Source organism: Chryseobacterium sp. GVT01B (assembly GCF_019970045.1).
In the GTDB taxonomy this organism is placed as follows: Bacteria; Bacteroidota; Bacteroidia; order Flavobacteriales; family Weeksellaceae; genus Chryseobacterium.
Window position 1 is genome coordinate 57672 of sequence record NZ_JAHXYI010000012.1, and the last position, 57671, is coordinate 115342.

54 protein-coding genes (2 of these 54 cut by a window edge) are annotated in these 57671 nt (G+C 36.0%); 28 read left to right on the plus strand and 26 right to left on the minus strand.

What is annotated here, in order from left to right; all coding sequences use genetic code 11:
* The 7 genes from paaC to LC457_RS22555 all read right to left on the minus strand — a co-directional run.
* Positions 1-36 carry the 5' portion of a 1,2-phenylacetyl-CoA epoxidase subunit PaaC gene (paaC, locus tag LC457_RS22525; RefSeq protein ID WP_223601835.1) on the minus strand. 714 nt of this gene lie to the left of the window's left edge, so 36 of the gene's 750 nt are visible here — the first part of the coding sequence; it begins with the start codon at positions 34-36; its stop codon lies off the left edge, out of view.
* Positions 37-137: 101 nt separating this feature from the next.
* Positions 138-419: a 1,2-phenylacetyl-CoA epoxidase subunit PaaB gene (paaB, locus tag LC457_RS22530; RefSeq protein WP_034703047.1), complete on the minus strand. Its 282-nt coding sequence runs from the start codon at positions 417-419 to the stop codon at positions 138-140.
* A gap of 12 nt (positions 420-431) precedes the next feature.
* Positions 432-1034, minus strand: coding sequence for a hypothetical protein (locus LC457_RS22535; protein ID WP_223601836.1), 603 nt, complete (start codon positions 1032-1034; stop codon positions 432-434).
* Between the two features lie 7 nt (positions 1035-1041).
* A complete protein-coding gene (gene paaA / locus LC457_RS22540) occupies positions 1042-1980 on the minus strand; it encodes a 1,2-phenylacetyl-CoA epoxidase subunit PaaA (RefSeq protein ID WP_223601837.1) in 939 nt (312 codons plus the stop codon).
* A gap of 84 nt (positions 1981-2064) precedes the next feature.
* Positions 2065-3150 carry a 2Fe-2S iron-sulfur cluster-binding protein gene (locus LC457_RS22545; protein WP_047373945.1) on the minus strand — a complete coding sequence of 362 codons (1086 nt, stop codon included), beginning with the start codon at positions 3148-3150 and terminating at the stop codon, positions 2065-2067.
* On the minus strand, positions 3150-4466 hold the full coding sequence (locus tag LC457_RS22550; RefSeq protein WP_223601838.1) for a phenylacetate--CoA ligase family protein: 1317 nt from the start codon (positions 4464-4466) through the stop codon (positions 3150-3152). The genes LC457_RS22545 and LC457_RS22550 overlap by 1 nt, the downstream gene beginning before the upstream one ends.
* Before the next feature lie 174 nt (positions 4467-4640).
* On the minus strand, positions 4641-5216 hold the full coding sequence (locus tag LC457_RS22555) for a TetR/AcrR family transcriptional regulator (RefSeq protein ID WP_223601839.1): 576 nt from the start codon (positions 5214-5216) through the stop codon (positions 4641-4643).
* 367 nt (positions 5217-5583) lie between these two features.
* Here LC457_RS22555 and clpB point away from each other — a divergent pair, with 367 nt between their 5' ends.
* From clpB to LC457_RS22600, 9 genes are all read left to right on the plus strand, one after another.
* A complete protein-coding gene (clpB, locus tag LC457_RS22560; RefSeq protein WP_223601840.1) occupies positions 5584-8178 on the plus strand; it encodes an ATP-dependent chaperone ClpB in 2595 nt (864 codons plus the stop codon).
* A 316-nt stretch (positions 8179-8494) separates the two neighbouring features.
* Positions 8495-9499, plus strand: coding sequence for a zinc metalloprotease (locus LC457_RS22565; RefSeq protein ID WP_223601841.1), 1005 nt, complete (start codon positions 8495-8497; stop codon positions 9497-9499).
* 242 nt (positions 9500-9741) lie between these two features.
* Positions 9742-10272, plus strand: coding sequence for a hypothetical protein (locus LC457_RS22570; RefSeq protein WP_223601842.1), 531 nt, complete (start codon positions 9742-9744; stop codon positions 10270-10272).
* A 646-nt stretch (positions 10273-10918) separates the two neighbouring features.
* Positions 10919-11704: a sensor histidine kinase gene (locus LC457_RS22575; RefSeq protein ID WP_223601843.1), complete on the plus strand. Its 786-nt coding sequence runs from the start codon at positions 10919-10921 to the stop codon at positions 11702-11704.
* Positions 11701-12342 (plus strand): response regulator transcription factor, encoded by a 642-nt coding sequence (locus LC457_RS22580; protein ID WP_223601844.1) that lies wholly within the window; start codon positions 11701-11703, stop codon positions 12340-12342. The genes LC457_RS22575 and LC457_RS22580 overlap by 4 nt, the downstream gene beginning before the upstream one ends.
* A 248-nt stretch (positions 12343-12590) precedes the next feature.
* Entirely contained in the window at positions 12591-13595 is a 1005-nt protein-coding gene (locus LC457_RS22585; RefSeq protein WP_223601845.1) for a zinc metalloprotease, read from the plus strand.
* Between the two features lie 391 nt (positions 13596-13986).
* Positions 13987-14991: a zinc metalloprotease gene (locus LC457_RS22590; RefSeq protein WP_223601846.1), complete on the plus strand. Its 1005-nt coding sequence runs from the start codon at positions 13987-13989 to the stop codon at positions 14989-14991.
* A gap of 498 nt (positions 14992-15489) precedes the next feature.
* The gene (locus LC457_RS22595) at positions 15490-16503 is read left to right on the plus strand and encodes a zinc metalloprotease (RefSeq protein ID WP_223601847.1); all 1014 of its coding nucleotides are present in this window, start codon (positions 15490-15492) and stop codon (positions 16501-16503) included.
* Positions 16504-16609: 106 nt separating this feature from the next.
* Positions 16610-18022 (plus strand): phosphatase PAP2 family protein, encoded by a 1413-nt coding sequence (locus LC457_RS22600; protein WP_223601848.1) that lies wholly within the window; start codon positions 16610-16612, stop codon positions 18020-18022.
* 35 nt (positions 18023-18057) lie between these two features.
* Here the strand turns inward: LC457_RS22600 and LC457_RS22605 are convergent, their stop codons facing one another.
* The 3 genes from LC457_RS22605 to LC457_RS22615 form a co-directional block, all read right to left on the minus strand.
* Entirely contained in the window at positions 18058-19923 is a 1866-nt protein-coding gene (locus LC457_RS22605) for a M1 family metallopeptidase (RefSeq protein WP_223601849.1), read from the minus strand.
* 106 nt (positions 19924-20029) lie between these two features.
* The gene (locus LC457_RS22610; protein ID WP_223601850.1) at positions 20030-22399 is read right to left on the minus strand and encodes an outer membrane beta-barrel family protein; all 2370 of its coding nucleotides are present in this window, start codon (positions 22397-22399) and stop codon (positions 20030-20032) included.
* Between the two features lie 161 nt (positions 22400-22560).
* Positions 22561-23394: a GLPGLI family protein gene (locus LC457_RS22615; protein WP_223601851.1), complete on the minus strand. Its 834-nt coding sequence runs from the start codon at positions 23392-23394 to the stop codon at positions 22561-22563.
* 114 nt (positions 23395-23508) lie between these two features.
* Here LC457_RS22615 and LC457_RS22620 point away from each other — a divergent pair, with 114 nt between their 5' ends.
* Both LC457_RS22620 and LC457_RS22625 read left to right on the plus strand, forming a co-directional pair.
* Positions 23509-24831, plus strand: coding sequence for a sensor histidine kinase KdpD (locus LC457_RS22620; protein ID WP_223601852.1), 1323 nt, complete (start codon positions 23509-23511; stop codon positions 24829-24831).
* Positions 24821-25507 (plus strand): response regulator transcription factor, encoded by a 687-nt coding sequence (locus tag LC457_RS22625; RefSeq protein ID WP_223601853.1) that lies wholly within the window; start codon positions 24821-24823, stop codon positions 25505-25507. The genes LC457_RS22620 and LC457_RS22625 overlap by 11 nt, the downstream gene beginning before the upstream one ends.
* A gap of 3 nt (positions 25508-25510) precedes the next feature.
* Here the strand turns inward: LC457_RS22625 and LC457_RS22630 are convergent, their stop codons facing one another.
* The 9 genes from LC457_RS22630 to LC457_RS22670 form a co-directional block, all read right to left on the minus strand.
* Positions 25511-26338 carry an endonuclease/exonuclease/phosphatase family protein gene (locus LC457_RS22630; protein WP_223601854.1) on the minus strand — a complete coding sequence of 276 codons (828 nt, stop codon included), beginning with the start codon at positions 26336-26338 and terminating at the stop codon, positions 25511-25513.
* Positions 26339-26404: 66 nt separating this feature from the next.
* The gene (locus tag LC457_RS22635; RefSeq protein WP_223601855.1) at positions 26405-26608 is read right to left on the minus strand and encodes a hypothetical protein; all 204 of its coding nucleotides are present in this window, start codon (positions 26606-26608) and stop codon (positions 26405-26407) included.
* The gene (locus tag LC457_RS22640; protein WP_223601856.1) at positions 26605-27867 is read right to left on the minus strand and encodes a S8 family serine peptidase; all 1263 of its coding nucleotides are present in this window, start codon (positions 27865-27867) and stop codon (positions 26605-26607) included. The genes LC457_RS22635 and LC457_RS22640 overlap by 4 nt, the downstream gene beginning before the upstream one ends.
* 11 nt (positions 27868-27878) lie before the next feature.
* A complete protein-coding gene (locus LC457_RS22645; protein ID WP_223601857.1) occupies positions 27879-28457 on the minus strand; it encodes a hypothetical protein in 579 nt (192 codons plus the stop codon).
* Positions 28457-29155 (minus strand): hypothetical protein, encoded by a 699-nt coding sequence (locus LC457_RS22650; protein ID WP_223601858.1) that lies wholly within the window; start codon positions 29153-29155, stop codon positions 28457-28459. Before LC457_RS22650 ends, LC457_RS22645 begins: the two co-directional genes overlap by 1 nt.
* Positions 29156-29170: 15 nt before the next feature.
* Entirely contained in the window at positions 29171-30058 is an 888-nt protein-coding gene (locus LC457_RS22655) for a DUF2589 domain-containing protein (protein WP_223601859.1), read from the minus strand.
* A 178-nt stretch (positions 30059-30236) separates the two neighbouring features.
* A complete protein-coding gene (locus LC457_RS22660; RefSeq protein ID WP_223601860.1) occupies positions 30237-32177 on the minus strand; it encodes a M1 family metallopeptidase in 1941 nt (646 codons plus the stop codon).
* An 82-nt stretch (positions 32178-32259) separates the two neighbouring features.
* Positions 32260-33141 (minus strand): SDR family oxidoreductase, encoded by an 882-nt coding sequence (locus LC457_RS22665; protein WP_223601861.1) that lies wholly within the window; start codon positions 33139-33141, stop codon positions 32260-32262.
* A gap of 174 nt (positions 33142-33315) precedes the next feature.
* Entirely contained in the window at positions 33316-33726 is a 411-nt protein-coding gene (locus tag LC457_RS22670) for a DUF1573 domain-containing protein (protein WP_034695742.1), read from the minus strand.
* Between the two features lie 160 nt (positions 33727-33886).
* On the opposite strand from LC457_RS22670, the gene LC457_RS22675 reads away from it, so the two are divergent.
* The 3 genes from LC457_RS22675 (at position 33887) to LC457_RS22685 (ending at position 38210) form a co-directional block, all read left to right on the plus strand.
* Complete coding sequence (locus LC457_RS22675; protein WP_223601862.1) at positions 33887-35149, plus strand: sensor histidine kinase KdpD; 1263 nt, start codon at positions 33887-33889, stop codon at positions 35147-35149.
* A gap of 2 nt (positions 35150-35151) precedes the next feature.
* Positions 35152-35835 carry a response regulator transcription factor gene (locus LC457_RS22680; RefSeq protein WP_223601863.1) on the plus strand — a complete coding sequence of 228 codons (684 nt, stop codon included), beginning with the start codon at positions 35152-35154 and terminating at the stop codon, positions 35833-35835.
* Between the two features lie 77 nt (positions 35836-35912).
* On the plus strand, positions 35913-38210 hold the full coding sequence (locus LC457_RS22685; RefSeq protein WP_223601864.1) for a GH92 family glycosyl hydrolase: 2298 nt from the start codon (positions 35913-35915) through the stop codon (positions 38208-38210).
* An 87-nt stretch (positions 38211-38297) separates the two neighbouring features.
* Here the strand turns inward: LC457_RS22685 and LC457_RS22690 are convergent, their stop codons facing one another.
* Both LC457_RS22690 and LC457_RS22695 read right to left on the minus strand, forming a co-directional pair.
* Positions 38298-39356: a lipopolysaccharide assembly protein LapB gene (locus LC457_RS22690; protein WP_223601865.1), complete on the minus strand. Its 1059-nt coding sequence runs from the start codon at positions 39354-39356 to the stop codon at positions 38298-38300.
* A gap of 240 nt (positions 39357-39596) precedes the next feature.
* On the minus strand, positions 39597-40934 hold the full coding sequence (locus LC457_RS22695; protein ID WP_223601866.1) for a dihydroorotase: 1338 nt from the start codon (positions 40932-40934) through the stop codon (positions 39597-39599).
* 100 nt (positions 40935-41034) lie between these two features.
* Here LC457_RS22695 and LC457_RS22700 point away from each other — a divergent pair, with 100 nt between their 5' ends.
* The 8 genes from LC457_RS22700 to ribA all read left to right on the plus strand — a co-directional run bounded on the left by LC457_RS22700 (position 41035) and on the right by ribA (position 48095).
* A complete protein-coding gene (locus LC457_RS22700) occupies positions 41035-42462 on the plus strand; it encodes an oligosaccharide flippase family protein (protein ID WP_223601867.1) in 1428 nt (475 codons plus the stop codon).
* A gap of 153 nt (positions 42463-42615) precedes the next feature.
* Positions 42616-43632, plus strand: a complete 1017-nt coding sequence (locus LC457_RS22705; RefSeq protein ID WP_223601868.1) for a sugar phosphate nucleotidyltransferase — start codon at positions 42616-42618, stop codon at positions 43630-43632.
* Positions 43633-43740: 108 nt separating this feature from the next.
* A complete protein-coding gene (locus LC457_RS22710; RefSeq protein WP_223601869.1) occupies positions 43741-44592 on the plus strand; it encodes a DUF4292 domain-containing protein in 852 nt (283 codons plus the stop codon).
* Complete coding sequence (locus LC457_RS22715; RefSeq protein ID WP_223601870.1) at positions 44589-46151, plus strand: M23 family metallopeptidase; 1563 nt, start codon at positions 44589-44591, stop codon at positions 46149-46151. The genes LC457_RS22710 and LC457_RS22715 overlap by 4 nt, the downstream gene beginning before the upstream one ends.
* Before the next feature lie 31 nt (positions 46152-46182).
* Positions 46183-46395, plus strand: coding sequence for a twin-arginine translocase TatA/TatE family subunit (locus tag LC457_RS22720; protein ID WP_047373994.1), 213 nt, complete (start codon positions 46183-46185; stop codon positions 46393-46395).
* Between the two features lie 15 nt (positions 46396-46410).
* Positions 46411-47025 (plus strand): DUF4254 domain-containing protein, encoded by a 615-nt coding sequence (locus LC457_RS22725; RefSeq protein ID WP_223601871.1) that lies wholly within the window; start codon positions 46411-46413, stop codon positions 47023-47025.
* Entirely contained in the window at positions 47022-47480 is a 459-nt protein-coding gene (locus LC457_RS22730) for a hypothetical protein (protein WP_223601872.1), read from the plus strand. The genes LC457_RS22725 and LC457_RS22730 overlap by 4 nt, the downstream gene beginning before the upstream one ends.
* A gap of 18 nt (positions 47481-47498) precedes the next feature.
* Complete coding sequence (ribA, locus tag LC457_RS22735) at positions 47499-48095, plus strand: GTP cyclohydrolase II (RefSeq protein ID WP_223601873.1); 597 nt, start codon at positions 47499-47501, stop codon at positions 48093-48095.
* 243 nt (positions 48096-48338) lie between these two features.
* On the opposite strand, the gene LC457_RS22740 is transcribed toward ribA, so the two are convergent.
* Positions 48339-48887: a hypothetical protein gene (locus tag LC457_RS22740; protein WP_223601874.1), complete on the minus strand. Its 549-nt coding sequence runs from the start codon at positions 48885-48887 to the stop codon at positions 48339-48341.
* A 116-nt stretch (positions 48888-49003) separates the two neighbouring features.
* On the opposite strand from LC457_RS22740, the gene LC457_RS22745 reads away from it, so the two are divergent.
* From LC457_RS22745 to LC457_RS22765, 5 genes are all read left to right on the plus strand, one after another.
* A complete protein-coding gene (locus LC457_RS22745) occupies positions 49004-50707 on the plus strand; it encodes a glycoside hydrolase family 3 protein (RefSeq protein ID WP_223601875.1) in 1704 nt (567 codons plus the stop codon).
* Positions 50708-50732: 25 nt separating this feature from the next.
* Complete coding sequence (gene bshA, locus LC457_RS22750; RefSeq protein WP_047420302.1) at positions 50733-51881, plus strand: N-acetyl-alpha-D-glucosaminyl L-malate synthase BshA; 1149 nt, start codon at positions 50733-50735, stop codon at positions 51879-51881.
* A gap of 28 nt (positions 51882-51909) precedes the next feature.
* A complete protein-coding gene (locus tag LC457_RS22755) occupies positions 51910-53166 on the plus strand; it encodes a DUF2851 family protein (protein ID WP_223601876.1) in 1257 nt (418 codons plus the stop codon).
* 90 nt (positions 53167-53256) lie between these two features.
* The gene (locus LC457_RS22760; protein WP_034695702.1) at positions 53257-53478 is read left to right on the plus strand and encodes a PspC family transcriptional regulator; all 222 of its coding nucleotides are present in this window, start codon (positions 53257-53259) and stop codon (positions 53476-53478) included.
* Positions 53479-53481: 3 nt separating this feature from the next.
* On the plus strand, positions 53482-53994 hold the full coding sequence (locus LC457_RS22765; protein ID WP_223601877.1) for a GNAT family N-acetyltransferase: 513 nt from the start codon (positions 53482-53484) through the stop codon (positions 53992-53994).
* A 133-nt stretch (positions 53995-54127) separates the two neighbouring features.
* Here the strand turns inward: LC457_RS22765 and LC457_RS22770 are convergent, their stop codons facing one another.
* The 4 genes from LC457_RS22770 to LC457_RS22785 form a co-directional block, all read right to left on the minus strand.
* On the minus strand, positions 54128-54862 hold the full coding sequence (locus LC457_RS22770; RefSeq protein ID WP_223601878.1) for an SIMPL domain-containing protein: 735 nt from the start codon (positions 54860-54862) through the stop codon (positions 54128-54130).
* Between the two features lie 81 nt (positions 54863-54943).
* A complete protein-coding gene (locus LC457_RS22775; RefSeq protein ID WP_223601879.1) occupies positions 54944-55747 on the minus strand; it encodes a carboxypeptidase regulatory-like domain-containing protein in 804 nt (267 codons plus the stop codon).
* Positions 55748-55762: 15 nt separating this feature from the next.
* Positions 55763-56569, minus strand: a complete 807-nt coding sequence (locus LC457_RS22780; RefSeq protein WP_223601880.1) for a hypothetical protein — start codon at positions 56567-56569, stop codon at positions 55763-55765.
* Positions 56570-57316: a hypothetical protein gene (locus LC457_RS22785; RefSeq protein WP_223601881.1), complete on the minus strand. Its 747-nt coding sequence runs from the start codon at positions 57314-57316 to the stop codon at positions 56570-56572.
* 182 nt (positions 57317-57498) lie between these two features.
* Between LC457_RS22785 and LC457_RS22790 the strand changes: the two genes are divergently transcribed.
* Positions 57499-57671, plus strand: partial view of an exodeoxyribonuclease V subunit beta gene (locus tag LC457_RS22790; RefSeq protein WP_223601882.1) — the 5' portion only. It continues 2968 nt past the right edge of the window; 173 of the gene's 3141 nt are visible here — the first part of the coding sequence; its start codon is at positions 57499-57501; its stop codon lies off the right edge, out of view.

The following is a 57671-nucleotide window of genomic DNA, read 5'->3' on the forward strand; positions in this document are numbered from 1 at the left end:
TGCGAGTTTTAATAAATAATTATATAATGGGTTCATTGTTTTATCAATTTGAAGACAGATAGATGATAGATGGATAGAAAATAGACAAGTAAACCTTAAGGTCTTTTATCTAGCCGTCTATTATCTCAAAAGTCTTATTACATATTTTTTACATCGTTTGGAATGTCGTAGAAAGTTGGATGACGATACAGTTTGTCATCAGCTGGATCGAAGAATGCTTCTTTGTCAATTCCTTCCGAAGTCACAATATATTTACTTGGAACTACCCAAACAGAAGTTCCTTCTTTTCTTCTTGTATAAACGTCTCTTGCGTTCTGCAAAGCCATTTCTGCTGTTGGTGCCTGTACAATTCCAACGTGTTTGTGAGATAATCCCGGTTTAGTTTGAATAAACACTTCCCACATATCTAATTGACTCATTATTTTAATTTTTTAATCTAACTTAATATTGAAATTTACTTCAATGTATTTTAAAATTGTCATGAAACTCTCATATTCATCAATTCCCGGAATATTTTCTAAATAACTTTCAGGATTAGAATAATGAAATTCATTCTCTTTATTATTTGACTTGTATTTTACTAAAAAATCAACACCGTCCGTAATACTGTGTTCCCTGGTAAACAATACATACCCTTTTTCATCATTATCATATACTGCTTTCGATTGAGACATTTTATATCTGAAAAGGTCTTCTTTAGGAAGATAACCGATATTCATGGCTTCTAAGGTGACAAAAGCTTTCTCAAGTACATCTTTAGATTTTAGTTGAGTAACTTTACCTGGTATCGTTTTAGATTCACCTTTGTTTATATAGTAAGGTAAAAACCACTGTATCAATTCAGCTTTCCAATCCTCATCTTTTCCCTGATAAATTCTGAAAATTTTTCCTCCGATTGCAGTTCCGGGGCCTTGATAAATTCTTATTTCCTTCTTATTTTCTATTGTAAAAGGGATATTTGCAAGTCTGTCTATATCCTGTCCTTTCAAAACTGAAATAATAAAGAAAAATAATACCTGAAATAAGATTTTCATTAATTTTTTAGTTTACCTTTTCATTTTGTTTTTCCGCAAAAGCTACCGCTGCCTCTTTCACCCAGGAATTTTCTCTTTGAGCTTTTCTTTTGGTTTCAATACGCTTTTTATTGCAAGGTCCGTTTCCTTTTAAGATTTCCATAAACTCATCCCATGGAAGTTCTCCGAAATCATAATGTTGTCTTTCCTCATTCCATTTCAGGTCTTTATCAGGAACAGTTAATCCTAAGAATTCTGCCTGAGAAACAGTAACGTCGATAAATCTCTGACGAAGGCTGTCATTACTTTCTCTTTTTACTCTGTAATTCATAGAGATCTTCGAGTTTGGAGAGCTGTCGTCATTCGGTCCGAACATCATTAAAGCTGGCCACCAGAAACGGTTCAATGAAGCCTGAGCCATTTCTTTCTGTTGTTTGGTACCACGGCAAAGCGCCATTAAAATCTCATATCCTTGTCTTTGGTGGAAAGATTCTTCTTTACAGATTTTCACCATTGCTCTGGAATAAGGACCGTAAGAATTCCCCATCAACATTACCTGGTTCATGATAGCTGCACCATCTACCAGCCAACCGATTGCTCCGATATCTGCCCAACTTAAGGTAGGATAGTTGAAAATACTTGAATATTTCGCTTTTCCTTCCAACATATCATCATAAGTTGCATCTCTGTCTGCTCTGATGCTTCCGTCTCCTAAAGTTTCTGTTGCAGAATAAAGATATAATCCATGGCCTGCTTCATCCTGAACCTTAGCTAAAAGAGCCATTTTTCTTCTCAATGAAGGTGCTCTTGAAATCCAGTTCGCTTCCGGCAGCATTCCTACAATTTCAGAATGGGCATGCTGTGAAATCTGACGAACCAATAGTTTTCTGTAATCATCTGGCATTACATCTTTTGGTTCTACTTTATTTTCGTCATGTACGTATTGTACAAATTTTTCTAAGTCCATTTTTTTGTTTTTTTGTAAAATGTAAAAAGTATTAATGTATTAATACATTAATGAATACAATTTACATTCAATCGTTAATACAATTTAAACATCATAATTAAGCATCACCACATTGGTTGTCGGGTGACATTGACAGGTAAGAACGAAGCCTCTGGCTACTTCTTCTTCGGTAAGTGCGTAGTTTTTCTCCATGAAAACTTCTCCTTCCAAAACTTCCGCTTTACACGTACAGCACACTCCTCCTTTACATGCAAAAGGCACAGGAAGATTGTCTTTCAATGCTTTATCTAAGATACTCTCTTTTTTAGAATTAAGATGGAACGAATATTCATCATCATCGATAATTACCGTTACCATACTTTCAATATTGGCTATTGCCTTGAATTCATCACTCATTTCCTCCGTATTTTCTTCATCCGGAGCGGTAAAATATTCAAATAAAACCTGAATAGCAGGTACTTTTTTATCTTTCTTCAGGTAGTCTGCAATTCCTTTAATCATTTCTGCAGGTCCGCAAATGAAATAAGTAGCTTCTCTTACATCAATATCTGTGTATCTTTCAAATAGTTGCTCTAGTTTTTCAGAAGAAATTCTTCCTTCAAAAACAGGATCTTCATGTTTTTCACGGCTTACCAGATAAATCACCTTCAGTCTGCCATTGAAATGTTCTACCAACCTATCAATTTCAGCTTTTCTTAAAATATGATTCATGCTTCTGTTACTATAGAACAGGTAAGCATTACTGTTAGGTTCCTGATAAAGGCTTTCTTTAATATTGGATAAAACAGGGGTAATTCCGCTTCCTGCAGCCAAGCCAACGTAAGTTTTTACGTTTGTAGGATGATAAGACGTATTAAAACCACCCATTGGAGGCATTACTTCCAGAATTTCATCCATGTGAAGATGCTCATTGAAATAGCCTGATACTTTTCCACCCTCAAGCAATTTCACCAATACTTCCAGTGTATTGCTTTTTTCACTCGGAGCATTACAGATAGAGTAAGAACGTCTTTCCTCATTTCCGTTGATCATCATTCGGAAATTCAGATACTGCCCTTGTTTGAACCTGAACTTATCTTTCAGTTCTTCAGGGATTTCCACTGCCACACTAACGGCCTCGGAAGTATCTTTCTGAACTTTAACTGTTTTAAGTTTATAAAATGAATTCATTATTTTTTAAGTATTCTATTAATTTTTCCACCTTCGCACTTCGGCAGGCTGTCTTGGGCATGAACTTTCACTTTCGTAGTGATTCCTACCCGTTTTTTTATTTCGTTTTCTATGTTTTTTCCAAAGTTTCCGACAAAATTAAAATAATCATCGGTATTTGCTTCTATTTTCTGTGTCTTTACCAGCTCATCATCAATTTCAACATCAATATCCAAAGCGACACACATATGTTCTTTTTCAATAGGCGTCAAATAGTAGTTAGGCACGACACCTTCCACATAGGAAAAAGCATCTTCAATCTGGCTTGGATAGACATTTACTCCTCTTACGATCAGCATATCATCTGCTCTCCCGACAATAGGTTTCATTTTCACCATTGTTCTTTTGGCATTTTCATCATAGTAAAGGCTTGTAATATCATTGGTCCAGTAACGAAGAAGCGGCATTGCTTTTTTCGTTAATGTTGTAATCACCAATACCCCTTCTTCACCGAAAGGAACCGGCTGTTTGGTAACCGGATCTAAAATTTCGGGGTAAAAATGATCTTCCCAGATATAAGAACCTCCTTTTTCTTCGAAATCTTCCATTGAAACTCCCGGACCGATAATTTCGCTCAACCCATAGATATTAGTTGCATGAACACCTAATTTTTCTTCAATATGACCTCTGATAATTTCTGTCCATGGCTCTGAGCCTAACACAGCATATTTAAGACTGATTTCATCTGCGGAAATTCCTCTTTTGGCAAATTCATCCGCAATAGTCAAAGCATAGGATGGAGAGCAGCAAATCACTTCCGGCTTAAAGTCTACAATCAGATCTACCTGTCTTGCCGTCATGCCTCCCGAAATAGGAAGAACACTCATCCCCAGTTTTTCTGCTCCGTAATGAAGACCTAATCCTCCTGTGAAAATTCCATAACCATACGCATTGTGCAGCTGCATTCCCGGTTTAGCTCCTGCAGCATGTAAAGATCTTGCCACTACTTCGCTGAAAAGGTCCACATCTTCTTTGGTATATCCTACCACTGTTGGTTTTCCCGTTGTCCCGCTGGAACAGTGAATGCGCTGAAGCTCATTCTTAGGAACGGTAAATAAACCAAATGGATAGTTATCTCTTAAATCCTGTTTGTAAGTAATAGGAAGTTTCCTGATATCTTCAATCGACCTTATATCCTGTGGAGATATTTGTAATTCATCAAATTTCTTTTTATAAAATTCCGATTTTTCTCCCAAATAGCTGATCAAACTGATCAACCGGTCGGATTGAAGCTGTCTCAACTGACCCAGCTCCAGATATTCAACTGCAAAATCCATAAAACTAACTAACATTTGTTAGGTGTAAATTTAAAAAGATTTTATAAGCTGGCAAAATTTTTATGACTTTTGTCATATTTTGAATGATTCTAAATAACAAGATAAAAGCTTAATGCTTTCTTTTGTAAAATGTATAATGTAAAATGTATTAATGATTTTCCTTGCTAGGGCCTATCAATGTTGGTTTCCCAGCAGACCATATAGGATTTTCTCTCTAATTTCATCGGTAATTTCATCAGTAGAATCGCTGCTTCTTTTGAACCAGAAATAAGAATTGTTTAAAGTATGTAGAATAAATCTTGTGGTAAACGATGGTGATTTCAGTTCCCAGTTTTCTGCAATGTAGATTTCGGAAATCAGTTTTTCAACTTCCTGTTGATAATTTTTTCTTAACTCTACAAATTCGGGAAGCTTTTCTTCCAGATGTCTCCATTCATTAGAATAAATATGAGTAACATCACGGTTTTTAAGGACAACGGATAAATGTTTATCCAGTAACAGATTCAGTTTTTCCCTTGGAGCAATATCCGTATTTTTCACTTCCTGAAGTTCATCGAAAAACTCCTGCGCAATGCCGAAACAAATCCATTCCAGAATTTCTTCCTTTGAACGGATGTGTGCATACAGCGATGCTGCCTTGATATTGAGTTTCGTAGCCAGGTCTCTTACTGAACTCCCCATATACCCTTTCTCTTTGAAAAGCTCTACTGCTACGTCTAATATTTTTCTCTGTTTTTCTTTTAGTTCCATCTGGTAAAATGCAAAAGTAATTATTCTAAAATAAAAAGCTGAATTTTAACACTTACATCAAATAAATTCTCCCATTTTCATATCTGCCCGTTAGAAGTTCCTTCTCACAGTATGACTATTTGGTCATGGATTTCAAAGAAATAATTACGAAATCGGAAATTTTGTCAAGTTAATTTTCCGTTAAAAATACAATATCCGGAAAATTTGTCCTATTTTTTTGTAAATTTAATAATTGAACACTTTTTGCGATATAGTCATCGAATAAATGATTAAATAATTGATGGCATTAAGAGACTGAGCCTCAAAATTTGGTTTCTTGATGTTTTTTAAACTAAACTTTGAACACAATACCAAAAATATATAAAATATGAACTTAAACCAATATACAGTAAAATCACAGGAAGCCATCCAGGCAGCACAACAGCTTGCTATGGAATTGGGCAACCAAAGTATTGAACCTCAACATCTCCTTGAAGGAATCTTTCAGGTGGATGAAAATATATCGCCTTTTTTACTTAAAAAATCTGAAGCAGACGCTAATTTAGTAAGAGAGCGCAACCGTGAAAATTTAGAAAAACTTCCAAAAGTACAGGGAGGAAACATTTACCTTTCACAATCTGCCAACAAAGTATTATTGGACGCACCCAACATTGCCAAAAAAATGGGCGATGAATATGTAACGATTGAGCATTTATGGCTATCACTTCTTGAAACCAGCTCAGAAGTTTCCAAAATGCTGAAAGATATGGGCGTAACCAAAAATCTGCTGGAAGGCGCTATAAAAGAATTAAGAAAAGGAAGTAAAGCAACTTCTGCAAGTTCAGAAGAAACCTACCAATCCTTAAATAAATATGCTAAAAACTTCAATGAATTAGCAGCAGAAGGAAAACTGGATCCTGTAATCGGGCGTGATGAGGAAATCAGAAGGGTTTTACAGATTCTTTCAAGAAGAACAAAAAACAACCCAATCCTTATCGGTGAACCGGGTGTAGGTAAAACAGCCATTGCTGAAGGAATTGCCCACAGAATTATCAACGGTGACGTTCCTGAAAACCTGATGGATAAAACTTTATTCTCATTGGACATGGGAGCTTTGATCGCCGGAGCCAAATACAAGGGTGAGTTTGAAGAGCGTCTGAAATCCGTTGTGAATGAGGTTACCAAATCTGACGGGCAGATTATTCTTTTCATTGACGAAATCCACACTTTGGTAGGTGCCGGTGGTGGTGAAGGCGCTATGGATGCTGCCAACATCTTAAAACCTGCTTTGGCAAGAGGTGAACTGAGAGCGATTGGAGCAACCACTTTGAACGAATATCAAAAGTATTTCGAAAAAGATAAAGCGTTGGAAAGACGTTTCCAGAAAGTAATGGTGGAAGAACCAGATACTGAATCTGCAATTTCGATCCTTCGTGGTATTAAAGATAAATATGAAGCTCACCACAAGGTAAGAATCAAAGATGAGGCAATTATTGCAGCTGTAGAAATGTCGCAAAGATATATTTCAGACCGTTTCTTACCGGATAAAGCAATCGACCTTATTGATGAAGCTTCTGCCAAGCTGAGAATGGAAATCAATTCCAAACCAGAAGAACTGGATGTTCTGGACAGAAGGCTGATGCAGCTGGAAATTGAACTGGCAGCCATTTCAAGAGAAGGCAACCAAACCAAAATTGATCATCTGAAAGAAGATATTGCTAAAATTTCAGAACAGAGAAATGAGATCAATGCTAAATGGCTGAAAGAAAAGCAGAAAAGTGAAGATCTTACCCAGATCAAAAAAGATATTGAATCTCTGAAACATGAAGCAGAAAGAGCTTCCAGAGCCGGAGATTATGCAAAAGTAGCGGAGATACAATATGGAAAACTTCGTGAAAAAGAAGAAGAGCTCAATAAAGTTGAGCTGGAAATGCAGAACCACCAAAACGAACTGATCAAAGAAGAAGTTACTGCAGAAAACATCTCTGAAGTAATTGGTAAATGGACAGGTATTCCTGTAACCAAATTATTACAATCAGAAAGGGATAAATTATTAAATCTGGAATCTGAACTGCACCACAGAGTCGTAGGACAGGATGAAGCTATCCAGGCGGTTGCTGATGCGATCAGAAGAAACAGAGCCGGTCTTAGTGATGATAAAAAACCTATCGGATCTTTCTTATTCCTGGGAACAACCGGAGTGGGTAAAACCGAGCTGGCAAAAGCATTGGCAGAATTCTTATTTGATGATGAAAACAATATGACCAGAATTGATATGAGTGAATATCAGGAACGTCACAGTGTTTCAAGATTGGTAGGAGCTCCTCCAGGATATGTAGGATATGATGAAGGCGGGCAATTGACTGAAGCGGTAAGAAGAAGACCTTATTCCGTGGTGCTTTTGGACGAGATTGAAAAAGCACATCCGGACGTTTTCAACACTTTACTACAGGTTTTGGATGATGGACGTCTGACTGATAATAAAGGCCGTGTGGTTAATTTTAAGAATTCAATTATCATTATGACCTCGAATTTAGGCTCCCACCTTATTCAGGAGAATTTTGAGAATCTTACTGAGGAAAACCAGGATGAAATTGTGGATAAAACAAAAGTAGAAGTTTTTGATCTGCTGAAACAGACACTACGTCCGGAATTCCTGAACAGAATTGATGAAATTGTATTATTCCAGCCTTTAAGAAAAAAAGAAATCGGAAAAATCGTTCAGTATCAGTTGAGAGGGTTCAATGAAATGTTATCTAAACGAAACATTATTATGACTTTCACTCAGGATGCGGTAGATTATCTGATGGAAAAAGGTTACGATCCTGCTTTCGGAGCAAGGCCATTGAAAAGAGTAATCCAGCAGGAAGTATTAAATAAACTGTCTAAAGAGATTCTTGCAGGAAAGGTAAATGACGGAGACAGAATTACTTTGGATTATTTCGTAGAAACAGGTTTGGTTTTCAGACCTACTGAACAATAAAATAGTTTTTTTCATATACATTATTTTTGTGAATAAGTGCTGTAAAGTGATTTGCAGCACTTATTTTTAACATCAGGACCTTTAAGCAATTTATTTTTGATAAATAATGATTTTCATCCAATTTCAGATTTTTAGAAAAAATATTCTTATTAAAAAATCCAATCCATAGTACATTCATTAAAAAACAACACTGAAAATGTAAACTTTACACATAAAACATAAATAATGTACATTTAACATAAAATAATATGTAAATAATTAAATATATCGCATTGTTATTTCTCATATATTCGTTTGTATTAAAAAACGAGATTTTATGAAAAAAACAATTTTAGGAGTTTTAATCACACTCATGGTTTCATGTAACAACAATGAGACAGAAAATGTTACTCCAGAAAACACAAATGTTGAAGAAACTAATATTACAGCTGGCAAAGAAGCTTTTTGCGGCTCTGATATTCTCAGAAGAAAACATCTTGCTGAAGATCCGGCAGCCATGCAGCGAATGCTTCAGATAGAACAACAAACCGTCAGTTTTATTGAGCAGAAAAAAATGGGTAAGATTTTACCTGACGGAAGTGTAGAAATACCGGTAATATTTAATGTCCTTTATACGAAAGCATCTAATAATGTCTCAGACGCCAGAATAAATTCTCAAATTGATGTACTTAATAAAGCCTTTGCATCCACTCATGCTGATATCTCTAAGATTCCTGCAGAATTTCAATCTGTAAATGCGGGTGATACCAAAATTAAATTCAGATTGGCAGGCATTAACAGAAAATCCACAAAGACTTCCAGATGGGCACCGGATGATAAAATGAAAAAAGCATCTACCGGAGGAATGGATTCTACTAACCCTAACCAATATTTAAACATCTGGGTGGTAGATTATATGCCTTATCAGACCGGATATGTTTTAGGATACGCTACTTTTCCGGAAGACGCCGGACTTTGGAACGATGGTGTTGTGATGATGGACGACTATGTAGGAGAAGGAGGTCCTGATGCCACTCACAACCAAGGAAGAGTTACCGTACATGAAGTAGGGCATTATTTGAACCTCAGACACATTTGGGGAGATGCAAATTGCGGAGATGATTTAGCAGGTGATACTCCTCAACAGATTACCAAACACTCTGGTGTACCAACCTATCCCAGATACGAAACATGTGGCGGAGTTTCACGTTCTGTAATGTTTATGAACTACATGGACTATTCAGATGAAACAACGTTATTCATGTTTACACAACAACAAAACAGCAGAATGCAAGCATCCGTTTCAGCATCAGGTCCACGTGCAGGATTAAGAGTTCTGTAAAAAAATTAAAAAAATAAAAGATCGCTTCTTCAAGCGATCTTTTTATTTTAAAGCCCTCCTTCTTTCAGACAGGATTTATATTGAAGGATTTTTTCTGCACCCGCTTATTCTTTTACAAAACATACAATCCGTAAAAACACGGTAAAAATAACAGTATAATTCCCTATTCGCGAATACATTTTCTACCATATTTTTTCCGAGATTTGCATATTAATTGAGTTTCATCCGTAAAACGTTAAGCTATGAATACAGAATCAAACAATCCGCTGCAACCTGGAACAATGTCAAATAGTCTTATCCAGGCTCTGATCGATAATTACCGTCAAAACCATTTAAGTGCAATTAATACTGCTTTAGGTATTCAGGACGCTCATTCTATTTGGTTTGATCTTCCAAAATTGAAAAATTTTATTGCAAAGATTGAAGAAGAGGCTGCCAAAGTAAACCCTGCAACTTCTGACGAAGATCTGGGAATCAGGTTTTATTATGCTACATATCCGAAACAGGAAAACTGGTCTATTATGGACTCACACCCTGTTCCGGTAGAATACGCCGGAAAACATACTTTAGTGATGATTCCAACCGTAAAAAAAGCCAGCGAAACAGGAGAGCTTGTTGATTTTGACTTTAATCCTTTTCATACTGTTGAAGGAAAATCCTTAGCGTTAAATGCACATAAAGCCAAAGGCAAAGGAGAAGACCCTGACACAGGCCTTGGAGAAAACAGTGGAACACTTATTCCACCAGCTCCACCTATGGGCACTTCTTATTAATTATCATTCTTAAACACAGTATGACTGAGATTCAAAAAATTTTTTCGTCATTTATGTATTGGGGAGAAGCCTTTGCTGCTTTAGTCTCTATAATTTATTATAACCGTGTAAAAAAACAACACTGGAAATATCTGGCAATTTATCTCATTCTTATTTTTCTGTGTGAATCAGCTGTAAAATGGGGGGAAAAACCACTAAAAATAGACAGAATAAATTTTTACAACTACTTTGTGATTCCATTACAGTTTATATTTTTTTATTGGCTGTATGCAAAAGAATCTCTAAAGAAAGTAAAACTGTTCTACATTTTGACAGGCATATATATTTTATCATATATTCTCAGGGCACTTTTTTTCCCGGAAAAGAAAGTAGTATTTTCCTTCAATTACAACATAGGTTGTTTACTTTTAATGGGTCTTGTTATTATGGAGTTTTACAAACAGGTTAACTCATCTGAGATTCTCAATTTCAGTAAAAACAGAATGTTTTATATTAATCTGGGAATAACGCTTTTTTATATCGCTAATCAGCCATTTATGACATTTAACTCTTTTCTGTGGAAATATATAGATATCTGGGATATTTATTTTATATATTTCCAGGTTTCAGGAGCAGTGATGTATATTTTATTTGCAAGTTCATTCATATGGGGAAAACAGAGCTCTTAATAACCATTATTTCATTCAACATCTTTTTTCTGATGTTTGTAATAGCCGTATTTATTTATATCAGAAATTACAGACAGCGAAAAAGAGAATATCTGAATGAAATCGAGATGAAAAATGAACTTCATCAGAGAGAGCTTCTGGCCACCCAATTGGAAATCCAGCAGGCCACCATGCAGCAGATCGGAAGGGAATTGCATGATAATATCGGCCAGAAACTAACCCTGGTGAGTCTGTATGTACAACAGATGCTTTACGAGAATAAAGCTCCGGAAGCCAGTGAAAGGATTGATCAGGTTTCTCAGATTATCAATCAGTCTCTGCAGGATCTCAGGAGTTTGTCTAAAACACTGACAGATGACAACATCAATCAAAAGGAAATTGTAACTTTAATACAGGAAGAAGTAGACAATACCAATTCTTTTAAAAAGTGCCATGTAAGCTTTGAACATAATTTTAAGCAGCTGGATCTAGGTTTTGTTCATAAAAATATGCTGCTCAGAATCACACAGGAATTTATTCAGAACAGTATAAAGCATTCCCGTTGTAAAAATATTTTTATATGCCTGAATACTTCCGAAGATATCCTTTGGGAACTTGACATCCGCGATGATGGAATCGGGTTTGATACTTCACAGATCAAATCCAACGGAATAGGCCTTACGAATATGAAAAACAGAGCTGAAATCATAGGGGCAAATTTTCATATGGAAAGCCGGGAAAATACGGGAACCCGAATCAATATTATCTTAAAAAAACAGTCATGAAGAAATCTATTGTAATTGTTGACGATCATATACTTATCGCAAAAGCCCTGGAAGGCATTATTGGTAATTTTACCGAGTTTGAAGTCATCTATGTATGTGAAAATGGAAAAGACCTTATCCAAAAAATCGAAGAAGGAAATACCATTCCGGATATCATTCTTTTAGATATCAGCATGCCAATTATGGACGGTTTTGAAACCGCTGTCTGGCTTACAAAAAATCATCCTGCCATTAAAATTATGGCACTTAGTATGCAGGGTGACGACAACAGTGTGATTAAAATGATCAAAAGCGGAGCAAAAGGTTACCTTTTAAAAAACACCCACCCAAGAGATCTGGAAACAGCGCTTACCCGATTGAACAGCGATGGATTCTTTTATCCGGACTGGGCTTCTAAAATTATTTTCTCCAACCTTAATAAAGAAACAGAATCCGAAATTGCCGTAAGAATTTCTGACAGAGAAAAAGAATTCCTAAAGTATACTGTAACGGAACTCAGCTATAAAGAAATTGCAGACAGAATGTGCTGCAGCCCAAGAACCGTGGAAAGTTATCGAGATCAGCTTTGTGAAAAACTGGATTTAAAAACCCGTGTCGGATTGGCTGTATTTGCTATTAAAAATGGTTTTGCAAACTAAAATTTACCGTGAAAAAATTCTTTTTAAAATAAATTTAAATGAAAAGTATTCACGAAAAATAATCAAAAACAGAAAACACAATAACACATTTCATAGAATTGATTAAAATTCAAAACATTTAAAATAACAATGAATTAAAACCAAATAAATGTGTAAATAATTATCAATTCATTAAGAAAATAAGAAAAATATTTGCATATTAATTTCAAATAATATAATTTCACATTCTCAACCTAAATGATTTTGATATGAAAAAACTATTATTTGGAGCTTTTATGCTCAGCGTAATGTCTGCATGTAACAATGACAACATCACCAATCAAAATGAAAACACAACTGACGAAGCAGTAACTACAGCAGGCTTTGCTCAAAGAGGCTGTGCTTCTGAAGAAATCAGACAGGAAGCATTGAAAAAAAGTCCTGAACTTCAGCAAAGATTTGCGGCATTAGAAACCAATACAGAAAAATTCGCCAATGATATAAAGTTTGGAAAAGTTCTGGCTGATGGTACTGTAGAAATTCCGGTTGTAGTGAATGTGATTTACAAGACTACAGCTGAAAACGTTTCTGACGCAAGAATTGCTGAGCAAATTGCAGTATTAAATGCTGACTATTCCGGCACCAACAGTGATGCCAGCAAAATTCCAACTGAATTCCAGACCGTAAGCTCTGGTGACACAAAAGTAAAATTCAGATTAGTAAATACTGTTAGAAAGTCTACTTCAAAAACCAGCTGGGCTACCAATGATGATATGAAAAAAGCGTCTAAAGGAGGAATTGACGCGACCAATCCTACCAATTATTTAAATTTATGGGTTGTAAGCAAAATGACCAGCCAGGGACGTACAATTCTCGGATATGCAACTTTCCCTGAATCTGCAGGTTTATGGAATGACGGTGTTGTAATTGCTGCTCCATATTTTGGAAAGACAGGAGCTTCTTCACCTTTCAACCTGGGAAGAACAGCAACACATGAAGTAGGGCACTATTTAAACTTAAGACACATCTGGGGAGATGCTAATTGTGGAAACGACCTGGTAAGTGATACTCCTACACAGACTACGGCAAATTACGGAAAACCTTCCTATCCTCTATACAATACTTGCAGCGGTGTACAAAGATCTGTAATGTTTATGAACTATATGGATTATGTAGATGACGCAGCTATGTTCATGTTCTCTTCAGGACAAAAAACAAGAATGCAGTCTGTAGTAGCCTCTTCTGGTGCCAGATCAGGATTAAGAGTGTATTAAAATTTAAATCTCCTTTAAAATATTTAAAATCTATCTCCAATTGAGATAGATTTTTTTATTCATATTCTATTTAGCCCAAACAAAATTATAAAAGATCATACAGGAACGAATCAGTTCAACTACTTTTTAAGATCAATTCTTAGATTAATTTATAAAAAGCCTTCTATAAATCATGAAGAAAACAAAATTATTTACATTAAAAAACACATATAAATGTTCAGCATAAAACAATTAATCAAAATTGATTAAAATTCAAAACAAATCACATTTAAATAACAAATAATCAAACAAAATATGTTTTATATAATTATTTATCAATAATTCAACAAAATAATTTGCATATTAATTTCAAATAATATAATTTCACATCGTAAACAAAAATGATTTTGATATGAAAAAACTATTATTTGGAGCTCTTGCTCTTGGATTAATGTTTTCATGTAATAATGACAACATGTCCAGCCAAAATGAAATGGATCCAGCTACAACACCTTCTGTAACAGCTGAGTTAAATAGAAATTGTTTTTCGGAAGAAATAAGACAAGAAGATTTACAAAAAAGCCCGGAACTAAGACAGAGGTTTACAGAACTGGAAGCCAACACAGAAATGTTCTCCAAAAATACCCAACTTGGAAAAGTTCTTACTGACGGCACCGTTGAGATTCCTGTTGTTGTCAATATTCTATATAGTAATGATGCCGAGAATCTTTCTGATGCAAGAATTGCTGAGCAGATTGATGTATTAAATGCTGATTATAGCGGAACCAATACGGATGTAAGCAAAATACCAACAGAATTTCAATCAGTAAAGGCAGGTGATGTAAAAATAAAATTCAGACTAGCTAATACTGTTCGTAAGGCAACCACAACTACAAGCTGGGTACGAGACACCATGAAAAAATCTTCCAGCGGAGGAATAGATGCCACAAGCCCTTCAAATTATTTAAATATCTGGATCGTAGGTAAAGTAGTAAGCACTGATGGAAGAACCATTCTTGGCTACGCCACATTCCCTGAGTCTGCCGGATTATGGAATGATGGAGTTGTAATTCCTGCACCATACTTTGGAAAAACCGGAGCGGTAACTAATTTCAATCTTGGAAGAACTGCCACCCATGAAGTGGGACATTATTTGAATCTAAGACATATCTGGGGGGATGCAAAATGCGGAGATGATCTTGTAGCTGATACTCCTACACAGACCTCTGAAAATTACAACACTCCAAGTTACCCACTTTATAATCGTTGTAGTGGTAAAAACAGATCGGTAATGTTTATGAATTATATGGATTATGTAAATGATGCAGCAATGTTTATGTTTTCGGCAGGACAAAAAACAAGAATGCAGGCTGTAGTAGCCTCTACTGGTGCCAGATCCGGATTAAGAGTGTATTAAGACATATGTTTAAATTATATTGTAAAAGTCTATCCCAAATTTGGGATAGACTTTTTTATACCCCTTTATAGATTAAAATTCAGAATACCATTCTATTACCAGCTCAGTAATTTATCTAATAAAAAGCCTGGAATAAACTATATTATTTTATTTCAAAAACATATAATCCAGTAAAAAAAACTAAAAATGAGAATAATGCATGAAACACATCACTTTAATTATATTCTTAAGATATTTTCATTAACAGATTTTCAATGAAAAATATCCTACAAATTATATAGAGTATAAAATTATTTACACTTAAAAACACACTTATGCGTGAAATATAAAACAAATCAATGCAATTAATTAAAATATAATAAATACTATAATAAGTTACGATAAACATAATTAAAACAACCTTTGAATAAACATTTGTTAAATATTTTGTAAAATTATTTGCATATCAATTTTAAAAAATATAATTTCACACCCTCAACCAAATTATATTATAACGATATGAGAAAATTCTTATTCGGAGCCCTGGTTCTGGGCTTTATGTCGGCATGCAACTCCGACAACTTAAGTAATCAAAATGAAACGCCTCTGGATCAGGAAGCTTCTGCTCCAAGCGCTCTTAAAAGAAGCTGTCCTTCGGAAGGAATAAGACAGGCAATGCTTCTGAAAAATCCTGCACTAAAACAAAAAATGGCCGATATTGAATTCGGTACTGAAAAATTTACTGAAAATCTTAAATTAGGAAAAGTTCTGGCAGATGGAACCGTTGAGATTCCGGTAGTTTTTAATGTAATTTACAACACTTCTGCTCAAAATGTTTCTGATGCAAGAATCGCAGAACAAATTGCAGTACTGAATGCTGATTATGGTGCTACCAATTCTGACATTAATAAAATTCCTTCAGCATTTCAACCTTCGGCTGCAGGAGATGTAAAAATCCGTTTTAAATTAGTAGCTACCAACCGTAAACAAAGTACAAAAACAGGCTGGAGATCTGATCTTGAGCAAATGAAAAAGGCAAGCACAGGGGGAATTGATGCTACTGATGTAACTAAAAATATGAATATATGGGTTGTTAACTCAATCCTTGATGAGAATAACCAACCAGGAACTTTAGGCTATGCTTATTACCCTGAAAATGCAGGACAATGGTATGATGGTCTTGTAATAGGATACCAATATATCGGAAAAACCGGTGCTTCTGCTCCATTCAACCTAGGTAGAACAGTAACGCATGAAGTAGGACACTACCTGAATCTGCCACACCTTTGGGGATCATCTGATACAGGATGCCAAACAGATTACTCTAATGATACACCTGTGTCTCCAGGCCCTAACTACGGGAATCCTACTTATCCTCTGAACAGAGTTTGTGGAGGGGTAAGCCGTTCTCAGATGTTCATGAACTATATGGATTATGTAGATGACAAATCTATGGTAATGTTCTCAGCTAATCAAAAAACAAGAATGCAGGCTGTGGTAGCAGCATCAGGGCCAAGATCTGGCTTAAGATAATTAGCCAATCAGCTGAATATTATAAAAACATTAAAATAGTCTATCTCAATTTTTGGGATAGATTTTTTTAATATTTTTACGCGACTTAAATTTCAGCACCACTACGATGAAAAAATTAGCATTAGCATCAGGAATACTATTGCATCTATACTGTATAAAAGCACAGGATACTATCCAAATTAAAACACAGGATACTATCCGATCCCGAAATCTTATGGAAGATATTGTGCTTGTCAATTCCACCGGTTGTGTATTTCAGCAGAAAATACAATTTTTCAAAAAGGAGTGGGTGAAAAAGTCAGTGGCTCCTGCCCTTCTTTTCACGGCGGCTGCTGCAACATGGGGAGAAAAAGAGAATATCCGTGAAGTAAGAAACCGCTATCTTCCTAATTTCAAGGTCAAATTTGATGATTATCTTCAGTATGCTCCGGCTGCAACTGTTTACGGATTAAAACTGGCAGGTGTAAAAGGCCGGAATAATATTGGGCGAGCAACTTTGTCTTATGGTACAAGTTTAGTCATCATGGCTATTTTAGTTAATTCTATTAAGTATACAGCAAAAGTTGAGCGTCCGGATGGTTCCAAAAACAATTCATTTCCATCAGGACATGCTGCAATGGCTTTCACCAATGCAAGTTTTTTACATAAGGAATATGGTATGGTAAATCCAGCCTACAGTATTGCAGGGTATGGTTCTGCAGCTATTACCGGACTTGGCCGGAATTTAAATAACAGACACTGGGTTCCGGATATTCTTGCCGGAGCTGGTATCGGGATTATATCCACAGAGCTCGGGTATTTTTTTATTGATAAAATTTATAAGAATAAAGGGGATAATTTAAGTATCTTATCCAGAATACAAGGAAATGATTATCCGTCTTTTCTTACTCTGAAGATGGGAACCGCATTGGGTACAACCAATTTCCTGAGGGAATCTGAACTGGATGACAAAAAACAAGTAGGTTTTGAAGGCGGACTGGAAGGGGCCTATTTCTTTGCAAAAAAATGGGGTGTGGGTGCAGATGTTACCTTCAGCAGCTTCCCTATTAAATCTCAGAGAATAACTTTTGATGACGGACAGGATTTTGGCAACCATGAAATTAAAACACAATCCATGGGCTTTCTGGCTGCAGGGATTGGACCTTATTTTTCTCATGAGTTCTCAGATAAATGGCTGCTTACATTAAAGTTAACCGGAGGATATGCTGCTACTGCCAGTGGAAAGGTATTTGTAAAAGGAGACGATGTAGACGCTCCTAATCACGAACTTCAGATAGCCCGATACAAGCCTAAACCGGCTTTCCGTTGGAATACAGGAGCAGCGATGACTTATAAGTTCAATCCGGGACTGGGGCTCACTTTCTATACAGATTACAATCAGATCAACTCTACAATCCGTTATCACTTCAGTGATGAGATCAAGGAAAGTGCTGAGCTGGATCAGGAGCTTAACAACCTGATTGCCAAAGAAAAAATTAATTATATTACAGTCGGTTTAAGATTAACTGCCTATTTTTAGAATACAAAAGCCTTCAGAATCTGAAGGCTTTCATTTTATAAGTTTTTCTGATTATTTTCCGGAGTATAATCCATAAACAGATCTCCATCCAGCTTTACAGATTTCACTTTCTTCTTAATAGGAATCACAAGATCGGTCAGTTTCTGATCTTTTTCCCAGACAGAAGGAGAGAAATGCAGCTTTTCTGTAGTCCCGTCTTCGTATGATAACAGGGCATCAAATGGGATTGCAAATCCACCTACATTGGCTATGTTTACAGTAAGCATATCATTAATCTGGGATGCACCTGTTACTTTTAGATCAATATAATTATTGGTATAAAACCAATTTTGGAAGAACCAGTTCAGATTTTTTCCTGACCCTGTATTCATAGAGTTGAAATAATCCCATGGAACCGGATGTTTTCCATTCCAGTTGTCCATATAATGATGTAATGCTTTTTTGAAGAGTTCGTCTCCTAAATAATCTTTCAACGCCAGATAAGACAAAGAAGCTTTTACATAGGAATTATTTCCATATCCGGAACCACTCACCTGTGTACTCATCGTAATCACCGGTTGATCCTGCTCTGCAGATGGGTCATTAATCCATTTTTTAACACGGAAGTTTTTATAAAATTCTTTGGCTGCTTCTTCACCATTTTCATCAATTCCTATAAGATATTCCAGAGTAGTTGCCCAGCCTTCATCCATAAATGCATATCTCGTCTCGTTGATTCCCATATAAAAAGGGAAATAGGTGTGAGCAATTTCATGATCTGCCGTCAGTCTTGCATCCTGAAGATCATCAGGAATACTGGTATCATTGATCATCATTGGATATTCCATATCAGCAAATCCTTGAATAGCGGTCATTACGTTATAAGGATATTCTACTCCCGGCCAGTTTTTAGAGAACCAATCAATGTTATAACGCATCCAGTCGACATAATGCTCAAAATCTTTTGCACCGTTTTTATATCCTGCCTGAACGCTCGCTCTTTTCGATTTTAACTGAACACTTGAGGCATCCCACACATAATGGTTGCTCATTGCAAAACAGAAATCTGTAATGTGACTGGCTTTAAATTTCCAGACATTCCATTTATTGGGTTTGGTTACTTTCCCGGATTTCATTTCCTGCTCTGTAGCAATATGCATTACTTTATCGCTTTTTAATGAAGCTTTATATCTTTTTAAATACTCCGGCTGAAGTACTGCTTCCGGGTTCAGAAAATCTCCGGTTGCCCAGACTACAAAATTTTTAGGTGCTGTGATGGCAAAACTGTAGTCGTTGAAGTCATTGTAAAACTCCTGTCTGTCTGAGTGTGGAAGCATATCCCATCCGTTATAATCATCATACACGGAAATTCTTGGAAAAGAATAAGCAACATAGAATGTTTCCGGATCTATCTGACCTTCTCTTCCACTCTGTACTGAAAGCGGATATTCCCATTCAATTTTTACTTCAGCTTTTGATTTAGGCTTTAAAGCTGTTTTTAATTTTACTTTTTCAACGGTACTCCAATCGTCACTGTTGACCTCATATTTTGTTCCGTTTACAATGAAAGATTTAATCTTAAGTCCTGAAGACAGAAAATCTTTAGACACAAATCCCGATCTTGGTGACTGTGGTTTATGAAGGTTATTCACAAATCGAATAGCCAGTTCATTCAGATTATCCGGGCTGTTGTTCGTATAGACAATTGTTTCTTTTCCGAAAACCATTTTGGTATTGGCATCCACTTTCACATCCACATTATATGCTCCCTTATTCTGCCAATAGTTTTTACCTGGTGCTCCGGAGATATCGCGGGTCCCTTTTTCATACGCTTTTTTGATATTCCTCGGCATATAGAGTTCCTGTGCAGACAATTGCAGCAAGGAAACGACCATCAGCATTCCGGAAAAAATTTTCTTCATAATGACCTTTTTAAAGATAGGTGTCAAAAATAGCGAAAATGTGACATCAAGGGATCATTTCTTTTGCAATAATATTTTATTATAGTTCGTTTTATAGTAAATTATTCTACAACCTATCTTGTTCTGCAGTCTTCTTTATTGTTTTGGCATTTTTTACAGACTGATTTCCGAAGTTGAATTTCAGAGAAATTGTAAAACTCTGAGTATCCCGATAATCTATAAAATAATTATCCTGATTGGCATACTTAGTACTTATTTTTTCCTGTGAAGTTTTAAAAATATCATTCAACAAAAGACTCGCTTCCCATTTTTTATTAAAGAATTTTTTATTGACAACCAGATATGTGGAAGAAGATTCCGAGATTCTGAAAGTTCCCTGTATTCCCGGAGAATAGTAACGGTGTCCCATTTCCATTTTCCAATCGCTGTTTTTATCGAGTGTAAAGCTTGTTGAGATATTGGATACCCAGTTCCAGACTTTATTTTTATACAGCATTCCGTCTGTTCCTTTGAAATAATTTTCATTGTGCTCAAGGTTTTCAGACACAATGATGTTCCACCATGGTTTGACCTGAAAATTTTTGTACAGGCTCAATCCGAAGGCTTCTCCTTTTTCAATATTGGTAAAGTAATAAATAAGACTGTTGGTACTTGGCTCCTGGTATGAAATTTCCATAGACGGATAGATTTCTTTCCTGTAATAGAAATCCAGATTCCAGTCTTTCCATGAGTAGGTAAGATTGAGGTTATGGGTGATGGTTGCCTTTAGCTTTGGGTCTCCCTGATAGTACGAAAAGAGATTGTAATAAGATTTTGCAGGGTTCAACCATGAATAGGAAGGCCTGCTGATCCTTTTCCCATAAGAGAAACCGAATTCCTGCTTATTTTCTGTGGTATATTGTGCGTAGAAAGTGGGGAAAAACTTCCAATAGTTGGTTTTATTCAATTCATAAGGTTCAGAGACTACTCCTTCTAGATCCGTCATTTCTGCACGGAGACCTCCTTTGAAATTCCATTTTCCAATATTGTAGGCTAATGAAGAATACAGGGCAAAATTATGCTCCTTATAATCAAATATGCTGCTTTTTTCCGGACGGTATTTCAGTACTCCATTTTCGTTATCAGAAAAATCAAGTTTACTGCTGGTCTTTACAAAACTATATTTTGCTCCGGATTCAAGTTCCAGTTTATCAGTTTTCCACTGATAATCGAATTGAGTGGAATACAGCTGAACATCGGCTTTGTTCTTAGTAAGAAAATTATCTTCTTTTGGAGGCTGGCCTGCAAAGTTCAGATTGGTGATGACATTCTGATATTTATCGGCATTATTTCCGGTAAAATAATTGATCCATGACAGACTGCTTTTCTTATTAAATTTCCGATCAAGCTGAAAGCTTACAGAATTATTAATGGAACGTGAGCGGTGATCGTTGATCGTGGTATAATTAGATTCTACAACATCCTGATTATTATAGATTAATGTAGGAACGTTGTAGGTTCCGAAGGATTTTGGAGAAAAATACCCTGAGTAGTTGAGGCTTGCATTGGTCAAGCTGTCCAATTCATATTCCACATTAAAATTCAGGGTATTCTGGTTATAGTTTTTATCCTTCCTGTTCATCGTACTGACCCATCGGGTTTGGCTTTCCGGGTAGTTCACATAGTCTGTTCCTTCCCGGTAGTACGTTCCCAGCCCTCTATAATAGCTTCCCATAACGGAAAGTTTATCTTTTTTATAATATTGGGAAAGACCAAAAACGCCTTTCGCATATTGTGTCTGTACATATTTGGATGAGAGAATTCCGCGGTAGCCTTCAATTTTATTTTTTTTCAGAACAATATTCAGGACTGCACTTCCCGAAGCTTCATATTTTGCCGGCGGATTGGTAATCACTTCTACCGACTTCACATCATCTCCCTGTGTATTTTCCAAAAGATTTTTGAGTTCATCACCCGTCAGCATTATCTTTTTATCATTAATGGTCACCAAAATTGCAGTACTTCCCTTTACCCGGAGTACATCATTGTTTATTGTAACACTCGGTGTATTTTTTAGAATTTCCCAGGCATTAAGTGAGGAAATATTACTGTTTTCAACATTAAATTCCAGACGGTCCACTTTTCTTTTCACCAAGGGCTTGCGTTTCGTCATTACCACTCCTTCTATTTCCTGAGATTCTTTTTTAAGGATAATATTCAGTGGCTCAAGCTCTCTCAGATCAATTTTTTTCTCAAATAAAGAGTATCCTTGGTTTTTAACTACCAGCTTTACATCCTGTTCTGCTATTCCTTCCAGTATAAATTTTCCGTTTTCATCAGTTTTTAATTCTTTAATTAATATATTCTGAGAATTATACAGCTCTACTTTTACCAATGATAGCTTTTCATTTTCAGTGTTCGTAACTGTTCCTTCAAGTTTTTGCTTCTGGGCAAGAAGTAAAATTGGAAAACACAGAAAAAAAAGAATTTTATACATGGTTATTTTTTTATCCTAACAAAAACACTGTTCTGTTTACGGCTACAAAAATCTGTATTGAAAGGGAGAATTTCGGTTAACGGTGGGTTAATGTCTTTTCTTTAAAATAAGAAAACCTGAATTCGGTAATTCAGGTTTTAAAATCAATAGAGTATATTTTTTTATGGATAAGGAATGGCTTTATCCAGTTCTATCGGATTATAATATTTTTTGATGTCTATCTGTGTTTGTTTAGTCAAACCCGCAAACTCTTCTTTACTTTTGATTTGCCGTCCATTAATGCGGACATTCCAGTCCGGCTGAAATTCGGTTCTCATTCTGGCATATGGATCATTATAAAACTCCAGATTCAGTTTCACCCATTTCTTTAAGTCAATGGCAATAGCATCCAGTGAATAATGTCTTTCAAGAAAGCTTTTTGTATCGTATGTTTTTGGCAGATTTTTATTTCGGGAGAAAGAATATACAAAATCTTTCTTATCATCTTCCACATACAAAACCAATCCCGGCAATCCTCTGAATTTATAAGGTCCTTCAGGAATGTTGATATCCGGCGTAAACCAAGCAGTCCAGTTTCTTCCTCCAAATACAGCAGTTGCTCTTTGTAAATTATAATTATTGATCTTTTTAGTATCAGCCTCTATTTTCCACTGAACATTATCTTCGGTTTCAAAAACATAATAATAGGGCATCATCATGATCTGAACAAAGTTTTTATTTTTATTGGAATTTCTTTTTCGGATAATAGTCTGTCCGGACTGGCTGGTATGTTGGGAAGAAATTCCCCCGTGAAGAATATTCAGAGAATCACTTGCTAAAAATTCAGATTCATAAAACTTTACTTCATCCGGATTAATATCCAGCACCATTTCTTCTTTATCGTAATTTGTCCCGTTAGGTTCAAATCTGTACTGAAGTTCATATATAAAGCGATGGGTTTGGGCATTGATGTGCATCCCAAACATCAGAATAAGAAGAATGAGTATCTTTTTCATTAAATGGTCATTAATTTTCTAAAATTACCAAAAACATATTAACCATCAGGTTAATAAAAGGTTAATGACAAAAATACTATTTCAGTAAAATGTTAAAGTTTTATCTTTGTTTCAATGATAGCCAAGAGTAAAATTCTGATTTCGGTTTTTGCTGCACTGTTCCTGCTTTTACTGGGAATACAGGTTTACTTTATGTACAAGACCTATCAGGTGAAGGAAAGGGACATCTACAGATCTGTGAATGACGGCCTTACTAATTTCACAGACAGCCTTGAAGACATTCAGGAAGTGAAAGAAAGGAATGACGACTCTCTTCAGGAAATCATTATCAAGTACCATAACAAGGAGATCAGCAGAAAGGATTTTCTAAATCACTTCATAGAAAACAGAAAATCGGCCAGAGAAAGACTGGTCCATTATATTGACAGCCGCTATCAGAAAGACGGGTATGAAATTTCTGCAAGAATCAGATACCTTTCCATTGTTCATCTTCCAGACAGCGCAAAAGTAATTACCGAGCCTATTGTTATTTTTGAGACACAGGATAAGCTTAAAAATCCACGCATTGCCAGTAATGGAAGCTGGGAAACCTCAACAACTAAAAGAGATGATACGGATAATGGGCAGGTTGAAAAAAAGAATAGTTTTCTGGTTAAAACGCGGACTGATTTCGAGATTAAAAATATAAAAAGTATTGTTTTCAAGGAGCTTACTTTATTGATTATCTGTTGCATTATACTTCTTTCGGGCGTTCTTCTGCTTTATATTTTCACGATCAGAAACCTGATTCAGCAGCAGAAGCAGGTGGAAGTTCTCCACACCATTGTGGATAACATTTCACATGAGTTTAAAACTCCGATCGCCACTTTAAAAATAGCTTCCAAAGCATTAAAAAAAGAATGGAACCCGGAAACACTGCCTCTTATTGACCGTCAGATTTCCCGCCTTGAAAGTCTGATGGTTCAACTTCATAAGGATGAAATACCTGATGAAATGGCTGAGATACAACCTGAAGACTGGGATTTTTTCATTCAGGATCTTGCGGTTACTTACCCGAACATTGATTTTAACCTTGAAAATACCATCTCACAAAAGCTCCCTTTTGATAAAAACCTGATGGAAACCGTCATTAAAAATCTTTGTGAAAACAGTGTAAAATATGGTGCATCTGTTGTTACAATAAATACCCGCAGCCATTCTCAACATCTGGAAATTGAAGTTTCAGACAACGGGCAAGGCATGGAGCCCAAAGAGTTGAATCATATTTTTGAAAAATTCTACAGAATTCAGAACAATAACATCCATAACAGCAAAGGGCTTGGACTTGGACTTTACTTCGTTAAAAAAATTATTACAAAGTACGGAGGTAAAATAGAAGTTTCCAGCAAACCTCGGGCAGGAAGTACCTTTAAAATATCAATTCCTTATGAAAACTAAAATCCTTCTGGCAGAAGATGATCCGGATTTCGGAATGATTCTGAAGCAGTATCTTGAATTGGAAGATTTTGAAGTCAGTTGGTTTCAGAATCCGGAAGATATTGTTCCCTTACTTCAATCTGATTTTCCTTTTCAAATGGGAATTCTGGATGTAATGATGCCCAATCTCGATGGTTTTTCTCTGGCTAAAATGATTTTAAAAGAAAAAAGCAATTTCCCGCTATTGTTTTTAACGGCTAAAAACCAAAAAATAGACCGGCTGACCGGATTAAAAATAGGTGCTGATGATTATATTGCCAAACCCTGCGATCCTGAAGAACTGGTTTTACGTATTAAAAACATTCTGAAAAGAACGCTTCCAGCCGCTACGGAAAGCCAGATAAAAATCGGAGCATTTTCACTGGACACCACCAAACTTCTGTTATCACATCCTAACGGAAACAACCGGCTGACCATACGGGAACAGGAGCTTTTATTGTATCTTCTGAAACATAACAGGACAATCATCACCAGAGATAATATTCTGGATAATCTTTGGGAAACGAATGATTATTTTACCGGAAGAAGCCTTGATGTATTTATCAGCAGACTCCGCAAGTATTTCAACAGTGATCCTCAAATAAAAATCCAATCCCTGAGAGGAATTGGATTTGAAGTCGATTTTCCAACCAGCTGATTTTTATAGAGACAAATTCACAATCACCGGAAAATGGTCTGATGGATACAACAGATTTTCTCTTCTGTCATTGATATGTCTGTGAGATCTTATTTTAAAGCCTTGTGTAAAGATGTAATCAATTCTGTCTTTCGGAACTTCATTGACATTGAAGCCTGTAAAAGTTCCTACCGGACCGTAATGCTTGGTTTCGGAATGATAAAAAGTGTCTTTCATATTCTGGGAAAGAATTTTAATCGGTTCCGAATCATCTGTCAGGTTAAAATCGCCGCTCAGAGTTACCGGAAGGTTCTTTGGATTCAGTTCTTTGATCTTTTTCAGGATCAGTTCGGAAGATTTTACTCTAGCTACATTTCCTACATGATCAAAATGAAGGTTCATAGCAAGGAATTCTTTTTTTGATTTCTTATCTTTAAATATAGCGTAAGTACAGATTCTGTTTAGTGCAGCATCCCAGCCTTTTGAAGGTTTTTCCGGGGTTTCAGACAGCCAGAATGTTCCTGATTTTACCGCTTCAAGTTTGTTGGTATCATAAAAAATAGCTGAAAATTCTCCTTTTTCTTTACCATCGTCTCTTCCTACTCCTATGTAATCATAGTTTTTTAATCCTGCTTTAATATCTTTCATCTGTTCCGGAAGGGCTTCCTGTACTCCGAAATAATCAGGATGATAATAGGTTAATAAATCTGCAACCTCCTGTTTTCTCTTCGGCCATGCATTGTCTTTATCGGATTCAACATTCAGTCTGATATTGAAACTCATTACGGTAAGGTCCTGTGAAAATCCTAATGCAAAAAACATCAGGAACACCATTGAAAATCTTAAATTCATATGTTATTTTATCAGTAAGAGACAAAAATAAAACTTCTCTGCGACAGAAAAGCTTTATTGATATGATTATATTGTTAAATTATCTTTTTCTTCTTCTATAGATATAAAATACTCCTTAAACTCAGTTTCTGAAACGGGTATATTGCTTTCAAGTTTTACCACCCCAATGGTTGTATAGTGAGCAGCCATCCTGATCTTTTTATTTTTGAGAAGAGCTTCAAGCTTTTTAAAATTTATATCTTTCTTTAAAACGGCGAGATAAGTAATCATAGGTATACCTGTATTAATCCGTTTCCTATATCTCTGTATTTTATGCCTTCAATAGGCCTCGCTTTGTTTTCAATAAGTTCCCATATTTCTTTTGCTGATTTATCAGGAAACTGTTCCATATACAAAGCGGCAAGTCCGGAAACATGCGGTGCAGCCATACTGGTACCGCTCATCGTATAGTAAAAGTTCTTTTTGTTCTTTGCGTTTTTAGGGTAGGCACTGATAATATCTACTCCGGGCGCACAGACATTAATATTTCCTCCTGTAGACGGATTGATTCCAGCATTTGAAAACCGGGCAATCTTCATCTGGCCGTCAATAGCTCCTACCGCCATAATAGATTTTGAATTGGCCGGCATTGAGACAGGCTGTGGAATCTGCGGTCTGTTGCTGTCATTTCCTGCAGCCGCTATAATAAGACAGTTATTTTCCAGTGCTCTTTCTCCAATGGTTTCAAAAAGTACGGAAGGCTGATCATCAAGTTTCACAGGAGATGCTAAAGACAGCGATAATATTCTGAATTTCTTCGTAATCGCCCAGTCAATCGCATCAATCACACTGCTGGTAGTTCCTCTTCCGTTATCCGCGAGCACTTTTGCAATTTTCAGATTGCAGTCTCTGGCAATTCCGTAACGTCTTTCGGTATCAGATCTCGTATTTCCTGCAGCAACTCCTGCACAATGTGTACCGTGCCCATTAGGATCTCTGTTCCAGTCTTCACCATCGATGAAAGATTTCCCTTCAATTTCTTCAGAAGAAAAATCGGGATGGGAAGTTTCAAGTCCTGTATCCAGAATGCAGACATCAATCCCTTTTCCTGTATAGTGAGTATTTCCCAGCCCAATCGCCTGTAATCCCCATTCCATTTCAATGAATGATTTTTGAGGTAAGGGTTTGCTGGTTATGTATTTTTCAAGTTCTGAAATTTTTTCTGAGAGCCCGGCAGACTGTTTTTTAAGCTCATTAATCAACTGCAGTTCATCCGCAGGAAAAAACTCCCGTTCTTTTTCGTAGTAAACGATAGAATTTGATTCATTTTTCACGGCACTTTTCAATTGAACTTCATCCATATTATCCACCACAAGAATGCCCAGGTTTTTGTAAAGCACTCCGTTATCCTGATCAATAATTTCATAGGATCGGTTTTCTTTGGAAAGAAGTTCTGAAGAAGTAATGCTCACTTCCAGCTCTTTCTCTATTTTTTTGAGTGCAGTCTTCTGCTGATCTTTCAGCAAAACGATATATCTTCCGGTTTCCATAATACTATTTTTTAAATTAATTTCAGAAATACTTTTTCCAGAATAAGGAAAATATCCTCAGGAATAATGATCAGTCTGAGCTTTTTATTAATTCCTGATATGGCTGTATTCTGCTCAACGAGTGAAGTCCAGAAACGTTCAATTTTAGGAATGGAATTCATGTCTTTCAGCTTTTCATCATCTAAAATTCCATTTTGGTATAATGACACAATGATTCCTGAAATAAGTTCTTCCGCATCGTCAAGTTTTTTATTTTCCTTTGCGTAGATTTCCATCAGAATACCATACATACTTTCCATTCCATTGAATGAAAATCCTCCGAGAAGTTCCCGTCTTCCTGTCATTATTTTCTCCATTTTAATAGGGTTAAAACCTCTTTTCACCGTGGAAATCATATTCATAATCTTCAACACTTCAGATTCGTGGCTGGTGTTTCCTTTGGTACGGAAATATTCCAGGACGTCGTTGAGAAATACATCCAGCCGGGCATCAAAGTCAAATGATTTTGACAGATAAAGAGCCTGAACATCATTGAAATGCTCCAGCAGTTCTTTAATTTTCTGTACCGTAAAGTGAATAAGTTCCTGCATTACTCAAAAGTTATCTGTTCTATTTCATTACCGTCTTTATCTTTATAGGAGACAATCCTGATTCCTTCTTCCTCCATTTCTACATGAAGATTGATGAATAATTTATCTTTATCTTCTGCTGCACTGGTGTTAGGATCTATGTAAATGCTGTTCAGCTTTGCGTTCACCAAAGTGTATTTATTCAGTAAAACCTTTGAAAAAATTTCTTTCAGCTCATCCGTTTCTTCTTCTGTAGTTCCATCCTGAGGTCTGAATATCCCGGAATTAAGAATTTTTATTTTATTTCTAAGATCCAGTTTCAGCACTTCATTGGCAGGAAGTTTTCCAAATTTCTGATCGTTTTTTTCCAGTTTACTGAACAGTGTTTTAAACTCTTCGGTCTGGAGTTGTCTTTTACTGATTTCAGGAATATTCAGTCTTTTCTCTTTATTTACCAGAAGGATTCTCTCATTTATTTCAGTTACAAACTGATCCTGATTTAGTTTAAAATTATATTTAGGAGCAGAATCTATATCTGTAATCTTGATCGGAATATCCATCTTTACACTGGGCAGCGCATATCTCGGAACCTTAAAATATTTAAGGTATTCATGACGGGCATATTCTTTTGCAATAAGAACTGCATTTTCGTCTGCTTTTTTACGAGCCTGAATTATCTCGTTGTTGAGATAATCCAGGTAGTCTGATAATTTTATCATTTTTCGTAAAATAGATTATTGTGAAAGAAGTCCAAGTACCTTTTCAAGCCCTGCAGGCATTTCGTCATTGGTTGCACGTACTTTTACGCCCAAAGAATATTCTTTTTCCACTTTGATTCCTGTACTGGAAGTTCTTTTATAAGACACATCCACTTTGAATTTTACAGGTCCCCATCCTCCTGAAACTCCGGCGTTGATTCCAAATTCATCACTTACGTCTTTTGTGTATGTAGAATTAAGCTTAACATTAAAGTCAACTTCACAGGTTTCAATTCTGAAACTTGGAACATTCAGCAGTGCAATAAAAGGCACAGAAATTTCTACATCATTCGGAACCGTTTTAGGGTTGGTAGCACTTACTGGCTCATCTTCTTTAAAATCCGGATTCGGAATATTTTTTTTGTATTTGAATTCTGCCATTCTCAGTTTTTTAGGACTGGCAGCATTAGCAGGGTCTGTAAGTTCAAACCCAACTTCATTGATGAAATTAACGGTAGCAATAGAGGCATTAGACTGTGCTTTTACACACGCATCCAAAGGTCCGCCAATAATGGTAGCAAAGTCAATACTTCCTAATTCTGCAGCAAAATCTGCACTGGCAGCATCTGAAGTTTTAAAAATTTCTTCATCGGCAGCAATTTTACCGGCAATCAGTTTCATAATTTCTGAAGAAGCACCAGAGAAAGATTTCTCCCACTTTGCATCGTAGTTCTTTTTGAAGTCTTCTACAATACCCAATAATTCTTTGTTCGTCAATGCACTCAATTCTGAAGTCTCAATTCCTGATACTTTTTCATAGACTGCAGGAGTAAGTACTTTTTCAACTCCTGATAAAAGGTCGATTAACTCATTTTTTGTTTTTTTTACGTGGCTTGCTTCAAGCACCGATTTTAATGTTTCCATGTTGTTTTGTTTTTGATTAATATGGTGAGACAAAAGTAGATCACTGATGCCCAAAAGATTGTAGGGAAACACCTTTACTTACCCCGGAAAAACACCCTAAAACAAAAAGCCTGAACTTACGATTGTAAGCTCAGGCTTTTGTAACAGGTATATTTTGCTGATATATACAGCAGAATTTCTATTCTGGTTTTTTGCTATTGTTTTCCAGATTGATATCAGGAACTACCGAATTCGGATCCAGCTTTACCTCATCTATTTCCTTGTTAGAATCTACTTTGAATGTCCATTCTGTATTTCTTTTCCAAACTTCAACAGGAATTTTCACTGTTTGCACCGTTCCGTCTTTGAATTTCAACTGTACGGTGGTAGGCATTGGCAACTGGCCAAGATTTTCAACTGTGATCTGAACTCCGTTTTTAAAGTCACCATTAATGTATTTTACATTTTTAACGGCCTGATCAATTTTCCATTTATTAAAGAACCACCCTCTCCAGAACCAGTTCAGTTCTTCTCCGGAAACATTTTCCATCGTATGGAAGAAATCCCATGGTGTAGGATGTTTGAAAGCCCAACGGTCTATATAGGTTCTGAATGCTTTGTCAAATTTTTCAGGTCCCAGGATTGTTTCTCTTAAAACATCCAATCCTGTTCCTGGTTTATAGTAAGCCAAAGCTCCGATACTTCTTTCTTTCATATTGTCCGGTCCTACCATTACAGGCTCCAGGCTGTCGGTCAAAAGATAGGTTCCTGATCTTGCCAGATTCGGTTTACGATAATATTCTCCTTTATTGAAAGCTTCGGTGGAAAGTCCGTTAATAAATGTATTGAATCCTTCATCCATCCACGCGAAAAGTCTTTCATTAGATCCAACGATCATAGGAAACCAGTTGTGCCCGAATTCATGATCTGTAACACCCCAAAGATCTTCTCCTTTGGAATCCATATGACAGAATACAATTCCCGGGTATTCCATTCCCCCTTCATTTCCTGCTACATTGGTTGCTGCCGGATACGTGTATTCATACCATTTTTTTGAATAGTGTTCTATGGTTGCTTTTGTATATTCAGTAGATCTTCCCCATGCTTTTTCACCCGCACTTTCTGCCGGATAAGCTGAAATAGCCAGAGATTTCTTTCCACTAGGCAGATCAATTTTCGCTGCATCTAAAATAAATCCGGCAGATGATGCCCACGCAAAATCTCTTGTTTGTTTAATTTTGAATTTCCAGGTTTTTGTTCCGGAAATTTTATTTTCACCAATCTCAGACTCAGGACGAATCATCACCGTTTTATCACTGTTTCTTGCCTGGTTCCATCTGTTGATTTCTTCTTTGCTGTAGACTTCCTTTTCATTCAAAAGTTCCCCGGATGCTACGACATAATGATTGGCCGGAACTGTAATATTGGCTGTAATATCCCCATATTCCAAATAAAACTCTGAAGCTCCAATGTACGGAAGTGTATTCCATCCCAGAACATCATCATATACACACATTCTTGGATACCATTGTGCGATGGTAAAAATTTTGCCATTTTTAGTATCCTGAATTCCCATTCTGTCTGAACCGTAGTCAGGAGAAACAAAAGAATATTCAATTTCTATTTTGGCAACCCCTCCATTAGCTTTGAGTTCCTGTGGAAGATCAATCTGCATTCTTGTATCGGTAATGGTATATTTCACCTCTCTTTTTCCGTCAAGCTTTACTGATTTAATCTTATACCCGCCATTAAATTCTTCACCATGAGCTCCGTTTCTGCTTCCCGAAAGCGGAACTACTCCATTTCCTCTGGAATCTTTCGCAAAGAGGTTCTGATCCAGTTGCAGCCACAGAAAACCTAGTTTATCCGGGCTGTTGTTGGTATAAGTAATTTCCGCAGTACCTGTAATTTCTTTTTTATCTTCATTCAGGCTGACATTTAACTTATAATCTGCTGAATTCTGCCAATACGCATGTCCCGGTTGTCCGCTTGCAGAACGGGTTGCCGTACCTGTCTGCGGATAGAAAAACGGTTTGAATGCTTCTACATAATCATATTTCGGTTTTTCCTGTGCGTATGCAGAGCCTGAAAACAGCAACACTGCAACGGTGGAAACAAGAGTTGGAAGTTTAAAATTCATTTGAAAAATATTATTTACTGTATAGGTAAAAAAAACTCCCGGATTTGTTACACATCCGGGAGCTTTTTTAATATAAGTTTAATTAATTTGATTTTTTTGCTTTAATCATGGCTTCCAAAGCGTCCCACATTTCACTCGGGATTGCTTCAAGCATATTAAATTCTCCGGCGCCCTGAAGCCATTCTCCACCATCAATGGTTACAACTTCACCATTCATATAAGCTGAATAATCAGAAACCAGATAAGCCGCAAGATTGGCAAGCTCCTGATGTTCTCCTACTCTTCTCAACGGAACTTTTTTCTTCATATCAAATTTTTCCTGAAGATCCCCCGGAAGAAGTCTGTCCCAGGCTCCTTTGGTAGGGAAAGGTCCCGGAGCAATCGCATTGAAACGGATTCCATATTTAGCCCATTCTACAGCAAGTGATCTGGTCATCGCCAGAACTCCTGCTTTTGCACAGGCTGAAGGTACTACATAAGCAGAACCTGTCCATGCATATGTTGTTACGATATTCAAAACAGTTCCCGGAGTTTTAGAATCTATCCAGTGCTTTCCTACAGAAAGTGTACAGTTTTTTGTTCCTTTTAAAACGATATCCAGAATAGAATCAAAAGCTGAGTGAGTCAGTTTTTCTGTTGGAGAAATAAAGTTTCCGGCAGCGTTATTCAATAAAATATCAATCTTTCCAAATTCTTTCAGGGTAGCTTCTTTCATTGCTTCCACCTCATCCCAGTTTCTTACATCACAAGCTACACAAAGTACTTTACCACCTGTTTCATCTTCCAGTTCCTTAGCTGTTGCCTGTAGCTTCTCCAGATTTCTGGAAGTAATCACTACTTTAGCGCCCAGTTCAAGAAAGTATTTCGTCATCGCTTTTCCAAGCCCGCTTCCGCCTCCTGTTACAATTGCTACTTTATCTTTCAGTGCACCTTCGCGCAGCATTGGTTGTGTATATAGACTCATAAATTATTTTTTCTTAAAAATAATAAATATTGAAATGCAATCCTTTAAAATAACCCGATAAATAATGCTACAAATAATTATTCTTTAGATTATTGTAAAAACAAATCAAATATTTGAAAAGAAAATAGCCTGATAATAATTACCAGGCTATTTTTTATTTGTTAAAACGATGTATTAAGAAGCTACTACTCCTTTGAAAGAAAGCGTCTTAGGAGTTTTGCTGTCACTTGTAGTAACGTTTACAGTCTTCATGAACGGACCTGCTGCCGCTGCGTTGTAGCTAGCTTCTACAAATCCTTTTTTTCCTGGCTGGATAGGCGTTTTTGTATAATCAGCTGTAGTACATCCGCAAGAAGGTGCTACATTCTGAATAATGATTGGTTTTGAACTTGTATTCGTAAATTCAAATCTGATCAATTTTGGTTTTCCCTGAGGAATATTTCCTACATCTATAGATTCTGATTTCCATTTAATAGCATCTGCAACCATTTTTACAATGGATGGAGCGTCTGCTGTAAGAACATTCGCATAGAAAGGAGAGAAAGCCAAAACAGCTAAAAGAGCGGTAATTTTTAATTTTTTCATGAGTATAAATTTTAATAGTTAGAAACTGATTATTTTCTTTCGATATAACAAATGTAAAACAGACCGTGATTACAACTTGTTAACCGCTGTCAAACATTTGTTAATGAGTTGTTAATAATAAAAGATAAATAGATAATTTTGGATAATATTGTTTCAGGAAATGAAAATAAAAAAACTCAATATTATAATAACACTGGGATTCGTAGCTATTATCGGAATTTTAATAGCTCAGCTGATGTGGACCCGGCAGGCTTATAATCTTGAAGATAAAAAATTTAATCAGAAGGTCAATATTGCCTTAATGGAAGTTGCGGAAAAGCTCTCCGGAGGAAAAACGTCCTATACTGAAAATCCTGTACAAAATATTGCCAATGATTATTATGTGGTTAATATTAATAATGAATTTCATCCTGTAGTTCTGGAATACTACCTGAAAACAGAATTTACCCGCTTCCAGATCAATACAGATTATGTATATGCATTATACAACTGCCACAGTGATAAAATGGTGTACGGAAAGTATATGACTTCGCATCAGGAAAGTCCCAGTAATAAAGTGATCAATTTCCCGAAGCACAAAAATCTGATCTATTATTTTTCTATACGTTTTCCGGATAAAACAACTTATCTGATCAGCTCATTGAGATTCTGGTATCTTCTTACATTTGCCCTGATCATCATTCTTCTGGTGTATGTGTATTCTATTTATACCATTATTCAGCAAAAGAAATTTTCGGAGTTGCAGCGTGATTTTATCAATAATATGACTCACGAGTTTAAAACGCCCTTGTCTTCTATACTTTTGGCCTCAGAAGCTCTTAATAAACAAGATCTGGTGCAGGATAATACCAAACTGCAGACGTATACTTCCATTATCATCAATCAAAGTCATAAGCTCAATAACCACATTGAGAAAATACTGAATATTGCTAAAAATGATGCGGCAGGATTGTCATTAAAGCCTCAAAAAATACTGTTACTTCCTTTTATTCAGGAAATTGCAGACAGTATAGAGCACAAAAATAAAGACCTCAGCATCGAGATTGATATTGAAAACAGTACTTCAGTGATGGCTGATGAATTTCACTTTACGAATATCATTTACAACCTGTTGGATAATTCCATTAAATATTGTGAAACAAAGCCTGTGATTAAAATTTCAGCTGATAAAGATTCAAAAGGCTTATATTTAAAGTTTAAAGACAACGGAATGGGTATCCCTGCTAAAAATATTCCTCATATTTTTGAAAAGTTTTACAGGGTACATACCAAAAGAAGTGAAGAAGTGAATGGTTTTGGGCTGGGATTATTTTATGTAAAAAAAGTAGTTCAGCAGCATCACTGGAAAATTTCTGTGGAGAATAATGAAGATAAAGGAATTACGACTACTTTATTTTTCCCGTTTTCAAATAATCATGTGTAAGTATGGCGAAATCTAAAATTTTATATGCCGAAGATGACAAAACAATAGCTTTCCTGGTTGAGGATAGTCTTGAAAGTTATTATGATATCAGTTGCTATTCTGATGGCGAATCTGCATTGGAAGCATTTAACAGTCAAAATTTTGACATCTGCCTGCTGGATATTATGATGCCTGGCATGAACGGATTTGAAGTAGCCGAACATATTCGCAGTAAAAATTCTGAGATTCCTATTATTTTCATTTCTGCAAAAGCTTTAAAAGAAGACAGAATTAAAGGGCTTAAAATAGGTGCCGATGATTATTTGGTAAAACCCTTCAGTATTGAGGAATTGATGTTGAAAATTGAAGTATTCCTGAAACGTACTAAAAAAACAGACACATCTCCTCAAAAATATAAGGTTGGGAAGTATGATTTTGATCCTAAAAACTATACACTCCAAGGCCTAGAAAACAGCATTACTCTTACCCAGAGAGAATCTGATCTGCTTTTCTATTTTATCTGTCACAAGAACCTGGTTGTAAAAAGACAGGACATTTTAAAGGCAATCTGGGGCGATGATGACTACTTTATGGGACGAAGTCTTGACGTATTTATTTCCCGATTGCGAAAGGTACTTGCCGAAGAACGGAGTGTTTTAATAGAAAACCTGCATGGAATAGGTTTTCGCTTTTCTGAAAAAGAATAAATAATACCCGAATTTCTCTAAAACACAACAGCAAATGATGATTTTAATTAATTTTAAACTTTGAAAAATTGTCATTAATGAAAAATCACAAACCTATTGTTTTTCTTTCTCTAGTATTTTTAAGTGCAAACTTTCATGCCCAAAAATTTGAAAAATTAATACAATACGTCAATCCACTGATCGGCACTGAAAAGATGGGCCATACTTATCCCGGAGCTACGGTTCCCTTTGGTGCGGTACAATTAAGCCCTGAAACAGATACTATTTCTTATGAACTTAACGGAAAATACAATGGTGAGGTTTATAAATACTGCGCCGGTTACCGCTATGAAGATAAAACCATTGTAGGTTTCAGTTCTACTCACTTTAGTGGAACGGGACACTCTGACCTTGGAGATTTTCTGATCATGCCTACTGTAGGAAAACTTCAATTGAATCCCGGAACAGCAACCAATCCTGAAAATGGTTACAGAAGCAGGTTCTCTCATCAAAACGAAACAGCAGAAGCGGGATATTACAAAGTAAAACTGGATGATCATAATATACTGGCAGAGCTTACAGCAACGCCAAGAGTGGGAATCCACCGCTATACTTTTCCAAAATCTGATCAGTCACATATTATTCTGGATCTGATGGCTGGCATTTACAATTATGACGGAAAAAATGTATGGACATATGTTCGGGTAGAAAACGGAAATACCATCACAGGCTATCGCCAGACCAATGGCTGGGCAAGAACAAGAACGGTTTATTTTGCGATGAAGTTTTCAAAGCCTTTTAAATCTTACGGGCAGAAAAATTATGATGAAAAGCAGGTTTATAAAGGGTTTTGGAGAAAATTTGACCAGAATCAGAATTTTCCTGAGATTGCTGGAAAGAACCTGAAAATGTTTTTTGATTTTGATACCAATGAAAATGAAGCAATTGAAGTAAAACTTGCTATTTCTCCCGTAAGCCATACCAATGCTCTGGAAAACCTCGAAAAAGAAGCAGGAGGTATGGATTTTGACCAAGCTAAAACTCAAGCACAAAACAACTGGAATAAAGAACTGAACAAAATTGTCATCAAAGGTTCCGATACCGAGAAGACAAATTTTTATACCGCAATGTACCATACCTTTATCAATCCTACTACTTACATGGATGTGAATGGAGAATATAAAGGATTAGACCAAAATGTTCACAAGGCAGAAGGATTTACCAATTACACTACCTTCTCTTTATGGGATACTTACCGTACTCTTCATCCATTTTTTAATATTATTCAGCCTAAACGAAATGGTGATATGGTAAAATCCATGATGGCACATTATAATCAGTTTTCTATGAAAATGCTGCCTATCTGGTCTCATTATGCCAACGACAACTGGTGTATGAGCGGCTATCACAGTGTAAGTGTTATTGCAGATGCTATTATTAAAGGAAATTATGAAGGTGATCCCGAAGAAGCATTAAAAGCATGTATAGAAACGGCTAACAAAAGAAATTACGAAGGCATTGGACAATATATCGATCTTGGATATATTCCGGCTGAGAAAAGCGGAACCTCAGTTTCCAATACACTGGAATATGCCTATGATGACTGGGCCATTGCTCAGCTGGCAAAACATTTGAACAAAACAGAAATCTATAATCAGTTTATCAAACGGTCTGAAAACTGGAAAAATAATTTTGACAAAACAATCGGATTTATGCGTCCTCGTCTGGCAGACGGAAGCTTTAAGAAAGATTTCGATGTATTAAGTACTCACGGACAAGGCTTTATTGAAGGAAATTCATGGAACTACAGTTTCTTTGTTCCGCAAAATCCTGATGAGCTGATCACTATGATGGGTGGAAAAAAGAAGTTTGCGACAAAACTTGACGAATTATTCACCATGCATTTACCTGATGAATTCTTTGCAGACACTGAAGATATTACCCGCGAAGGAATTATTGGTGGATATGTTCACGGAAATGAACCTGCTCACCATGTTGTTTATTTTTATAACTGGGCAGGACAGCCATGGAAAGCACAGGCACAAATCCGCCGTATTCTTGAAATGCAGTATAAAGCGACACCAGACGGACTGGGAGGAAATGATGATGCGGGGCAAATGAGTGCCTGGTATATTTTAAGTACGCTTGGTTTTTATCCGGTAGCTCCCGGCTCTGAAGATTATTCTATCGGAAGTCCTGCGATTGATAACGCTGTACTGAATCTGGAAAACGGAAAAACGTTTGAAATTGAAGCTATTAATCAAAGTCCGAAAAATGTGTATGTTCAGAAAGTTCTTCTGAATGGAAAAGAGATTAAGAATTATATTCTGAAGCATTCTGAGATTATGAATGGAGGGAAGCTTACTTTTTATATGGGAAGTAAGGCGAAGAAGTAAGAAGACGAAGATTAAAATAATAAGTTTTGGCTAAAGCCAATGGAGGTATATAAAATAAGAGAGCGGGCTAAAGCCCGCTCCTATTGATTATTTTCCTGAACATTTTTCGTTGTATAGTTTGATCCCTTCCTTTTGATCCAGATCTTTTAATTTTTTTAATGCAGTACATGCAACGTCTGTTTTATTTTGAGCTATTGAAATTGAGGCTACATTATACAACGCTTCCGTATTTGTATTATCATCTTCATGAGCCTTATTGAAAAAGTAAACTGCATTATCAAATTTTTGACTGTTGATTGCTTTTAAACCTTTATTAAAATTTTCTGCAGACACAAACTTATCTTTTACTCTCACTACAGTTTTTTCATCTTTTTCAAAAGAAACTTTGCCAAAAAAAGCAATACTACCGGCATCACCATCTTCTAATTTAACCTTGAGATAGTATGGAATAATAATTTTTTCAAAGCTCTCAAACCCTGTCAGATCCCATACTTTATAATCTTTTTCCAGCGTAGATTTAAAAAATTCAATGGCAGCCTGATTATCTTTATTATGCTTTTTAGAGTCGACGGTTACTTCAACCTCTTGTTTTTTAGGGAAAATTCTGATTTCTCCTACTGTCTCAAAATTCAGAGTATATTTCTTTTTTGAATAACTTTCAAGAATTTCAAAATTTATCCCCCTTTTCAATGATGGCATTGCGTTTCGGGAAGTAATTATAATCGAATCACCAGTTGCCTTATCCGTAAAATCTTTTAAAACCTCAGAGGTTTTTACAAACCACCTCTTTCTTATTTTATCAGGAAAAGTAACACCTTCTGGTTTTTCTATAACAATTAATGAATCGGATGTCAACTTTTCAATTTCATAAATTGGTTTATCAGCTACCCTTATTGCATTTTTTTCGATCTTAACATTCACACAACTTTTCCTCTCCGAATACCAAGGATCAATATATTCACAAAGGTTATTCCCATTAATTTTCCATACTAAAAAACTGGATGGTTTTTGGAACAAATTCCTGCTTCCATCCAACATGCTGGATTTTACACTTGTCCAGGATGAATTTGAAAGCAACTGTGTGTTGATTTGTGAACTAAGCTGTAATGAAACTGATAAAAATAAAATCAAAAAGAATTTATACATAGATATTGTAATTTTTTTTCTGCGCGAAACTACATAAATTTTAATTATCTGGAAATCTAAAAAAGTTCAAAAAAGGACTTAGCTCAATCGTTCGCCAATCTGTATAATCTGCGAACCTAATAAGTTTTAGCTAAAGCCAATGGATGATTTAAAATAAAAGAGCAGGCTAAAGCCCGCTCCTATTGAATTATCTTGACAATCTCTGGTTAATCTGAGACTATATTCTTCGATTATATCTTATTAATCTCTAGCTTCAAAAAGCAATCTTTCTCCAAACTTCTCCTTTGCAATTGTACCATTATCATACACCAGATGTCCATTAACAAATGTATGGGTAACTTTAGAATGGAAATTCATTCCTTCTAAGGGACTCCAGCCGCATTTGTACAGTAGATTATCTTTGGAAACCGTCCAGTTTTCATTTAAATCAACTAAAACCAGATCTGCTTTATAACCTTCTCTCACGAAACCTCTTTTTTCAATTTTGAAAAGGATAGCAGGATTGTGAGACATTTTTTCAACGATTTTCTCAAGGGAGATTTTACCGTTTTTATAGTTTTCAAGCATTACTACTAATGAATGTTGTACCAAAGGAGCTCCTGAAGGACATTTTGTATATACATTATTCTTTTCTTCTGCAGTATGTGGAGCATGGTCTGTAGCGATAACATCAATTCTGTCATCTAACAATGCTTCCCAAAGAGCATCTTTATCATTTTGAGTTTTAACAGCCGGGTTCCATTTGATAAGTCCGCCTTTTGTTTCATAATCCTCATTAGTAAAAGTCAGGTGGTGTACACACACCTCAGCAGTGATCTTTTTATCTTTTAAAGGAATATCATTTCTGAAAAGTTCCATTTCCTTTGCTGTCGAAAGGTGGAAAACGTGAAGTCTGGCTCCTGTTTTTTCGGCAAGTTCAATAGCTTTGGAAGAAGAAATATAACATGCTTCTTCACTTCTGATCAAATGATGGAATTTTACAGGAATATCATCCCCATATTCATCCATGTATTTTTGAGTATTGGCTCTGATGGTAGCTTCATCTTCACAGTGCACAGCAATCAGCATTTGGGTATTGCTGAAAATATTTTCCAGGGTTTCCGGGTTATCCACCAACATATTTCCTGTAGATGAACCTAAGAATAGTTTGATTCCGGGAACATTTCTTGGATTTGTTTTTAAAACCTCCTCAAGATTATCATTGGTTCCTCCCATCATAAAACCATAGTTGGCATACGCTTTTTGGGAAGCTATCTCATATTTATCTGCTAACAGTTCCTGAGTAACAGCATTTGGTACTGTATTAGGCTGATCGATAAAGCTGGTTACTCCACCGGCTATAGCAGCTCTTGATTCACTTTCAATGTCTCCTTTATGCGTAAGTCCAGGATCACGGAAATGCACCTGATCATCAATCACACCCGGAAGAAGACACTTTCCTGAACCATCAATAATCTGATCTGCTTCTTCAGAAATACCAGCAGCTATCCTGGAGATTAGGTCATTTTCTATTAGGACATCGCTTTCAAAGACTTTCCCTTCATTGACGATATTTACGTTTTTTATAAGAACTTTCATTTCAATTTATTTCCCCGTAAAATTAAGATTTTATGTTTTAATTCACCCCAAAATCACCAAACGAATACTTAAAGTTTTACATTTGTAAAAAATTTCGACTTTGTATAAGAAACTATTAGGGCAGACAATCATCTATGGAGCGGGGGCTATAGCACCCAGAATTATTTTATTCATCCTGAATCCACTTTTGATCTATAAAATTCCCAATGAAGGTTTTGCGATTTTCACCCAGCTGTATGCGTGGATTTCTTTTGTTAATATCATTCTTTCTTTCGGTTTTGAAACTGCTTATTTCCGTTTTTCAGCGGAAGAGGATAATGAAAAAAGAACTTTCAATACTTCATTCTGGTTTTTGTTTTCAACGTCTACAGTTTTTCTTGCCTTGTGCTATTTGCTCAATCAGCCTATTGCAGATTATTTAGGTTATCATGATAATCCTGAATATATCAGGTGGTTTGCTTTGATTGCGTTTTTTGATAACTTACTTGTGATTCCATTTGCATGGCTTCGTTTTCATAATAAACCTATCAAATACTCAGCTGTAAGAGTCGTTCAGGCTATATTTCAGGCTGTTTTTACAGCGGCGTTATTCTTCTGGATTCCGGAAAACATATCCAAAAGTTTTGGCTTGGACCAAAATGTGGATTATCCATTCTTCAGTAATCTGGCAGGAAGTGCTTTAGGGGTTTTATTACTCCTTCCTATTATATTAAAAGTAAGGTTTCAGTTTGTAACCTCTTTGTTCGGGCGTATGATTAAATATTCTTTTCCACTCATGCTGGCTGGTCTGGCCTTTATGGTCAATGAAAACTTTGATAAATCCATCCAGAGAAATCACATTTCAGATGAAGAAGCTGGCGCTTATGGCGGTTGCTATAAACTGGCTGTACTGATGACCTTATTTGTCACGGCATACCGGATGGGTATTGAGCCTTTCTTTTTTAAACAAATGGATAAAGGTGATGCTAAAAAAACATATGCTAAAGTAGCAGAATACTTTTCCTTTTTTGCCTGTGCCGTAGCATTAGGAATTATCGCCAATATATCCTGGCTAAAAGAGGTTTTTATTCCCAACAAATCTTACTGGATCGCTATAGATATCATTCCGATTATTGTTATTGCCAATTTATGCTTCGGAATATATTATAACTTTTCCACCTGGTATAAAGTAACGGACAGAACCAGTGTAGGAACTGTTATTTCGTGGCTTGGAGCAGGAATAAATATTGGTCTCAATCTTTTAGCACTAACTTATTATCACAGTATGATCGGTTCTGCATGGGCTACGTTCGGTGCCTATGTTATTATGATGATTGTATCCTATCTGCTGGGCCAGAAATATTATCCTATTCCTTACAGAATGAAGAAAATGTCTTTCTTTCTGATACTGCTTGGTGTTTTTAGCTTCATCATTGTAAAGTATCTCAACTATAATATTCTAACAAGTAATTTACTCTTTTTGACCTTTACCGGAATTTTGATTTATTCCGAAAAAAACCTGATTTTATCGAGAATCAGGAAGAATTAAACTTTGGTCTTTATTTTGCTTGTAAACAAACCTATTGTTAATTTAAACAATTATTTAAAAAGATATAAATCATAACTCCTCAAAGGTTTTAATTATTATCTTTAACCTAAATATTAAAAACAACTAACAAAACATCTTTTATACATATAATTTATGAAAATTATTGTCCCAATGGCTGGACGTGGTTCCAGATTACGTCCACATACACTGACAGTTCCAAAACCGCTTATTCCTATTGCAGGAAAACCTATCGTACAGAGATTGGTGGAAGATATTGCTAAAGTTGCAGGAGAAAATATTGAAGAGGTAGCTTTTATCATCGGAGATTTTGGTCCTGAGATCGAAAGATCCCTTATTCAGATTGCTGAAAAGCTGGGAGCAAAAGGAAGCATATATTATCAGAACGACCCCCTTGGTACGGCTCATGCAATTAAATGTGCTGAACAGTCTATGCAGGGAGATATCGTTATTGCTTTTGCAGATACTCTTTTCCGTGCAGATTTCCAATTAGACAAAAATTCTGATGGAGTGATCTGGGTAAAAAGCGTGGAAGATCCATCTGCTTTCGGAGTTGTAAAATTAGACAACTACGGTTTTATCACAGATTTTGTTGAAAAACCAACGACTTACGTTTCAGATCTTGCCATCATCGGTATTTATTATTTCAACAGTGCTGAAAAACTAATGGAAGAGATCAACTATATCATGGACAATGATATTAAAAACGGAGGTGAGTATCAATTGACAACAGCACTTGAGAACCTTAGATCTAAGGGAGCGAAGTTTACTCTTGGAAAAGTAAACGACTGGATGGACTGCGGTAACAAAAATGCCACTGTAGAAACCAACAGCAAAATCCTTGAATATGAAAGAGAGGAAATGAAAAATTTCCCTGCTTCTGCTGTAATTGAAAATTCATTGATTATTCAGCCGTGCTTCATTGGTGAAAATGTAAAAATCTCCAATTCAAAAGTAGGACCTGGAGTTTCATTAGGAAACAATACAACAGTTATTAATTCTAATATTGAAAACTCCCTGATTCAGGAAAACACCAGAATCAATCATGGAAACCTTTCCAATTCTATGATCGGTAATTCTGCACAATATTTCGGAGTAGCCAGAGAAATTTCTTTGGGAGATTATTCCGTTTTAGATTTTCTATCTAAATAAAATAGTAGAAATTATTTCAACTTAAACAAGATATCATCAGGCCACACAAAATGTTTTGTGTGGTTTGGCGTTAATATTGCACCGTATTTTTTAATTAAATATAAATACATGAAAAATTGGATTCCCCTTCTTTTACTGCTTCTTGTCCTATCATCCTGTAAGACCCGTACCAAAGTTCAAAATGGTACAGATCAGACACGGGACAGCATTGCTACAACATCAGATAAAGACAATGGAAATCCAAAAGATGTAAACCAGCCGGTGAGAGACAAACTCACTTTTTTCGAACATGTATTGATTCCACCCAAATTTGAGCAGATCAAGATTGACAGTAAAGTCCGTGTAGAAACAGGAAGTTATGTTCCTACCCTGGATGCCACTGTTTATATCGAAAATGATAAAAAGGTGTGGATGAATCTGAGAGCATTATTCATCAATGCGGCCAGAGGTATTGCGACTCCGGAAGGGATAAAAGGTCAGGATAAGATCAATAAAACCTATATAGATTCTGACTTTGATTATCTTAATAATTTACTGAATGTTAATTTCATTGATTATAAATCTTTGGAGAAAATCCTTTTAGGAAGAACTTTTGTCAAAATAAATGACAGACAATTTGATCTGACACAGAATGCACAAGGCTTCAAAATGGTTTCTAATATCAATCAGAAAATAATGACGGATGAAAAAAACAGAGAGTATAAAATTGCACTTCAATACGACACTAATTACGATTTATTGTCCGTCAACTTAAAAGATATTCTGTCCTCAGACGAACTTGATGTTTCGTATAGTGACTGGAATGAGTATGAAGGAATTCGCCTTCCAAAAAATGTTAAAATAATTATAAAAGGCTCAAAATCTAGTCAGATCTTAATGGAAAATACGAAATTTGACTTTTCGAGGATGGAAACACCTTATTCTGTACCATCCAGTTATAAGAAAATTGAGATTAAATGATTAGAAAATTTAGCTTTTTAATAGGTGTTTTGATGTTTGGACTGCACCAGGGACAGCAGAACAAAGAACAGCTGCAGAAGCAGAATGCCGAACTTAAAAAACAAATTGCACAAATAAATTCAGATTTAGCCAAAACCAGAAGTGAATCTAAGCTTTCTATAGCCTACCTTTCCAATGTGAACCAAAAATTGGTTTTAAGAGAGAAAGTGTATAATAATACTCAGAAAGAAAAAAGATTCATTGAGGATGATATCTATTTACGTCAGCTGGAAATCAATCGTCAGAACAAAGAACTGGCTGTGTTGAGAAAAAACTATGCTGAGGTTTTGGTGAATGCTTATAAAAATAAAGGCGTACAGAACAAAGTAACTTTTATTCTATCTGCCAAGAATTTAGGGGAAGCTATACGTAGAGTACAGTACCTTAAACAATACTCAGATTATCAGGATAAAAAAGCTGCTGAAATTACAGATGCTGCCAACCTGATCAAAAAAACAATTGCACAAAGACAAAACTCTGTAAAAGAGAAAGCAAACCTTCTGGTAAACCAACAGAAGGATTTGGCGACGATCAATGCTGAAAGGGCCCAAAAAGAGCAATTGGTAACTGATTTTAAGAAAAACGAATCCAAACTTACCGCTGAACTTAAACAAAAACAAGTTCAGTCTAAAGCATTGGAAGGACAGATCAGAGCTATTATTGCTGAAGAAATCAGAATTGCTAAAGCAGAGGAAGAAGCAAGAAGAAAAGCAGAAGCAGAAAAAATACGTTTAGCAAAACTAGCCGCTGAAAGAGAAAAAGCAAGAATTGAAGCAGAAGCTAAAGCAAGAGCAGAAGCCCTTGAAAGAGAAAGAAGACTTGCAGAAGCAGAAGCTAAGAGAGCAGCAGAGCTGGCAGCAAAAAGAGCTGAAGAAGAAAGAAAACGTAGTGAAGATGCAGCCAAAGCAGAGGCTAATGCAAGAGATGAATCCAGAAGAATAGCGGCTAAAAAGGCTTCAGACGAAGCCAATGCAAGAGCTAAGGAAGCTGCTGATAAATTGACAGCTGCCAGAGCCGCAGAAGCTGCCCTTGCGAAAAGGAAAGAAGAAGAGAAAAAAGCTGCTGAAACAAAGGCAATGACAAGCTACGGAGTTTCCACCGCTACCGGAAACAGCTTTGCAGATAATAGAGGAAGACTTGGTTATCCTGCAGACAGAGCCGGACAAATCACCCACCGTTTCGGAAGACAGCAGCACCCGGTTTTCAAAAATATCTCTGAAGACAATACAGGTATTAAAATTTCCGTACCTTCAGGTACACGTGCTAAATCTGTATTCCCGGGAACTGTGTCTTCGGTTGTAGCAAGCAGTGATGGTACCAAAACTGTTATAATCAAACACGGAGGGTATTTTACTATTTATTCCAACTTATCCAATGCCAATGTTTCCAAGGGACAGCAGGTTTCATCTGGAACGGCAATAGGTACTATAGCTCAGGATTTTGATGGCGCTTATACCCTTGATTTCCAAGTATGGAACGGAAGTACACCAGTTGATCCATTAGGTTGGATTTCATATTAAAAAAAGTGTAACTTTGCAAAAATTTTAAGAGATGAATACACTAACAATACTTGCCTTATCTTGGCAACATATCCTTATCGTAGCAATACTTTTGGTATTACTTTTTGGAGGAAAGAAAATTCCGGAATTAATGAGAGGAGTAGGTTCAGGAATCAAGGAATTTAAAGATGCAGTAAAAGAAGAAGACAAGCCTGGTTCTGAAAAAAAACCAACTTCGAACGATAATAATTCTCCAAGCAACTAAAATTCCTTAGAATTAATGAAATTTACTGAGACTGCATGGAAAGTCTTCAATCAAGCTATTGAAGACTATCACGTGTCTGATGACGTTAACACTCTAATTAATAACCCGTTCGAAAAAGATACTTTGGAACGGATTTTGTATGCAAAGAACTGGATTGATACCGTTCAATGGCATCTGGAAGATATAATTAGAGATGAAAATATTGATCCGGCTGAAGCTCTTCAACTCAAGAGAACAATAGACGCTTCCAATCAGAAAAGAACTGATCTGGTAGAATATATTGACGGCTGGTTCCTTACTAAGTTTGAAAATATAACTCCTAAATCTGACGCAAAAATAAATACAGAAACTCCCGCTTGGGCAGTAGACAGATTATCAATTCTTGCATTAAAGGTTTATCATATGTCGTTAGAAGCGAATAGAGAATCTGCTTCTGAAGAACACAGAAACAACTGCCAGGCTAAACTGGATGTTCTGCTTACTCAGAAAGAGGACCTTTCAACTTCTATTAATCAGTTGCTTGCTGATATTGAAAACGGTAACGTTAAGATGAAAGTATACAAACAAATGAAAATGTATAACGATGAAAGTCTTAACCCAATCCTTTATCAAAAAGGGCAACAGAAATGAAACGATTAATTTTTCTTGGAGTACTTATCATATTAACATCTTCCTGCGCAACGGAAAAACTAAACCTTTCCCCGTTGTCAAATAATTTTTATAGTGATACCAAAGGTTCTGATTCCGACAGAGGCTCAAAGAAGAATTTTAATATCAATGTTAAAGAAAATGTAAATGCTTCTGAAATTTCAAATATGATCTCCACTTTTCCCAAGTTTAAAAACAATGGGTTGAATGATGAGATTACCAGTTTGAAATACAGCCTTCAGAATTATTTATATGCTATTGATGCCAGTAATTCTGCCGGTAAGAGCAGAGCCCTTAAAAGCTTTGAAAAATCATACAAAAAAATTCAAAAGCTAAGACAGAATCTTGACAGAGATGACGATGAAGTTCTCAACAGATATCTGGTTCGTTTAAAAACCAATATCTCTGTTATTGAAGATGCTTTGCCAGGAAGTTAAAAACTAATTGAACTATCAATGATTAAAATTCAGGCGGAAGCCAATGTTCCTACAGAACACGGTACTTTCCGAATGATAGCTTTCTCCGAAAACGTCAACGACTGGATGCCTCATATGGCTATTGTTGCAGAAAATACAGATTTCTCAAAACCAGTGAATGTTCGTTTCCACTCAGAATGTATTACCGGAGAAGTTTTCCATTCAAAAAAATGTGAATGCGGCCAGCAATTGGATGCTGCCATGAAATACATCCATGAAAACGGTGGAATTATCATCTACCTTCGCCAGGAAGGAAGAAACATCGGGATCATCAACAAGCTGAAGGCATATTCCCTACAGGAAAAAGGGTTGGACACCGTACAGGCCAATCTTGAACTGGGACTTCCTGCAGACGACAGAAACTTTGGTGTAGCCATTGAAATCCTTAATCTGCTGGAGGTAAAAGATATCAACCTTCTCACCAATAATCCTGAAAAGGTAAAATATGTGGTAGACAGCAATATTCACCTTAATTCAAGAGTACCGCTACAGATTCCTGCAAACGAAATAAGCAAAGGATATCTGCAAACAAAAAAAGATTTCTTTGGCCATCTTCTGGATGACAATGATAACTAAATACAACAAAAGCTTCAGAAATTCTGAAGCTTTTTATTTTTACTATTACTGATTGCACGTAAAGTACTCAAATTGTTCCTCAATTGGCTATCCACAACCTTACATCCTTTTTATACAAATACTTGAATTATACGGTTAAAATCATTCATCGATTTATAATCATAACCGGTCATTAAAAATCAAAAGCCCCAAGATTTCTCCCGGAGCTTTTTTAATTATAAAAAACTGAAAAGATATTCTAAATTATTTAGTCTTGATTTTAGACTCATCGATATTGTAATATTTAATTACACTCTTATAATCATTGTAATCTACTACATTACCTTTAGCTGCTTTTGCACCACCAGTACCCGTTCCATTAGCAGGAAGAATAAGGACTCTGAAATTTTTATTCTGATAGTAAGATGGATTAGCTGTTAAACTAAATGCAGCAGTAGAATTAATATTAATAGTAGCAGCAAATTTACTGAATTCAAAAATATAATCTACAGCATCATTATTTGTATTCCCTACATAACGAGTATATGGAAGAAGTTTCCAAGTAGGAGAACCTCCATCAGTTCCAATCTGCATATAAATAAGAACCATATCAGACTGTACTAATGGGCTGTTAAAATCATCGCTCCATCTGTAAAGATTATCATCGACTCTAGTAAAACTAGGACTTATATCAAACGACTGGTTTATAGTATCATAATCTGTTCCCTGTACCACAGTGTCATCACTATTATCACAGCTATAAGCAGTAAACCCTACAGCGCCCAGGAATAAAAAGAGAAGTATTTTTTTCATTTCTTATTAAAGTTTAGTTATTATTTATATTGCGTATTCAAATCATATACCAAAAATCTCAAAAACTTTGTTTTCCTCATTTTTTTAATTGTATTTTTGTTCTTATTCAAAAAGTCATGAAGAAATTATTATATACTTCACTCTTTATTGTCGCATTGATAAGTCCTAAGGTGAACGCCCAATATCAGCCTAAAAATTCTTCTAAGGAAGATTTGAAAAAGGCTCAGCAATGGGTTGACAAAACCTATAAAAATCTTTCTCAGGATGAAAAACTAGGACAGCTTTTTATTGTGGCACTTTATACCAATAAAGGTGAAGATTATATCAGCCAGGTAAGAAATATTGTTGCAAATGATAAAATAGGCGGTCTGATCTTAATGCAGGATGATGCCGCAAGGGAAATCAATCTGGTCAATGAATTTCAGCAGAAATCAAAAGTTCCTTTAATGATTGGTATGGATGCAGAATGGGGACTCTATCAGAGAATAGCCACTGCTCACAAATTTCCATGGGCAATGACATTGGGCGCTATCCAGGATAAAAACCTTGTGTATCAGATGGCCGCAAAAATTGCTGAGGATTGTCACAGAATGGGAATCAACTGGGATTTTGCTCCTGTAGTGGATGTAAATACCAACCCTAATAATCCTATTATCGGTAACAGGAGTTTTGGTTCTGAAGTAGATAATGTAATCAGCTCTGCCCTATCCTATTCTAATGGTCTTCAGGATAACAATATTTTAGCAGCAATTAAACATTTCCCGGGACACGGAGATACCAGCACAGACTCACACCTTGATCTTCCTGTGGTTTCCCACTCGATGGAAAGGCTTAACACAATAGAACTTGCGCCCTTCAAAGCATTGATGAATAAAGGAATCGGAGGAGTAATGGTTGCTCATTTATATGTTCCAAGCTTAGAATCCGGAAAAGGAATTCCTGCTTCTGTTTCCAAAAATATTATTACAGGATTATTGAAAGACAAGCTTGGGTATAAAGGTTTAATCATTACCGATGCATTAAATATGGGTGCTGTAGCCAATAAATACAAACCAGGCGAACTGGATGCTATGGCTTTTAAAGCAGGAAATGATATTATGCTTTTCTCACAAGGCGTTTCTGAAGGTAAAAAATTGATTCAGAAAGCCATTGATAAGGGAGAAATTCCTCAATCCAGAGTAGAAGAAAGTGTGAAAAAAATCTTGTTGACCAAGTATTTCCTTGGCCTTACGCAATACACACCAAAAAATCCGGAAAACATCAATGCTGATTTAAATAATAATTCTCATATTCAGTTGGTACAGAATCTTTATTCCAATGCACTGACTTTATTAAAGGATGAGAAGAAATTACTTCCTCTTACAGGAAAACAGTTTTATTATGTTCCTTTGGAAGAAGCCCCTTATCAGACTTTCGCCAGCAGATTGGGTAACAATGTAATTATCAAAAAAGCGGGTGAAATAAATACTATTCCAGCGGGATCAACAGTAATTGTAGGTTTCCATAAAGATAATTCAACAGCTTACAAACCTTATAAAGTTTCAGCAGAATCTAAGCAGGTGCTTTCTGATCTTACCAAAAATCAAAATGTAATTCTGAATGTATTCGGAAGTGCTTACGCATTAAAAGATATTGATATTTCAAAAGTTTCAACCGTTCTTGTTTCTTATGAAAACAATGATGACTCTATGAACGCTGCAGCTGATGCTTTAAACGGAAAAACAAAAATATGGGGAAAACTTCCTGTGCTGGTTAATGATCAGCTGAAACCAGGAATAGGGATTGATCTGAATGCAGTTACCTCAGCAAATACCAAATAATACAACATCAAACAACAATAATCTAATGAAAATAGGCATACTTTGCTATCCAACATATGGAGGAAGCGGAATTGTAGCAACAGAATTAGGAATGTCTCTTGCCAATAAAGGATATGAGGTACATTTCATCAGTTCTGCACTTCCTGCAAGATTAGACATTACCAACCCGAACATTTTCTTCCACAGAGTAAATGTTCAGACTTATCCGCTTTTCCAGTATCAGCCTTATGATATTGCGTTAAGTTCGATGATCTATAGAGTTGTTAATCTATATAAACTGGATCTTCTTCATGCACATTATGCCATTCCATATGCATATGCAGCTTTTACAGCAAAGCAAATGCTTCAGGAAGACAATAATGATATTCCATTGGTGACTACACTGCACGGTACAGATATTACCCTTGTAGGCCAGCACCCGAGTTATAAACATGCTGTAGAATTTTCCATCAACCAGTCAGATGCTATTACTTCAGTTTCTGAAAGTCTGAAAAAAGATACGCTTCAGTTTTTCAACATCAAAAAAGAAATTCAGGTGATTACCAATTTTATTGATAATTCTGAATTTGATGACTGCTCTGAGTGCCAGAGAACACAGTTTGCCAATCCTGATGAAAAAATCCTGATTCACGTATCCAACCTTCGTCCTGTAAAACGTGTGGATGAAGTTCTTCAGATCTTCAAGAATGTAGAAAAAAAGGTAAAATCCAAACTGATTATCATTGGTGAGGGCCCAGATATGGAAAAAGTCAATCAGTTTTTAGAAGAAAACCCGGATCTTATCTCAAAAATCCGTCTTTTAGGAAAGGTGAATGATCTGTATAAAATCTTACAGCTTTCTGATGTCTTTCTTCTTCCTTCCGAGCAGGAAAGTTTCGGTCTGGCAGCTTTGGAAGCAATGGCCGCTTATACTCCGGTAATCAGTTCCAATGCAGGTGGAATTCCTGAAGTGAATATTCAGGGTGAAACAGGATACCTTGCTGAAATCGGAAATGTGGAGGCTATGAGCAACTACACCATCAAATTGTTGAGCAATGATGAACTTTTAACCAAAATGAAGCAAAATGCGAAAGATCAGGCTATAAAATTCGATTTGAAAAACATTCTTCCTATTTATGAGAAAATGTATAGAACGACTATAGAAAACTTTAATAAGGAGCTGACGAAAGTATAATATTTCTATTATATTTATCGTCACACTTATGACGGAAAAACTACTTCAATATCTTTGGAACTATAAGGTTTTCAAAAATTTTGACTTCAAGGATATTGAAGGAAATTCCGTTGAGATCACCCATTTCGGAAAATGGAATAAAAATGCCGGCCCCGATTTTCTGGATGCTAAAATCAAAATCAACGGCTTACTTCTCGCAGGAAACATAGAACTGCATGTTCGTTCCTCAGACTGGATTTTCCACAATCATTCTCAGGATCCCAATTATCAGAATATCATTTTGCATGTTGTACTTCAGCATGACATAGACATTCAAGAGCTTACCGGAAAGCAGGTTCCAACGTTGGAACTGAAAAATCATATCGATGAAAATATCATCCTGAAATATGAAGATCTCATTAATGGAAATGAATTTATTCCCTGTGAAAAAATCTTTGATCCTAAAAAAGTACCTGTCAACTTCCATGAAGAGAATATCCTGAAAAAACTGGACGAAAAATCTGAAGAACTTGAACAGAGTTTAATCCGGTATAAAAATAATTTTGAAGCCGTTCTATTTCACAGTTTTGCTTATTCATTCGGATTAAAAGTCAATGCCCATATTTTCCGGCAGATTGCTGAAAGTCTGGATTACAGTATTATCAATAAAATCCGCCAGAATCCCCTTCAGCTGGAAGCTTTATTATTTGGAATTTCGGGATGGCTCGAGGATCCGAAAGATGGACAGATGAAAATATGGAAAAGGGAATTTGATTTCATTAAAGCCAAATTTTCGATTTCAGATCTGAAGTTTCATCCTAAGTTTTTAAGATTAAGACCTCCAAACTTTCCTACCATCCGATTGTCTCAGTTGGCGGACCTTTACAAACATCAAAATCTGTTTTCTAAAATCATGGAGGCCAGAAATGCGGATCAGCTGTATGATATCTTTAAATCTATAAAAGCCTCTGAATACTGGGATTTTCATTTTAATTTTGGAAATATTTCAAAAGCACAGCCCAAAACATTGAGCAAGGATTTCATTGATCTTCTTATTTTGAATACTGTTCTTCCTTTAAAATATACTTATCACAGATATCATCGTGAAGAAATTGCTGATGAAATTATTGAGCTATATAAAACTGTTTCTCCTGAAAAAAACACCATCATTACAGGATGGAAAAAACTCGGACTCAATATTACTAATGCTTTGGAAAGCCAAAGTCTGATCTATCATCATAAAACTTATTGTGAAGAAAAAAACTGTTTAGCATGTGGGATTGGATTTAAACTTTTAAAAGAATAGTTCTTCATAGATAGTATCATACAAAAACCTTATCAAAAAAATTCCTTAACTTGCAGTATTGGATTTAAACTTTTAAATAACAATCTGGAAATGCTGAGTAATATCCGTCATAAAATGGAAAGAGAGTGGTTTGGTGTACTGACAAGAACGGGCGCCAAGCTGGGAATTCCAGTTTCAAAATTGAGAATTTTCTTCATCTACTCTACTTTTGCCACAGCTGGCTTCTTCTTTCTGATCTATTTGGGATTGGCATTCACCCTTTGGATTAAAGATATTTTTATCACCAGAAGACCTAGCGTCTTTGATTTATAAATTATGGAATTTTTACCGATCACAACTGCTGAAGATCATAGAGTTCAGGAAATCTATACTTCTTACACCACTACTTTTCCCGTAGATGAGCAACGAGATAAAGAACAGTTTACAAGCTTATTTTCTAATCCGCATGTAAAGTTTATGTCTGTTATTCATGAGTCGGAGGCTATTGGTTACCTCATCTTGTGGGAGCTCAGTAACTTTGTTTTTGTGGAGCATTTTGAAGTATTTGAAGCATTCAGAAGTAAGAAACTGGGTTCTCATATCATCAATCATATCTCAGAAAACTATCCGGGTGTTATTTTAGAAATTGAACCTGCAGATTTGAGTGAAGATGCTGCAAGACGTTATTCTTTTTATCAGAGAAATAATTTTAGTCTGATTGATGACACCCATATTCAGCCGAGCTATGGTGAGGGAAAAAAGTCTTTGAAATTATGGCTGCTCGCCAATTATACTCCTGAAAATATGGAGGAAGCGAAAAAGGAAATTTACGATATTGTTTATCATTAAAAATATAAAACGCCGGAATCTTTCTCCGGCGTTTATTTTTTTAACCACAGATCTGCACAGATTTTCACAGATGGTTGTGTAGTATTTTTGGGTTAAGCTTAATTCTTAATCTGGAGCTGTATAAACTTTTCTGTTAATTTACCTCGTACTCCAGTTTTATTGTAATGCTGGCTTCTTTTTCTTTGGATGAAGTATTGAACGTGCCACCATAGGAATAATCTTCATTAGAATTGGGTGCTGTAATCTGGATCACTCCCATTGTTGCTTTCTTTAGATTCCCCAAGCTGCTCCCCGAATTTTCCGCAATTTTCTCAGCACGTTCTTTGGCATCTTTTGTTGCACTGGCAATCATTTCTTGCTTTACGGTAGCAAGTTTGGTATAAAAATAAGCTGGTGAAGATGAAGTGAATTCAATTCCGCGATTGATAATTTCTGTAATATTTCTGGAAAGATTTTCTATTTTGCCTACTTCTTTACTTTCAATAGAGACTTTTTGGGTAAGATTATAACCGGAGAATTCGCCCTGGACATAGTTTCCGTTGGCATCATTATAACTTCTGAACTGTTTTTGAATATCCACGGAAGAAAATACAATCTCTTTCTGCTGTATTCCTTTTGAAAGCAGATAGTCATTGATGACTTTTCTGTCTGTCGCCAGCTCGTCATAAGCCGATTTCAGATCAGCATTATTTTTTGAAAAACTTCCGGACCAGATGATCAGATCAGATGTAAACTGTTTTATACCGAGACCTGTTACGGAAATCGTATTTTCAGATTTGTTTCTGTTTTTAATGGCATTTCCTAAAAACCCGAGCCCGATTATGAAACCCAGCGCGGCTATAGCTACTGCAAAAATGTTTTTATTCATAAAACTTGTGAATTTGGGTTGTTGTTACTTAGATTGTATCAATTACCATTCCAATATTTTAAGATTTCTTTAACATTTAAACTACTTTTGATTCTCTTTCAATCTTTGTATAAAAAGAGGTGCTGTTTCTTCTAACCTCAGCATTACACCGGAAAGATTTTTTGCTTTTACATACGTTCGTACCTGAGGCTTTGCTAAAAATGAAAACTGTATGAATTCTGAAATTCTGTCGGCTGGAATTCCTGCTTTTACAAAGTAATCATCATCAATCCTGTCCCGAATCCAGGCCACATGTTCCTGAAGATCATCATATCTATATTGTCTTTTCTGTCTTCTGGCTTTACCGCTTATCAGATCATACACTCCCTGAACATTCAGATTTCCTAAGAGTATCGGCAAAAGAACACTTTTCACTTCGGCCGGCTTTTCTCTCATTTTTCCCACCGGCTGCGGAAGTCCTACAGCATCTCTCACCTGTTCTCCTTTATCTACTTTTGCCACAATCCTTGAATCTGTTTCCAGATCTCCCGTAAGTTTTTTTACAATCTTTACTTCCCCTACATCTCTCGGAATCTGATAAAGTGTAATGAATAAGGGAGGATTAATACCATTGATAAGAACTCTTCTGGACGTTCTGTTGAAATCTTCTTTTACAAACCGAAGTTCATCATTAGGATTGGCTTCTATAGAAAACACACCCTCTGAATCAGAATATATTTTTTTGTCGGAAGACATGTTGATAACAATCACTTTACTCAAGTTTTCCCCATTATCATCCACTATCCGTCCTGTTACTGTCTGCTGAGAAAAAATAAAAGTACTGCACAGAAGCATAAGGAAAAGAAAAAATTTTCTCTGCCCAAATGTTTCAATATTTTCTGTCATATACCCCAACTTTTATTATTCTTTAGTTCCTTCTAATTTATTCATTTTACTGTATTCCCCGAATGCTATTTTAAGCTCGTATTCTACAACACTTATTTGAAAATCCTTCCTGTATCTTTTGGCCAGTGAGCGTGTCTTTTCTGCATAGAGGATAAAGGTATCTATCTGCTCCTCATCCATTCCGTATTTTTTCAGGAAATTCAAATTAACCTGAGTTTTTACTCTTTTAAGGAAATCCTGAGTTTCGTTATAATTCGCTTTAGTGACCTTAGGCTTAGCTAATTTCTTTACAACATTAAAGACGCCAAACAGATTGACCTGCCCCGCATTAAAATCATGTCCTGTAAAAGTTTTAGAAATAGCATTGGTAGGTAAAGGCTGATTAAGCGGGCTCTTCATATACTCTTCCATGTCTGATTTTAATGACTGAAGCTTCCTTGATTCATTCAAATGCTGATTATCTTTTGCTAAATTTCCTGTAGGCTTATAGGTAATTTTCACTTCAGGAATCTGAATTTCCATTCTTTTGAGAATAATATTCAATGGAGAATTCATTTCTTCGCTGGTAATCTTCTTATCAACACGGTAATATCCTTCTTTAACAAATCTGATCTCATCATTTTCTTTTGCTTCAATCTCAAATTTTCCGGACATATCACTTAACATGCTTTTACCTTGTGAAATATTGACAACGAGTACTGGAGCTAGGTCCAGTTCATTCCCTGTGATCACTTTTCCCGATATCTTTTGCTGTGCCCACAATCCCGAAGCGAAACAAAAAAGCACAAGGAATAAAAATCTTCCGGTATATATCATCTCCATCTATCTTTTAGTTTGTGGGGCGCGGTATGATGAAATTCTTGTCAGAACAAAACGTTGGAACCTGTTCAGATCTGCATCACTACAGAATCCGTATTTCAGTATTTTTTTTCTTTCAAAACCGCCTGCAAAGACATAATAAATAAAGTGGTCTATCAAAGGTTTTTCGATCTTAAGATTGGTAAAATAATCATCGCCTAAACTTGCTCTGATATAATTCATCAAATCTACATCATCCCATTTGTCTTTCACTTTTCCTATAAAGAATCCCTGCCCTTTAGGCTGTACAAACTCTCCCGGTTTTGCCGCCAATATTCTCGGGTCCGATTTCTTAGCCATATATTGGTCCATATCTTTGAGCAGCTTTTCAACCTTTTTAGGCTTGTTGTAGAGCTTTGAATCTATTTTCAGGTTTCCGGTAAGGCCTTGTTTTACTTCCACTTCAGGAATCTGAATGGTTTGGCGAACAAGGCTGATATTCATAGGAGACTGTATATTTTCCTGAGAAACTTTCCTCATGAGTCTTTCATATCCTGCTTTTATAAAACGTAATTCATCCCCTTGTTTTCCGGAAATCATAAAATGGCCGTCTCTGTTTGAAAGTACAATTTCATCAGTCCGGATATTGATTACATTCACGTCTTCCATTTCAGCACCATTTTCAGAAGTAATCTTTCCGAATATATAACTTTGGGCATGGGTATGGATAAAAAAAATAAAGGATAAAAAAAAGAATAGTTTGAGTTTCACTGGCTGTTTTTTATAGAGCAAAGCTAAAATTATTTTTAATGTATACCATAAGTTTAACCACAGTTAACGCGTTTTAATATTTCTTTTTGATTTTTGCCTTCCAAACTGTTAAATAGCCTGATTAAATTGTTAAAGTTTCTTTTAAATTTTAGCTAACTTGCAGTCTCAATTCTCTTTTTACAATGCAAAATTCTTACACAGTCATCAATGCTTCTGCCGGATCCGGGAAAACCTATGCCCTGGTACAAAGGCTTTTGATGATCTGTCTCCGCTATCCTAATCAACAGCAGTCGATCAGGAATATTCTCGCTCTGACTTTCACCAATAAGGCAGCCAACGAGATGAAGGAAAGAAT

Bases quoted from the DNA above. Each gene is read 5' to 3' on its own strand.
- paaB (WP_034703047.1), bottom strand. From the start codon at position 419: ATGAGTCAATTAGATATGTGGGAAGTGTTTATTCAAACTAAACCGGGA.
- LC457_RS22535 (WP_223601836.1), bottom strand. From the start codon at position 1,034: ATGAAAATCTTATTTCAGGTATTATTTTTCTTTATTATTTCAGTTTTG.
- paaA (WP_223601837.1), bottom strand. From the start codon at position 1,980: ATGGACTTAGAAAAATTTGTACAATACGTACATGACGAAAATAAAGTA.
- LC457_RS22545 (WP_047373945.1), bottom strand. From the start codon at position 3,150: ATGAATTCATTTTATAAACTTAAAACAGTTAAAGTTCAGAAAGATACT.
- LC457_RS22550 (WP_223601838.1), bottom strand. From the start codon at position 4,466: ATGGATTTTGCAGTTGAATATCTGGAGCTGGGTCAGTTGAGACAGCTT.
- LC457_RS22555 (WP_223601839.1), bottom strand. From the start codon at position 5,216: ATGGAACTAAAAGAAAAACAGAGAAAAATATTAGACGTAGCAGTAGAG.
- clpB (WP_223601840.1), top strand. From the start codon at position 5,584: ATGAACTTAAACCAATATACAGTAAAATCACAGGAAGCCATCCAGGCA.
- LC457_RS22565 (WP_223601841.1), top strand. From the start codon at position 8,495: ATGAAAAAAACAATTTTAGGAGTTTTAATCACACTCATGGTTTCATGT.
- LC457_RS22570 (WP_223601842.1), top strand. From the start codon at position 9,742: ATGAATACAGAATCAAACAATCCGCTGCAACCTGGAACAATGTCAAAT.
- LC457_RS22575 (WP_223601843.1), top strand. From the start codon at position 10,919: ATGGGGAAAACAGAGCTCTTAATAACCATTATTTCATTCAACATCTTT.
- LC457_RS22580 (WP_223601844.1), top strand. From the start codon at position 11,701: ATGAAGAAATCTATTGTAATTGTTGACGATCATATACTTATCGCAAAA.
- LC457_RS22585 (WP_223601845.1), top strand. From the start codon at position 12,591: ATGAAAAAACTATTATTTGGAGCTTTTATGCTCAGCGTAATGTCTGCA.
- LC457_RS22590 (WP_223601846.1), top strand. From the start codon at position 13,987: ATGAAAAAACTATTATTTGGAGCTCTTGCTCTTGGATTAATGTTTTCA.
- LC457_RS22595 (WP_223601847.1), top strand. From the start codon at position 15,490: ATGAGAAAATTCTTATTCGGAGCCCTGGTTCTGGGCTTTATGTCGGCA.
- LC457_RS22600 (WP_223601848.1), top strand. From the start codon at position 16,610: ATGAAAAAATTAGCATTAGCATCAGGAATACTATTGCATCTATACTGT.
- LC457_RS22605 (WP_223601849.1), bottom strand. From the start codon at position 19,923: ATGAAGAAAATTTTTTCCGGAATGCTGATGGTCGTTTCCTTGCTGCAA.
- LC457_RS22610 (WP_223601850.1), bottom strand. From the start codon at position 22,399: ATGTATAAAATTCTTTTTTTTCTGTGTTTTCCAATTTTACTTCTTGCC.
- LC457_RS22615 (WP_223601851.1), bottom strand. From the start codon at position 23,394: ATGAAAAAGATACTCATTCTTCTTATTCTGATGTTTGGGATGCACATC.
- LC457_RS22620 (WP_223601852.1), top strand. From the start codon at position 23,509: ATGATAGCCAAGAGTAAAATTCTGATTTCGGTTTTTGCTGCACTGTTC.
- LC457_RS22625 (WP_223601853.1), top strand. From the start codon at position 24,821: ATGAAAACTAAAATCCTTCTGGCAGAAGATGATCCGGATTTCGGAATG.
- LC457_RS22630 (WP_223601854.1), bottom strand. From the start codon at position 26,338: ATGAATTTAAGATTTTCAATGGTGTTCCTGATGTTTTTTGCATTAGGA.
- LC457_RS22635 (WP_223601855.1), bottom strand. From the start codon at position 26,608: ATGATTACTTATCTCGCCGTTTTAAAGAAAGATATAAATTTTAAAAAG.
- LC457_RS22640 (WP_223601856.1), bottom strand. From the start codon at position 27,867: ATGGAAACCGGAAGATATATCGTTTTGCTGAAAGATCAGCAGAAGACT.
- LC457_RS22645 (WP_223601857.1), bottom strand. From the start codon at position 28,457: ATGCAGGAACTTATTCACTTTACGGTACAGAAAATTAAAGAACTGCTG.
- LC457_RS22650 (WP_223601858.1), bottom strand. From the start codon at position 29,155: ATGATAAAATTATCAGACTACCTGGATTATCTCAACAACGAGATAATT.
- LC457_RS22655 (WP_223601859.1), bottom strand. From the start codon at position 30,058: ATGGAAACATTAAAATCGGTGCTTGAAGCAAGCCACGTAAAAAAAACA.
- LC457_RS22660 (WP_223601860.1), bottom strand. From the start codon at position 32,177: ATGAATTTTAAACTTCCAACTCTTGTTTCCACCGTTGCAGTGTTGCTG.
- LC457_RS22665 (WP_223601861.1), bottom strand. From the start codon at position 33,141: ATGAGTCTATATACACAACCAATGCTGCGCGAAGGTGCACTGAAAGAT.
- LC457_RS22670 (WP_034695742.1), bottom strand. From the start codon at position 33,726: ATGAAAAAATTAAAAATTACCGCTCTTTTAGCTGTTTTGGCTTTCTCT.
- LC457_RS22675 (WP_223601862.1), top strand. From the start codon at position 33,887: ATGAAAATAAAAAAACTCAATATTATAATAACACTGGGATTCGTAGCT.
- LC457_RS22680 (WP_223601863.1), top strand. From the start codon at position 35,152: ATGGCGAAATCTAAAATTTTATATGCCGAAGATGACAAAACAATAGCT.
- LC457_RS22685 (WP_223601864.1), top strand. From the start codon at position 35,913: ATGAAAAATCACAAACCTATTGTTTTTCTTTCTCTAGTATTTTTAAGT.
- LC457_RS22690 (WP_223601865.1), bottom strand. From the start codon at position 39,356: ATGTATAAATTCTTTTTGATTTTATTTTTATCAGTTTCATTACAGCTT.
- LC457_RS22695 (WP_223601866.1), bottom strand. From the start codon at position 40,934: ATGAAAGTTCTTATAAAAAACGTAAATATCGTCAATGAAGGGAAAGTC.
- LC457_RS22705 (WP_223601868.1), top strand. From the start codon at position 42,616: ATGAAAATTATTGTCCCAATGGCTGGACGTGGTTCCAGATTACGTCCA.
- LC457_RS22710 (WP_223601869.1), top strand. From the start codon at position 43,741: ATGAAAAATTGGATTCCCCTTCTTTTACTGCTTCTTGTCCTATCATCC.
- LC457_RS22715 (WP_223601870.1), top strand. From the start codon at position 44,589: ATGATTAGAAAATTTAGCTTTTTAATAGGTGTTTTGATGTTTGGACTG.
- LC457_RS22720 (WP_047373994.1), top strand. From the start codon at position 46,183: ATGAATACACTAACAATACTTGCCTTATCTTGGCAACATATCCTTATC.
- LC457_RS22725 (WP_223601871.1), top strand. From the start codon at position 46,411: ATGAAATTTACTGAGACTGCATGGAAAGTCTTCAATCAAGCTATTGAA.
- LC457_RS22730 (WP_223601872.1), top strand. From the start codon at position 47,022: ATGAAACGATTAATTTTTCTTGGAGTACTTATCATATTAACATCTTCC.
- ribA (WP_223601873.1), top strand. From the start codon at position 47,499: ATGATTAAAATTCAGGCGGAAGCCAATGTTCCTACAGAACACGGTACT.
- LC457_RS22740 (WP_223601874.1), bottom strand. From the start codon at position 48,887: ATGAAAAAAATACTTCTCTTTTTATTCCTGGGCGCTGTAGGGTTTACT.
- LC457_RS22745 (WP_223601875.1), top strand. From the start codon at position 49,004: ATGAAGAAATTATTATATACTTCACTCTTTATTGTCGCATTGATAAGT.
- bshA (WP_047420302.1), top strand. From the start codon at position 50,733: ATGAAAATAGGCATACTTTGCTATCCAACATATGGAGGAAGCGGAATT.
- LC457_RS22755 (WP_223601876.1), top strand. From the start codon at position 51,910: ATGACGGAAAAACTACTTCAATATCTTTGGAACTATAAGGTTTTCAAA.
- LC457_RS22760 (WP_034695702.1), top strand. From the start codon at position 53,257: ATGCTGAGTAATATCCGTCATAAAATGGAAAGAGAGTGGTTTGGTGTA.
- LC457_RS22765 (WP_223601877.1), top strand. From the start codon at position 53,482: ATGGAATTTTTACCGATCACAACTGCTGAAGATCATAGAGTTCAGGAA.
- LC457_RS22770 (WP_223601878.1), bottom strand. From the start codon at position 54,862: ATGAATAAAAACATTTTTGCAGTAGCTATAGCCGCGCTGGGTTTCATA.
- LC457_RS22775 (WP_223601879.1), bottom strand. From the start codon at position 55,747: ATGACAGAAAATATTGAAACATTTGGGCAGAGAAAATTTTTTCTTTTC.
- LC457_RS22780 (WP_223601880.1), bottom strand. From the start codon at position 56,569: ATGGAGATGATATATACCGGAAGATTTTTATTCCTTGTGCTTTTTTGT.